General features: G+C 72.5%; 53 protein-coding genes, 1 pseudogene and 1 riboswitch (2 of these 55 running past the window's edge). Of the genes and pseudogenes, 31 read left to right on the top strand and 23 right to left on the bottom strand.

What is annotated here, in order from left to right:
* On the top strand, nt 1-339 hold the 3' portion of the coding sequence (locus ACFY3C_RS15985) for a CopD family protein (RefSeq protein ID WP_390771125.1). It extends 672 nt beyond the left edge of the window; only the last 339 of its 1,011 coding nucleotides appear in the window; the start codon falls outside the window, past its left edge; the stop codon is at nt 337-339.
* 19 nt (nt 340-358) lie between these two features.
* On the opposite strand, the gene ACFY3C_RS15980 is transcribed toward ACFY3C_RS15985, so the two are convergent.
* The 6 genes from ACFY3C_RS15980 to ACFY3C_RS15955 all read right to left on the bottom strand — a co-directional run bounded on the left by ACFY3C_RS15980 (nt 359) and on the right by ACFY3C_RS15955 (nt 6,460).
* Nucleotides 359-1,408 (bottom strand): zinc-dependent alcohol dehydrogenase family protein, encoded by a 1,050-nt coding sequence (locus ACFY3C_RS15980; RefSeq protein WP_386573917.1) that lies wholly within the window; start codon nt 1,406-1,408, stop codon nt 359-361.
* 114 nt (nt 1,409-1,522) lie between these two features.
* On the bottom strand, nt 1,523-2,233 hold the full coding sequence (locus ACFY3C_RS15975) for a VIT family protein (RefSeq protein ID WP_386573918.1): 711 nt from the start codon (nt 2,231-2,233) through the stop codon (nt 1,523-1,525).
* Nucleotides 2,234-2,258: 25 nt separating this feature from the next.
* The gene (locus ACFY3C_RS15970) at nt 2,259-3,485 is read right to left on the bottom strand and encodes an amidohydrolase family protein (RefSeq protein WP_390771124.1); all 1,227 of its coding nucleotides are present in this window, start codon (nt 3,483-3,485) and stop codon (nt 2,259-2,261) included.
* Entirely contained in the window at nt 3,482-4,765 is a 1,284-nt protein-coding gene (locus ACFY3C_RS15965) for an amidohydrolase family protein (RefSeq protein ID WP_390771123.1), read from the bottom strand. Before ACFY3C_RS15965 ends, ACFY3C_RS15970 begins: the two co-directional genes overlap by 4 nt.
* Nucleotides 4,766-4,778: 13 nt before the next feature.
* Entirely contained in the window at nt 4,779-5,663 is an 885-nt protein-coding gene (locus tag ACFY3C_RS15960) for an SDR family NAD(P)-dependent oxidoreductase (protein WP_390771122.1), read from the bottom strand.
* Nucleotides 5,663-6,460, bottom strand: a complete 798-nt coding sequence (locus ACFY3C_RS15955) for an acetoacetate decarboxylase family protein (RefSeq protein ID WP_390771121.1) — start codon at nt 6,458-6,460, stop codon at nt 5,663-5,665. Before ACFY3C_RS15955 ends, ACFY3C_RS15960 begins: the two co-directional genes overlap by 1 nt.
* Nucleotides 6,461-6,562: 102 nt before the next feature.
* Here ACFY3C_RS15955 and ACFY3C_RS15950 point away from each other — a divergent pair, with 102 nt between their 5' ends.
* From ACFY3C_RS15950 to ACFY3C_RS15920, 7 genes are all read left to right on the top strand, one after another.
* Nucleotides 6,563-7,189: a TetR/AcrR family transcriptional regulator gene (locus tag ACFY3C_RS15950; RefSeq protein ID WP_390771120.1), complete on the top strand. Its 627-nt coding sequence runs from the start codon at nt 6,563-6,565 to the stop codon at nt 7,187-7,189.
* A 169-nt stretch (nt 7,190-7,358) separates the two neighbouring features.
* A complete protein-coding gene (locus tag ACFY3C_RS15945; RefSeq protein ID WP_390771119.1) occupies nt 7,359-9,962 on the top strand; it encodes an MXAN_6230/SCO0854 family RING domain-containing protein in 2,604 nt (867 codons plus the stop codon).
* 151 nt (nt 9,963-10,113) lie between these two features.
* A complete protein-coding gene (locus tag ACFY3C_RS15940; RefSeq protein WP_390771118.1) occupies nt 10,114-11,100 on the top strand; it encodes a DEDDh family exonuclease in 987 nt (328 codons plus the stop codon).
* Between the two features lie 91 nt (nt 11,101-11,191).
* Nucleotides 11,192-11,425 carry a hypothetical protein gene (locus ACFY3C_RS15935; RefSeq protein ID WP_066991839.1) on the top strand — a complete coding sequence of 78 codons (234 nt, stop codon included), beginning with the start codon at nt 11,192-11,194 and terminating at the stop codon, nt 11,423-11,425.
* Between the two features lie 49 nt (nt 11,426-11,474).
* Nucleotides 11,475-12,272 carry an SURF1 family protein gene (locus tag ACFY3C_RS15930; RefSeq protein WP_386573927.1) on the top strand — a complete coding sequence of 266 codons (798 nt, stop codon included), beginning with the start codon at nt 11,475-11,477 and terminating at the stop codon, nt 12,270-12,272.
* 79 nt (nt 12,273-12,351) lie between these two features.
* A complete protein-coding gene (locus ACFY3C_RS15925; RefSeq protein ID WP_390771117.1) occupies nt 12,352-14,157 on the top strand; it encodes a glycoside hydrolase family 15 protein in 1,806 nt (601 codons plus the stop codon).
* Between the two features lie 5 nt (nt 14,158-14,162).
* Nucleotides 14,163-14,918, top strand: coding sequence for an SDR family oxidoreductase (locus tag ACFY3C_RS15920; protein ID WP_386573929.1), 756 nt, complete (start codon nt 14,163-14,165; stop codon nt 14,916-14,918).
* Nucleotides 14,919-14,930: 12 nt separating this feature from the next.
* On the opposite strand, the gene amaP is transcribed toward ACFY3C_RS15920, so the two are convergent.
* From amaP to ACFY3C_RS15895, 5 genes are read right to left on the bottom strand one after another with little or no spacing between them, the layout of a single operon-like run.
* A complete protein-coding gene (gene amaP / locus ACFY3C_RS15915; protein WP_386573930.1) occupies nt 14,931-15,512 on the bottom strand; it encodes an alkaline shock response membrane anchor protein AmaP in 582 nt (193 codons plus the stop codon).
* Between the two features lie 5 nt (nt 15,513-15,517).
* On the bottom strand, nt 15,518-16,156 hold the full coding sequence (locus ACFY3C_RS15910; RefSeq protein ID WP_390771116.1) for a DUF6286 domain-containing protein: 639 nt from the start codon (nt 16,154-16,156) through the stop codon (nt 15,518-15,520).
* Nucleotides 16,153-16,536, bottom strand: coding sequence for a hypothetical protein (locus ACFY3C_RS15905; protein WP_386573932.1), 384 nt, complete (start codon nt 16,534-16,536; stop codon nt 16,153-16,155). Before ACFY3C_RS15905 ends, ACFY3C_RS15910 begins: the two co-directional genes overlap by 4 nt.
* The gene (locus ACFY3C_RS15900; protein WP_390771115.1) at nt 16,533-16,727 is read right to left on the bottom strand and encodes a hypothetical protein; all 195 of its coding nucleotides are present in this window, start codon (nt 16,725-16,727) and stop codon (nt 16,533-16,535) included. The genes ACFY3C_RS15905 and ACFY3C_RS15900 overlap by 4 nt, the downstream gene beginning before the upstream one ends.
* Nucleotides 16,728-16,768: 41 nt before the next feature.
* Nucleotides 16,769-17,242, bottom strand: a complete 474-nt coding sequence (locus ACFY3C_RS15895) for an Asp23/Gls24 family envelope stress response protein (RefSeq protein ID WP_390771114.1) — start codon at nt 17,240-17,242, stop codon at nt 16,769-16,771.
* An 87-nt stretch (nt 17,243-17,329) separates the two neighbouring features.
* Between ACFY3C_RS15895 and ACFY3C_RS15890 the strand changes: the two genes are divergently transcribed.
* A complete protein-coding gene (locus ACFY3C_RS15890; protein ID WP_390771113.1) occupies nt 17,330-18,055 on the top strand; it encodes a nucleopolyhedrovirus P10 family protein in 726 nt (241 codons plus the stop codon).
* Nucleotides 18,056-18,068: 13 nt separating this feature from the next.
* Here ACFY3C_RS15890 and ACFY3C_RS15885 read toward each other — a convergent pair whose 3' ends face one another.
* The 3 genes from ACFY3C_RS15885 to ACFY3C_RS15875 form a co-directional block, all read right to left on the bottom strand.
* Nucleotides 18,069-18,872, bottom strand: coding sequence for an enoyl-CoA hydratase/isomerase family protein (locus tag ACFY3C_RS15885; protein ID WP_390771112.1), 804 nt, complete (start codon nt 18,870-18,872; stop codon nt 18,069-18,071).
* Nucleotides 18,873-19,001: 129 nt separating this feature from the next.
* Complete coding sequence (locus ACFY3C_RS15880; RefSeq protein ID WP_004002281.1) at nt 19,002-19,223, bottom strand: helix-turn-helix domain-containing protein; 222 nt, start codon at nt 19,221-19,223, stop codon at nt 19,002-19,004.
* Nucleotides 19,224-19,558: 335 nt separating this feature from the next.
* Nucleotides 19,559-21,157 carry an ABC-F family ATP-binding cassette domain-containing protein gene (locus tag ACFY3C_RS15875; RefSeq protein WP_386573938.1) on the bottom strand — a complete coding sequence of 533 codons (1,599 nt, stop codon included), beginning with the start codon at nt 21,155-21,157 and terminating at the stop codon, nt 19,559-19,561.
* 293 nt (nt 21,158-21,450) lie between these two features.
* Here ACFY3C_RS15875 and ACFY3C_RS15870 point away from each other — a divergent pair, with 293 nt between their 5' ends.
* Nucleotides 21,451-21,861 (top strand): VOC family protein, encoded by a 411-nt coding sequence (locus ACFY3C_RS15870; RefSeq protein WP_386573939.1) that lies wholly within the window; start codon nt 21,451-21,453, stop codon nt 21,859-21,861.
* Nucleotides 21,862-21,891: 30 nt separating this feature from the next.
* On the opposite strand, the gene ACFY3C_RS15865 is transcribed toward ACFY3C_RS15870, so the two are convergent.
* The 3 genes from ACFY3C_RS15865 to ACFY3C_RS15855 all read right to left on the bottom strand — a co-directional run bounded on the left by ACFY3C_RS15865 (nt 21,892) and on the right by ACFY3C_RS15855 (nt 26,220).
* Entirely contained in the window at nt 21,892-23,175 is a 1,284-nt protein-coding gene (locus ACFY3C_RS15865; protein WP_386573941.1) for a hypothetical protein, read from the bottom strand.
* Between the two features lie 329 nt (nt 23,176-23,504).
* The gene (locus ACFY3C_RS15860; RefSeq protein WP_390771111.1) at nt 23,505-24,632 is read right to left on the bottom strand and encodes an alpha/beta hydrolase; all 1,128 of its coding nucleotides are present in this window, start codon (nt 24,630-24,632) and stop codon (nt 23,505-23,507) included.
* Nucleotides 24,633-25,545: 913 nt separating this feature from the next.
* Nucleotides 25,546-26,220 carry a class II aldolase/adducin family protein gene (locus ACFY3C_RS15855; RefSeq protein WP_390771110.1) on the bottom strand — a complete coding sequence of 225 codons (675 nt, stop codon included), beginning with the start codon at nt 26,218-26,220 and terminating at the stop codon, nt 25,546-25,548.
* A gap of 233 nt (nt 26,221-26,453) precedes the next feature.
* Here ACFY3C_RS15855 and ACFY3C_RS15850 point away from each other — a divergent pair, with 233 nt between their 5' ends.
* The 10 genes from ACFY3C_RS15850 (at nt 26,454) to cobI (ending at nt 40,229) form a co-directional block, all read left to right on the top strand.
* Nucleotides 26,454-27,215 carry a lysozyme gene (locus ACFY3C_RS15850; protein WP_390771109.1) on the top strand — a complete coding sequence of 254 codons (762 nt, stop codon included), beginning with the start codon at nt 26,454-26,456 and terminating at the stop codon, nt 27,213-27,215.
* 143 nt (nt 27,216-27,358) lie between these two features.
* Nucleotides 27,359-28,606, top strand: a complete 1,248-nt coding sequence (locus ACFY3C_RS15845; RefSeq protein WP_390771108.1) for an anion permease — start codon at nt 27,359-27,361, stop codon at nt 28,604-28,606.
* 28 nt (nt 28,607-28,634) lie between these two features.
* Nucleotides 28,635-28,862, top strand: coding sequence for a hypothetical protein (locus tag ACFY3C_RS15840; protein WP_386573948.1), 228 nt, complete (start codon nt 28,635-28,637; stop codon nt 28,860-28,862).
* Nucleotides 28,863-29,103: 241 nt separating this feature from the next.
* Nucleotides 29,104-29,246, top strand: a riboswitch (cobalamin riboswitch).
* A 99-nt stretch (nt 29,247-29,345) separates the two neighbouring features.
* Nucleotides 29,346-30,290 (top strand): cobalamin biosynthesis protein, encoded by a 945-nt coding sequence (locus ACFY3C_RS15835; protein WP_390771107.1) that lies wholly within the window; start codon nt 29,346-29,348, stop codon nt 30,288-30,290.
* The gene (locus ACFY3C_RS15830; RefSeq protein ID WP_390771106.1) at nt 30,287-31,870 is read left to right on the top strand and encodes a cobyric acid synthase; all 1,584 of its coding nucleotides are present in this window, start codon (nt 30,287-30,289) and stop codon (nt 31,868-31,870) included. The genes ACFY3C_RS15835 and ACFY3C_RS15830 overlap by 4 nt, the downstream gene beginning before the upstream one ends.
* Nucleotides 31,867-35,520, top strand: a complete 3,654-nt coding sequence (cobN, locus tag ACFY3C_RS15825; protein ID WP_390771105.1) for a cobaltochelatase subunit CobN — start codon at nt 31,867-31,869, stop codon at nt 35,518-35,520. Before ACFY3C_RS15830 ends, cobN begins: the two co-directional genes overlap by 4 nt.
* Nucleotides 35,517-37,529 carry a putative cobaltochelatase gene (locus tag ACFY3C_RS15820; protein ID WP_390771104.1) on the top strand — a complete coding sequence of 671 codons (2,013 nt, stop codon included), beginning with the start codon at nt 35,517-35,519 and terminating at the stop codon, nt 37,527-37,529. The genes cobN and ACFY3C_RS15820 overlap by 4 nt, the downstream gene beginning before the upstream one ends.
* Nucleotides 37,529-38,128: a cob(I)yrinic acid a,c-diamide adenosyltransferase gene (cobO, locus tag ACFY3C_RS15815; RefSeq protein WP_097255411.1), complete on the top strand. Its 600-nt coding sequence runs from the start codon at nt 37,529-37,531 to the stop codon at nt 38,126-38,128. Before ACFY3C_RS15820 ends, cobO begins: the two co-directional genes overlap by 1 nt.
* Nucleotides 38,122-39,501 (top strand): cobyrinate a,c-diamide synthase, encoded by a 1,380-nt coding sequence (locus ACFY3C_RS15810; RefSeq protein ID WP_386573954.1) that lies wholly within the window; start codon nt 38,122-38,124, stop codon nt 39,499-39,501. The genes cobO and ACFY3C_RS15810 overlap by 7 nt, the downstream gene beginning before the upstream one ends.
* Entirely contained in the window at nt 39,498-40,229 is a 732-nt protein-coding gene (gene cobI / locus ACFY3C_RS15805) for a precorrin-2 C(20)-methyltransferase (RefSeq protein WP_390771103.1), read from the top strand. The genes ACFY3C_RS15810 and cobI overlap by 4 nt, the downstream gene beginning before the upstream one ends.
* A gap of 11 nt (nt 40,230-40,240) precedes the next feature.
* On the opposite strand, the gene ACFY3C_RS15800 is transcribed toward cobI, so the two are convergent.
* Nucleotides 40,241-40,972: a ZIP family metal transporter gene (locus ACFY3C_RS15800; protein WP_386573956.1), complete on the bottom strand. Its 732-nt coding sequence runs from the start codon at nt 40,970-40,972 to the stop codon at nt 40,241-40,243.
* A gap of 118 nt (nt 40,973-41,090) precedes the next feature.
* Here ACFY3C_RS15800 and cobM point away from each other — a divergent pair, with 118 nt between their 5' ends.
* From cobM to cobC, 6 genes are all read left to right on the top strand, one after another.
* Complete coding sequence (cobM, locus tag ACFY3C_RS15795; RefSeq protein WP_389185235.1) at nt 41,091-41,909, top strand: precorrin-4 C(11)-methyltransferase; 819 nt, start codon at nt 41,091-41,093, stop codon at nt 41,907-41,909.
* On the top strand, nt 41,906-43,138 hold the full coding sequence (gene cbiE, locus ACFY3C_RS15790) for a precorrin-6y C5,15-methyltransferase (decarboxylating) subunit CbiE (protein ID WP_390771102.1): 1,233 nt from the start codon (nt 41,906-41,908) through the stop codon (nt 43,136-43,138). Before cobM ends, cbiE begins: the two co-directional genes overlap by 4 nt.
* Before the next feature lie 196 nt (nt 43,139-43,334).
* On the top strand, nt 43,335-45,062 hold the full coding sequence (gene cobJ / locus ACFY3C_RS15785; protein WP_390771101.1) for a precorrin-3B C(17)-methyltransferase: 1,728 nt from the start codon (nt 43,335-43,337) through the stop codon (nt 45,060-45,062).
* 5 nt (nt 45,063-45,067) lie between these two features.
* Nucleotides 45,068-45,655 carry a precorrin-8X methylmutase gene (locus ACFY3C_RS15780; protein ID WP_386574468.1) on the top strand — a complete coding sequence of 196 codons (588 nt, stop codon included), beginning with the start codon at nt 45,068-45,070 and terminating at the stop codon, nt 45,653-45,655.
* On the top strand, nt 45,652-46,587 hold the full coding sequence (locus ACFY3C_RS15775; RefSeq protein ID WP_390771100.1) for a sirohydrochlorin chelatase: 936 nt from the start codon (nt 45,652-45,654) through the stop codon (nt 46,585-46,587). Before ACFY3C_RS15780 ends, ACFY3C_RS15775 begins: the two co-directional genes overlap by 4 nt.
* On the top strand, nt 46,577-47,632 hold the full coding sequence (gene cobC / locus ACFY3C_RS15770; RefSeq protein ID WP_386573963.1) for an Rv2231c family pyridoxal phosphate-dependent protein CobC: 1,056 nt from the start codon (nt 46,577-46,579) through the stop codon (nt 47,630-47,632). The genes ACFY3C_RS15775 and cobC overlap by 11 nt, the downstream gene beginning before the upstream one ends.
* Before the next feature lie 16 nt (nt 47,633-47,648).
* On the opposite strand, the gene ACFY3C_RS15765 is transcribed toward cobC, so the two are convergent.
* The 5 genes from ACFY3C_RS15765 to ACFY3C_RS15745 all read right to left on the bottom strand — a co-directional run bounded on the left by ACFY3C_RS15765 (nt 47,649) and on the right by ACFY3C_RS15745 (nt 52,300).
* Complete coding sequence (locus ACFY3C_RS15765) at nt 47,649-48,551, bottom strand: SCO1860 family LAETG-anchored protein (protein WP_390771099.1); 903 nt, start codon at nt 48,549-48,551, stop codon at nt 47,649-47,651.
* A gap of 143 nt (nt 48,552-48,694) precedes the next feature.
* Nucleotides 48,695-49,786 carry an amidohydrolase family protein gene (locus ACFY3C_RS15760; protein WP_390771098.1) on the bottom strand — a complete coding sequence of 364 codons (1,092 nt, stop codon included), beginning with the start codon at nt 49,784-49,786 and terminating at the stop codon, nt 48,695-48,697.
* 42 nt (nt 49,787-49,828) lie between these two features.
* Nucleotides 49,829-50,623, bottom strand: coding sequence for an amino acid ABC transporter ATP-binding protein (locus ACFY3C_RS15755; protein WP_386573966.1), 795 nt, complete (start codon nt 50,621-50,623; stop codon nt 49,829-49,831).
* On the bottom strand, nt 50,620-51,453 hold the full coding sequence (locus tag ACFY3C_RS15750; protein ID WP_390771097.1) for an amino acid ABC transporter permease: 834 nt from the start codon (nt 51,451-51,453) through the stop codon (nt 50,620-50,622). The genes ACFY3C_RS15755 and ACFY3C_RS15750 overlap by 4 nt, the downstream gene beginning before the upstream one ends.
* A gap of 4 nt (nt 51,454-51,457) precedes the next feature.
* Nucleotides 51,458-52,300 (bottom strand): transporter substrate-binding domain-containing protein, encoded by an 843-nt coding sequence (locus ACFY3C_RS15745; RefSeq protein WP_390771096.1) that lies wholly within the window; start codon nt 52,298-52,300, stop codon nt 51,458-51,460.
* 128 nt (nt 52,301-52,428) lie between these two features.
* Here ACFY3C_RS15745 and ACFY3C_RS15740 point away from each other — a divergent pair.
* The 5 genes and pseudogenes from ACFY3C_RS15740 to thpD form a co-directional block, all read left to right on the top strand.
* Nucleotides 52,429-53,553: pseudogene (locus tag ACFY3C_RS15740) on the top strand (pyridoxal-phosphate-dependent aminotransferase family protein).
* 257 nt (nt 53,554-53,810) lie between these two features.
* On the top strand, nt 53,811-54,326 hold the full coding sequence (gene ectA, locus ACFY3C_RS15735; RefSeq protein ID WP_390771095.1) for a diaminobutyrate acetyltransferase: 516 nt from the start codon (nt 53,811-53,813) through the stop codon (nt 54,324-54,326).
* 13 nt (nt 54,327-54,339) lie between these two features.
* Complete coding sequence (gene ectB / locus ACFY3C_RS15730) at nt 54,340-55,611, top strand: diaminobutyrate--2-oxoglutarate transaminase (protein WP_386573972.1); 1,272 nt, start codon at nt 54,340-54,342, stop codon at nt 55,609-55,611.
* 20 nt (nt 55,612-55,631) lie between these two features.
* Nucleotides 55,632-56,036 carry an ectoine synthase gene (locus ACFY3C_RS15725; RefSeq protein WP_145874792.1) on the top strand — a complete coding sequence of 135 codons (405 nt, stop codon included), beginning with the start codon at nt 55,632-55,634 and terminating at the stop codon, nt 56,034-56,036.
* A 5-nt stretch (nt 56,037-56,041) separates the two neighbouring features.
* Nucleotides 56,042-56,387, top strand: partial view of an ectoine hydroxylase gene (gene thpD / locus ACFY3C_RS15720; protein WP_390771094.1) — the beginning only. Its footprint extends 542 nt past the window's final position; the window shows 346 of its 888 coding nt (coding positions 1-346); it begins with the start codon at nt 56,042-56,044; its stop codon lies off the right edge, out of view.

Here is a 56,387-nt window from a genome sequence, read left to right as displayed (position 1 = left end):
GCGGCCGGGGCCGCGCTGCTGGGGCGCTACGCGCGCGTGGCCGCCGCTTTGCTGGCGGCCCTCACGGCGACGGGCGTGTGCAGTTCGCTGCGGCGCATGCCGGCGGCCACGATCCTGGACCAGCTGACGACGACGGCGTACGGACGCACCCTGCTGGCCAAGGTGATCCTGGTCGCCGTCGTCGCCGTGCTCGCCCTGTGGGCGCGGATCCGGCTGAGCCGGGCGGCCGACCCGCTGACCGCCCAGGTGCCCGCGCGGGCCGAGGTGGTCGCCCTGGGCGCGGTGGTCGTGGTCTCGGGCCTGCTCACGGCGCTGCCGCTACCGATCCGCTGGTCCTAGGGCGACAGGCCCTGGCGGGTCACAGGTCGTTGGTGACGAGCACCTTGAGGGCGGTGCGCTCGTCCATCGCCTTGTAGCCGTCCGGCACGCCCTCGATGCCGACGGTCATGTCGAAGACCGGCGAGGGGTCGATCGTGCCGTCGAGGACGTCGGGCAGCAGGTCGGGGATGTAGGCGCGGACCGGCGCGACACCGCCGCGCAGGGCGATGTTCCGGTCGAACATGACGCCGAGGTCCAGGCCGGTGCCGCTGCCGTGCGGGACACCCACGAAGCCGATCGCGCCGCCGTCGCGGGTGATGTTCACGGCCGTCCGCATGGACTGCTCGGTGCCGACGGCCTCGACGACGGCATGCGCGCCCTGGCCACGGGTGAGGGCGCGGACGGCCTCGACGGCCTCGTCGCCACGCTCGGCGACGACGTCGGTGGCGCCGAAGCGGCGCGCGATGTCGGTGCGGACCTCGTGCCGGCCCAGCGCGATGATCCGCTCGGCGCCCAGCCGCTTGGCGGCCAGCACCGCGCACAGGCCCACCGCGCCGTCGCCGACCACGGCGACCGTGGCGCCCGGGCGGGCGCCCGCGCCGAGGGCGGAGTGGTGACCGGTGCCGAGGACGTCGGAGAGGGTCAGCAGGGCGGACAGCAGGTGGTCGTCGGAGGCCGCCTCCTTGGGCAGCTGGACGAGGGTGCCGTCGGCGAACGGCACGCGCACCGCCTCGCCCTGGCCGCCGTCGTAGCCGACGGAGCCCCAGAATCCGCCGTGCTCGCAGGAGGTCGTCAGGCCCTCGCGGCAGTAGTCGCAGACGCCGTCGGACCACATGAAGGGCGCGACCACCAGGTCACCGCGCCGGACGGTGCTCACCTCGGAGCCGGTCTCCTCGACGACGCCGAGGAACTCGTGCCCGATGCGCTGTCCCGGCTGCCGGGCCGCCTCGCCCCGGTACGCCCACAGGTCGCTGCCGCAGATGCACGCGCGCAGCACCCGCACCACGGCGTCGGTGGGCAGCTGCACCACGGGCTCGGGGACGTTCTCCACGCGCATGTCGTACGGGGCGTGGATGGTGGTGGCGCGCATGGCGAGGGTCCTTCTCGTGCGGGTTTCGTGCAGGGCGCTCAGGGGGTGGTCGAGCGCACTTCACGGTACGCCGTGGCCGCGGGGGGCCGGGTGACCAGGGTGCGGGCGGGTCCGCTACACGCCCGCCGCGCCCAGCAGTGTCCCCGCCCCGTACGTCACCGCCATGGCGAGCGCCCCGCCCGCCACGTTCCGCAGCACCGCGCGCCTCGGGTCGGCCGCCCCCAGCCGGGCGCTGCTCCACCCGGTGAGGACGAGCGCGGCCAGCACGCAGACCACGGTGACCGGGAGCCGCCAGGCGGCGGGCGGCAGGACGATCGCGAGGAGCGGCAGCAGAGCGCCCACGGTGAAGGCCAGGAAGCTCGCCCAGGCCGCGTGCCAGGGGTTGGTCAGCTGGTCCGGGTCGATGCCCAGTTCCACGCGCGCGTGTGCCCTCAGCGCGTCCCGTGCGGTGAGCTGCTCGGCGGCTTCGCGGGCCACCTCCTGGGACAGCCCGCGCTCCTGGAGGAGCCCGGTCAGCTCCTCCAGCTCCAGCTCGGGCTGTTCGCTCAGCTCCCGCCGCTCCAGGGCCAGCGCGGCCTTCTCCGAGTCGCGCTGCGTCGACACCGACACGTACTCGCCCGCCGCCATCGACATGGACCCGGCGAGCAGGCCGGCCAGGCCTGCGGTGAGCAGGGCGGCGCGGGAGTCCGTGGCACCGGCCACGCCGACGACGAGTCCGGCGGTGGACACGATGCCGTCGTTCGCGCCGAGGACGGCCGCCCGCAGCCAGTTCAGGCGGGTGCCGAGCGCACCGTCGTGCGCCTCGTCATGGGTTGGTTCCGTCACAGCAGGGAGGATCGCACCCCGGCCGTCACCAGACCCGTACCGACGCTCCTGTCGCGAACACCGGGCTCGTCGCGTCCGCCGGCGGCTCCCGCAGCGGCTCGGCCAGCTCGGCCACCGTCGGGCCGACCTTCGCCGCTATGGGGTCCAGGAGGTCCAGGTCGAAGCCGTAGACGCGGGCCGCGTTGCCGCCGAGCATGGCCGCCAGCTCCGCGCGCGGGACGCCCGGGTAGGCGAACCGCAGGCCCTCGCGGGTGTACGGGTGGGTGCCCTCGTCGTGCGGGTAGTCGCTGCCCCACATGATCTTGTCGATGCCGATGCGGTCGCGCAGCTGCACCTCGTGCGGGCGCATGAAACTGGCGCCGACGAAGCAGTGCTCGTGCCAGACCCGGGACGGCGCCTCGCCCATGCTCGCGGCGAGACCGGCGCCGAACTTGGCCTCGGCGGTGTCGGCCTTCGAGGCGGCCGCGACCAGGCGGCCGTGGTAGTAGTCCAGCATGTCGAGGACTCCGGGGATCCAGCCGGAGCCCTGCTCGGTCAGCACCAGCCGCAGCCCGGGGTGGCGGCGGAAGGCCCCGCCGAAGACCAGGTGCCACAGCGCGCGGTGGGAGAACCAGGTCGTCTCGACCATGAAGACCGCGCGGGCGGCCGGTTCGTCGCCGAGGGGCGGGGAGGCGGAGCCCGCATGGTGGTTGACGGGGACGCCGAGTTCCGAGCAGACGGCCCAGATCGGGTCGTACGTGCGCGAGTACAGCTCGGGCAGGCCGGAGCCCGGCGGGGTGCCGGGCAGCATCAGGCCGCCCTTGAGGCCCGCCGAGGCGGCCCACCTGATCTCCTTGACGGCCTCCTCGACGTCGCCCAGGAGGATCTGGAAGACACCGGCGCGGCGGCCGGGCGCGGCCGCGCAGAAGTCCGCGAGCCAGCGGTTGTGGGCGCGCAGACCGGCCCAGCGCCGCTCGAAGTCCTCGGCGCTCGGGGGCGGGGCCATCAGGGAGCCGGACGGGAAGAACGGCGGGATGGTGTTCGGGAAGATCACCTCCGCGACGATCCCGTCCGCCTCCAGCTCCGCGAGGCGCCGCTCGGAGTTCCAGTTCCGGTCGGCCGAGTCGGCCAGCAGGTCCTCGTACGGGTTGACGTAGGTGGCCGCCCAGACGTCGAAGTCGTCGTGGTGGCGCTTGTCCAGGTACGGCTTGTAGTCCAGGAGATCGGCTCCCGCATGGCAGTCGGCGGAGATCACCGTGTACCGGTCGCTCACTGTGTCACTCCCAGCGTCGGGAAGTCGTGGTCGGTCAGCCAGTGCCGGCCCACCTCGCGCGAGCGCGCCCAGGACGCCTCCACGGCCGCCTGGTCGGCCGGCTGGCCGAGGTCCGCGGGGGTGGGGCCGATGCGCTCGGCGAGCGGTGTCAGCCTGTGCACGTCGAAGCCGAAGACCTCCGCCGCCGCGAGGCCCAGCATCCGGCGTGTCTCGCTCACCGGGATGTCGTGGAAGGTGCGCCGCAGCCACGCGCGCGTGTCGGGCCAGGTGCCCTCGGGATGCGGGAAGTCGCTGCCCCAGAGGATGTTGTCGACGCCGATCTCGTAGCGCTGGGCCAGTTCGCGGCGCTTGGTGTTGGTGGCGCAGACGAAGATCTGCCGGTCGAGGTACTCGTGCGGCGGGCGTTTCAGCTCCTGGAACGGGGAGAGCTTCTTGCCGCCGTGGGCGCCGAGGTAGAGGCGGTCCATGAACCACAGCAGGTTCGGCAGCCACCAGCAGCCCGACTCCGCGACCCCGAACCGCAGTCCGGGGTGGCGTTCGAAGACACCGGACCAGAGCAGGAACCACAGCGGCCGGGCCGGCCACCAGGTCACCTCGCTGACGAAGATCCCCAGATGGTCGCCGTACTCGTGGCGCGGCGCCGATCCGGAGTGCGTCAGCACGGGCATCCCGCACTCGGCGGCCGCCGCCCAGACGGGGTCGTACCGGCGGTCGTGGTACGGCTCCTTGTCGCCCCACAGGGCGGGGATCATCAGAGCGCCGAGTCCGGACTCCCTGGCACGGTCGATCTCGGCGACCACCTTCGCCACCTCGGCCGTGACCGGCAGCAGGGCCACGCCGCAGTGCCGTTCGGGGTTCTCGGACACGAAGTCCGCGAGCCAGCGGTTGTGTGCCCGGGCGCCCGCCATGCCCAGCTCCGGGTCGTGGTCCCCGGAGAGGCCGAGGCCCACGCCGAAGGGCGCGGCGGTCTGGCTGTCCACGGCGTCGGCGTCCGGGAAGACCACCTCCGCGGCCACCCCGTCCCCGTCGAGTTCCTTCAGCCGCTGTGCGGCGTCCCAGCCCCCGCGCAGGCCCTCCTCGTTGTCCTGGAACCACTTGGCCGCGAACGCCTCGTTGCGGATGCCGAGCCGGGTCATCTCCTCGCGGCGCCGTTCGCGGCCCGCGAGGAACTCGTCGAAGTCCCGGTGGAATCGGGACTCCAGGTAGGGCCGGTACTGCTCGGTGGGCAGCCCGGCGTGGCAGTCGGAGGAGATGATCAGGTACGGGTCCTGGCCGGCCACAACAGCCTCCCGGTCAATCGAGTATGAAGCTTTCGAGATACGACGGGTTCGCGCGGTCCAGCATCGAGTGCGCCCGCGCGCGGATCTGGGCGTCGCTGTGCTCGCTCGCCGGCAGCAGCCAGAAGCGGTCGGCGCGGATGCCGTCCAGGACCAGCTCGGCGACCTCCTCGACGGGCGTGAAGCGGACCTCCCGGCCGGCCGCGCGCATCGCCGACTCCCACTGGTCGAGGCTGCGGTACGGGGTCTTCCTGGGGCGCTGTTTGGCGTAGCGGGCGGGCCGGTTGCGGTGCGACTCCCACAGGCCGGTGCGCAGCATGTGCGGCCCGGGGAAGAGCACGGAGGCGCCCACGCGCGCGTGCTCGGCCTTGAGGTGGGCGTACAGGGACTCGGCCATGGTGACGACAGCCGCCTTGGTGACCGCGTACACGGAGGCGGTCGGCAGGGGCGCGATGCCGCCGTCGCCGGAGGACGTGTTGACGACATGACCATGTTGACCGGACTTGATCATCCGTGGCACGAACGCCTGGATGCCGTGGAAGACCCCCCACACATTGACGGCGAAGGCCCACTGCCAGTCGTTCGGCTCGTGCTCCCACATGCGCCCCTCGGCGCCCGAGCCGACCCCCGCGTTGTTGCACAGGACGTGTACGGCCCCGTAGGTCTCGTACGCCGACTCGGCCAGCTCCAGGACCTGTTCGCGCACGCCGACGTCGACCACGCGCGCGTGCACGTCGGCGCCCTCCGCGCGCAGGTCGGCGGCGGCCTTGTCCAGCGCCGTCTCCTCGACGTCGGCGAGGACGACCTTCAGGCCCTCGGCCGCGAACCGCCGCGCCATCGCCAGCCCGATCCCGCTCGCCGCCCCGGTGACGACGGCGACCTGTCCCGCTCGCAGGTCCATCACCGACTCCCTTCCGGCGGCCCGTCATGGACCTGGAGCGGGTCGTCGTAGCGCTGGTGGACGTACGGCAACAGGGCCTGCGCGTCGACCCGTTCGGCCACCCGGCCGCTCTGGTCGCCGGTCTTCTCGCCGACGGTGATCTCCCGCAGGCGCAGCACCGGGAGGTCGGCGACGGGGTCGTACCCGGACTCGCGCAGCACGACGTCCCCGGTGACGCGTTCCAGCCGGCGCACCTTCTCGTGCCGTACGCAGTGCACCAGCACGGGGTCCCCGTCGAAGCCCGAACCGTCCACGGCAGGAAGGAACTTGAAGTAGAAGTCGGTCTTGCGCGAGGGCTCCGGGAGGGGCAGCTCACCGCTCACCGCACCGCGCACCTCCACGAAGGCGATGCCGTGCCGGGCCAGTGCCGCCCGTACGACGAGGCCGTCGCGCTCGACGGTCACCTCGCCGAGCTTCTTGGGCTCCCCGAAGACCTCACGGCCGCCGGTGAGGGCGCGTTCATGGGTCATCGGCATCACCAGCGGGTACCAGCCCTCGACCTCGCCGTGCGCGGCCGCGACCGCGAAGGAGCCCGCGCCGAGCGGGTATCCGGGCAGGTCGACCTTGCTGATGTTCACCCGGACGAGCGGGCTGCCGGTGGGTTTCAGGGGTGGTGGCAGCACAGCCGCGACCGAGTCCGGGTCGGTCTCCCAGACGGCCACCACTCCGGTGGACCAGATGTCGGGGAGCCGCGCGCTCGCGGTGCGCGTGGCGGCGATCTCTGCCTCGGTCCGTGCTCCGTACCGTACGCGTGCCATACGCCGTGCCGCCCTTCTTCTGACGGTCCGTCATCTGTAACACAGTTACAGCAGTCGGGACGCGGGGTAAATACGCGTGCACGGACCGGAGTTGGAGGGATCATGGCGAGAGGGACGCTCAGCCGGGAGGAGGTCCTTCAGGCCGCCGCCGGGCTGGTGCGGCAGCACGGCCCGGACGCGCTCACGATGCGCAAGCTGGCAGCCGAGCTGGGCACCGCCGTCACCTCGATCTACTGGCACGTCGGGGGCCGCGAGGCCCTGCTGGAGGCGCTGGTGGAGCGGACCGTGGCCGGTCTCGGTGAGATCCGGCCCGTCGGGCGTACGCCCGAGCAGCGGGTCGTCTCCGTGGCGCGCGCCCTGCGCCGGCAGCTGCGCGACCATCCGCATCTGGTGGCCCTGGTGCACGAGCGCGGGCTGACCGAGCGGATGTTCCTGCCCGCCCAGCAGGCCCTGGTCCGCGAGGCGCACGCGGCGGGGCTGCGCGGCGCCCGGGCCGCCGGGTTCGTGCGGGCGGTGCAGTTCCAGGTCGTCGGTCATGTGCTGGTCGAGCGCAACCGTGAGCGTGCCCCGGTGCAGCGGCCCGGCGAGCAGGAGCTGTGGAGCGCCGAGGCCTCCGGTGACGACCCCGCCCTGGCCCGTGCGCTGGCCCGTCCCGTGGACACGGAGCGGCTGTTCGTCACCGCCGTACGGGCGCTGGTGGGGGCGCTGCTCGCACCGCGCGGAAAATAACTGGCGCCCGAACTCCCGCTCCCCCTACTGTTCCTGATCGCGGAGGCGGCTCCGCAAGCGTGCTTCCTTCTCTCCCTTTCCTGGAATCTGCAGCGCGCTCACTCTCCGCCTCCGCCTCGACCACTTTCTTTCGGCCTTCTGCCGCCTTCCTTCCGTCGGGGGAATCCGCTTGTCCGAACTGTCGTCCGTGCTGCTCCGCCGCCTCCGTACCGTCTACGTCGACCAGGCCGGACCACGCCCGGGCGATCCGTCGACGGCCGAAGGACTCGTCGCCCTGGAGGGCGAACTGCTCGACCGGGGATTCGCACCGACGGCGCAGCTGCGCGCGGCCCTGGCCTGGCTGGGACCCGCAGGGCTCGGGAACGCGGGCCGGCAGCTGATCGGGCACGTCGACGCCGAACTGGGCGCCGACCGCACCCACATGCCGCTGTTCCGCAGCTTCCCGGTCTCCGTCCCCGACGACACGTTCCAGCTGTACGTCGACCGGGTCTTCACGCTGCTGCTGCAGTGGCCCGCGCAGCCCTGCGTGCTGTGCGGCACGGTGGGCAGCGTGCACCCGGTGGCGCCGTGCGCGCACCTCGTGTGCCGCGCCTGCTGGGACGGCGCGGACTACACGGGCTGCCCGCTGTGCCGCCGCCGGATCGACCCCGCCGATCCCTTCCTGGTGCCGGTCGAGCCGCGCCGCCCGCGCGATGTGTCGGCCGGTCCGCTGAAGCTGCTCGCGCTCGGCACGGACCGCGCGGCGGACACGGTGCACGCCCTGCGGACGCTGCTGGCCCGCCGCACTCCCCTGCCGCCGCAGGACCGCGCCGACCTGAGGGTGCTGCTGCGGCACGCCCCTGCGGACCTCGGCTGGCTGTCCGAGGAGATCCCGGTCCGCGAGACCAAGGCGTTCGTCCTGGGCACGCTGCTGACCGACCGGCACACGCGCGTGGCCGTCACCGAGCTGCTCGCCGCGTATCTGACCACCGCGACCGACGTCCTGCGCCTGCTGTGCGTGTGGTCGGGCGGCGAGGGGGATCTGCTGGAGCCGCCGCGGCTGCGCTCGCTGCCCCGCGCGCTGCGCGGCCGGCTGCTCGCCGTGCTCGACGCTCTGGCGGTGCCGTCGCTCGTGGAGGACGTGCTGCGGCACCCGGGCCCGTGGAAGCGGGCCGCCGAGATCCTGCACCCCTTCGAGCGGCACACCCGCCACCCGCGGGCCGCCCTCGCCTTCGCCGTGCTGCGCGGTACCGACACCGCCGGCACCGCCCTGGGCGCGGCCCTGCTGCGTACGGCCGCCGAGCATCCGGGGGCCGTACGGGTCGCGGGCGACCGCATCCGGGCGGCCACCTGGGGCGCGCGGGTGGAGCAGGCGCTGCACGAGCGGGACGCACAGGCCGCCCTGGCCCTCCTCGCGCAGCGACCCGGCGAGCTGCTGCGCCGTCTCGACCACCTGCTGCGGCTGCGCGAACTCGACACGCTGCCCGAGGAGTTCGCCGAGGTACTGCGCCGCGTCCTGCCCAAGGCGGGCCCCGGGCCGCTGCTCGCCGCGCTGGGCCGGATGCGGATCCGTCATCTGCCCGGCGAGCGGCGGGTGTTCTTCCCGCGCGGGCAGGTGACGCACGCGTTCACGGTCGACGACACCCGGGCGCCGCTCGCCGAGGCGGTCACCACGCGCGCGTGCGCGCTGCTGGAGGCCGAGGCGCTGCGCCGCCTGGCCGAACGGCCCCGGTTCGACCTGGCGGTGCTCGACTCGGCACTCGCCGGGCTCGCGGTGCCCGCCGCCGAGCGGACCGCCGCCAAGGCGCTGGTGTCGGTGCCGCGCGGCAGCACCCAGCCGCTGCCCGAGGGCGCGGTGCTGCGGCTCTTCCTGCACTGGATGCAGCCCGTGAAGACACGCGTGGACCTGGACCTGTCGGTGGCCCTGTACGACGAGGACTGGGCGTTCGCGGGCCTGTGCGACTACACGAACCTGGTGTACGGCGAGCGGTGGGCCGTCCACTCCGGTGACCTGACGTCGGCACCCGCACCGGACGGCGCGACCGAGTACGTCGACCTGGACCTCGCGGCACTCGGCGAGCTGGGGGTGCGGTACGCGGTGCCGGTCGTCTTCAGCTTCAACAACATCCCGTTCGAGGAGCTGCTCGACGCGTTCGCGGGCTTCATGGCGCTGCCGTCGGCGGCCGAGGAGGCGCGCGGCGCCGGGTACCACCCGCGCACGGTGCGCCAGCGCTACGACCTGGTCGGCGACTCGCGCATCCATGTGCCGATGCTGGTCGACCTGCGCCACCGCACGTTCCTGTGGACGGACCTGCATCTGCCGTCGGACGACGGCTTCCACGACGTGTACCGGCACGGCGAGGACCTGGGCCGCGTCGGCCGGGACCTGTTCCAGTACTTCGCGTCCGGCCGTACGACGCTGTGGGACCTCGCGGTGTGGCACGCGGCGGCGCGCGGTGACGAGGTGCTGGTCGTCCGGCGCGCACCCGACCGGCTCGCCGTCGACGAGCTGTGGCACTACCGGCGCCACGCAGGGGAACCGGACACCGCCTTCGCCGCCCGGGTGCGCGCCCTGGAGCCGCCGGAGCGGCGGGAGCCCGCGACGGACGCGGCGGACGCCGACACGCGTGCGGGTGAAGCGGCCGCGAAGAAGCACGTGTTGCTCGCGCTGGTGCACGGCGGGGTGGCGCCGGAGGGCGCGACCGGCGCGGTGTACCGGCTGCTGCCCGGCCCGGCCGACGGCTGCGGTCTGGAGCCGCTGGCGGCCGGGGATCTGGTGGCCGCGCTGGGCTGACGCCGGCCGGCCGCCCCGAACTGTCCCGCGGGTCCCCCGCCTTGCGGGCACGCACGCGCGTGCGGCGGCCGAGCGGGAGGGCGAGCGCGAGGGGGCGGGTTCGGCCCCTGCGGGACAGCGCTGTCAGTCGTGGCCCGTATCCTCAATGACCATGCTCGAAGACCGTGCGACCGCAGTGTCCTCCCCCACCCAGTGGCCGGCCGCGTATCCGAAGGGATACGCGGTCGTTGACGTGGAGACCACCGGCCTGGCCCGGGACGACCGGATCATCTCCGCCGCCGTCTACCGGCTGGACGAGCGCGGCGAGGTCGAGGACCACTGGTACACCCTGGTCAACCCGGAGCGCGATCCGGGCCCCGTGTGGATACACGGCCTGACGAGCGAGGTGCTCGAAGGGGCGCCGCTGTTCGCGGACGTCGCCGAGGAGTTCGCCGCCCGGCTGGACGGCCGGGTGCTGGTCGCGCACAACGCGGTCTTCGACTGGCAGATGATCGCGCGCGAGTACGCGCGCGCGGAGCGCGAGGCTCCGGTGCGGCAGCGGCTGTGCACCATCGCGCTGTCCAAGGAGCTGGGGCTGCCGCTGCCCAACTTCAAGCTGGAGTCGCTGGCGGCGCACTTCGGTGTCGTACAGCAGCGGGCGCACCACGCGCTGGACGACGCGCGCGTGCTCGCCGAGGCGTTCCGGCCCAGTCTGCGGGCCGCGGCAACGGGCGGCGTACGGCTGCCGCTGCTGGAGTGCCGGCCGCTGACGGAGTGGTCGGACACGCCCCGGATCGGCCGGCAGGCGAGCGGGGGCTACGGCGGCTACCGGCCGTCCAGCTGGCGCCCGTCCCGGAAGCGGCCCGCCTGCCCCTACCCCAACCCGGGCCGGTACGAAGACGGCAAACGCCTCAAACAGGGCATGCGGGTGGCGTTCTCCGGGGACACCTCCACCGAGCGGGAGCTGTTGGAGGACCGGGCGACCGAGGCCGGGCTGCATGTGGCGACGAGCGTGTCCCGGCTGACCAGCCTGCTGGTCACCAACGACCCCGACTCGGGCACCTCGAAGGTGGTCAAGGCGCGGCAGTTCGGCACGCCGATCGTGGACGAGGCCGCGTTCGGGCAGCTGCTGAGGGACGTCGATCCCGCCGACGGGTGAGCGGGCGCGGGACCGTACGGATGGGTGATTCACCGCGACTCGCCCGGCGTCCGCCACCTCGCGGCGAGGGCGACGGCTCACCCTGTGGCGCATGGCGAATTGCGAAGTTTGCGGCAATGACTACGGGATGACCTTCGAGGTCCACGCACAGGGCGCTGTGCACGTGTTCGACTGCTTCTCCTGTGCGATCCACCGCATGGCCCCGGTCTGCGAGCACTGCAAGGTCTCGATCATCGGCCAGGGCGTCGAGGCGGACGGCAGCTTCTACTGCGGCGCCCACTGCGCCCGTGCCGAGGGGAAGGTGGGGATCGTCGACCGCGTGTGACCCGGCACCCGCGCGCTCGCACCCCACGACCGAGTTGTACCGTCGTGGGGTGCACCGCTACCGCTTCCTGCTGACCCGCCAGTGGGTGATCCTCACCCTCGTGGCGATCGCGCTGATCCCGACGATGATCAGGCTCGGCTTCTGGCAGCAGCACCGGTACGAGGAACGCACCGCCCGCAACGACCTGGTCTCCCAGGCGCTGCACGCCGAGCCGGTCCCCGTGGAGCGGCTCACCTCCCCCGGGCACACCGTGACCCGCGCCGAGAAGTACCGCACGGTCACCGCGACCGGCACCTTCGACCCCTCCCGCGAGGTCGTGGTCCGCCGCCGGACCAACTCCGACGACGAGGTCGGCTTCCACGTCCTGACCCCGTTCGTCCTGACGGACGGCAAGGTGCTGCTGGTCAACCGCGGCTGGATCCCCGCGAACGGCGTGCAGACCGCCTTCCCCAAGATCCCGGCGCCGCCGGCTGGCCGGACCACCATCACCGGGCGCCTCAAGGCGGACGAGACCACCGCGGCGAGCGGCATCAAGAACGTCAAGGGCCTGCCGGACCGGCAGATCATGCTGATCGACAGCGCCGAGGAGGCGCGGCGGCTCGGCGCGAAGGTGCTCGGCGGCTACGTCGAGCAGACGGCGCCCGAGCCCAAGGGCGGCTCCCCGGAGCAGATCTCCGACCCGGGCAGCGAGGACGCCCCACTGAACTACGCGTACATGATCCAGTGGTGGCTGTTCGCCGCGGGTGTCCCGGTGGGCTGGTGGTTCCTGGTCCGGCGCGAGATCCGCGACCGCGAGGAGGCCGCGGCCCAGGAGACGCCCGAGGAGACGGAACCGGCCGCCGTGTGATCCCCGGCGCCCCGGGGAGACGTCACTCCCCCGGCGCACCTCCGGATTGGCCCTGGGGACCTTCGGGAACCCGCATCCCGTGAACGCGCGCATCGAGGACTACGCCCTCATCGGCGACGAGCAGGCCGCGGCGCTGGTCGGCAGGGACGGTTCGATCGACTGGCTGTGCCTGCCCCGCTTCGACTCCGGCGCCTGTTTCGCCCGGCTGCTGGGCGACGAGGACAACGGCCACTGGCGGATCGCACCGAAGGACGCGGGCACCTGCACCCGCCGCGCCTACCGGCCCGACACCCTCGTCCTCGACACCGAGTGGGACACCCCCGAGGGCACGGTGCGCGTCACCGACCTGATGCCGCAGCGCGACCGCGCCCCCGACGTCGTACGCATCGTGGAGGGCGTCAGCGGGCGCGTCACCGTGCGCAGCACGATCCGCCTGCGCTTCGACTACGGCTCGATCGTGCCGTGGGTGCGCCGCGTGGACGGCCATCGGGTGGCCGTCGCCGGCCCGGACTCTGTGTGGCTGCGCGCCGAACCGCACGTGCACACCTGGGGCGAGCAGATGGCGACGCACTCGGAGTTCACCGTCACCGAGGGCGAGCGGGTCGCCTTCGTGCTGACCTGGCACCCCTCGCACGAGCCGCGCCCGGCGCTCGTCGATCCGTACGAAGCGCTGAGCATCAGCGTGCGGGACTGGCGGCGCTGGACGGCCCGCTGCCGCTACGACGGGCCGCACCGGGACGCCGTCGTACGGTCCCTGATCACGCTCAAGGCCCTGACCTACGCCCCGACGGGCGGGATCGTCGCCGCGGCCACCACCTCGCTGCCCGAGGAGCTGGGCGGTGTGCGCAACTGGGACTACCGCTACTGCTGGCTGCGCGACTCCACCCTCACCCTCGGCGCCCTGCTCTCCGCGGGCTATCACCGGGAGGCCGAGGCCTGGCGCGACTGGCTGCTGCGCGCGGTCGCGGGCGACCCGGCGGACCTGCAGATCATGTACGGCCTGGCGGGCGAGCGACGGCTGACGGAGTGGGAGGCGCACTGGCTGTCCGGGTTCGCCGAGTCCGCACCCGTACGCATCGGCAACGAAGCCGTCGAGCAGCTCCAGCTGGACGTGTACGGCGAGGTCATGGACTCGCTGTACCTGGCCCGCGAGACGGGCCTGAGCACCGTGCCGCACATGTGGTCGCTGCAGTGCGCACTGATGACGTTCCTGGAGTCGGCATGGCGGCAGCCCGACGAGGGCCTGTGGGAGGTGCGCGGCGGCCGACGGCAGTTCGTGCACTCGAAGGTGATGGTGTGGGTGGCCGCCGACCGCGCCGTACGGACGCTGGAGAAGTATCCGCACCTGAGCGGCGATCCGGACGGCTGGCGGGCGATGCGCGACGCGGTGCACCGGGAGGTGTGCGAGCAGGGCTTCGACCGCCGGCGGGGCACCTTCACCCAGTACTACGGCTCGCGCGAGCTGGACGCTGCGCTGCTGCTGATCCCGCGGGTCGGTTTCCTGCCCCCCGACGACCCACGTGTGATCGGCACGGTCGACGCGATCCGCGAGGACCTGGGCCACGGCGGCTTCGTGCGCCGTTACGACACGGACGCCGTCGGCGTCGACGGGATGCCGGGCGGCGAGGGCGCCTTCCTCGCCTGCTCGTTCTGGCTCGCCGACGCCCTGCACATGACGGGCCGCACGGACGAGGCCCGGGAGCTGTTCGAGCAGCTGGTCGGCCTCGCCAACGACGTGGGGCTGCTGGCGGAGGAGTACGACCCGGAGCTGGGCTGCCAGGTGGGCAACTACCCGCAGGCGTTCAGCCACATCGCGCTGGTGAACACCGCCCTCACGCTGTTCGGGGACGGAGGGGACCGCAGCACCGGGCACGGGGCAGGATAGGGGCCATGGATCTTGGACTGAAGGACCGGGTGTACATCGTCACCGGCGCCACGCGTGGGCTGGGCAACGCCGCCGCGCGGGAGCTGGTCGCCGACGGGGCGAAGGTGGTCATCACCGGCCGTGACGAGAAGCGGGTGGCCGATGCGGCCGCCGAGCTGGGCGAGAACGCGGTCGGCGTGGCCGTCGACAACTCCGACGCGGGGGCGCCCGAGCGGCTGATCGCGGCCGCCCGGGAGCACTTCGGCGGCTTCCACGGCGTCCTGGTGAGCGTCGGCGGGCCGCCGCCCGGGTTCGTCGCGGACAACACGGACGAGCAGTGGCGGAACGCGTTCGAGTCGGTGTTCCTCGGCGCGGTCCGGTTCGCCCGCGCGGCGGCGGCCGAGCTGGAGCCGGGCGGGGTCATCGGGTTCGTGCTGTCCGGGTCGGTGCACGAGCCGATTCCCGCGCTGACGATCTCCAACGGGCTGCGGCCCGGCCTCGCCGGGTTCGCCAAGTCCATCGCGGACGAGTTGGGGCCGCGGGGCATCCGGGTCGTGGGGTTGCTGCCGGCGCGCATCGACACGGATCGCGTGCGCGAACTGGACGGGCTGTCCGCCGATCCTGAGGCCACCCGGGCGGCGAACGAGGCCCGGATTCCGTTGCGGCGGTACGGGGCGCCTGAGGAGTTCGGGCGGGTGTCAGCGTTCCTGCTGTCTCCGGCGGCTTCCTATCTGACGGGGATCATGGTGCCGGTGGACGGGGGCATGAGGCACGGGTTCTGAGGGTTCGCGGTATCAAGTCACCCTCTCTGCACGGTGCTTCACCGCCCTCAGTTGTACCTCCGCCGGAAGTGACGCCAGCCCCGCCGACTCGCGTGCGTGCGTCAGCGCCTGGGCCGTGAAGTCGATCAGTGCTGTTCCAGGGTCGACGTCCGGTTCCAATTGGAGCCACACGCGCACCGCGGGCGTCGTACGGCGGCCCGTCAGCAGGGTTTCGGTGTGGGTCACGCCCTGTTGGTGGGCCGCGTCCGCGGCCAGGGCCGACTCCATGGCCCTGCCGCGGAGCAGGGCGCCCTCGCCGTCGCCGGTGTCGACCAGGACCTCGGTCAGACGGCGTCGGCGCAGGATCGCGGTGAGCCACCACAGGGCGAGCAGCACGAGGACGGCCAGGGCGGCGATGACCGTCGGCCACCACCAGCCGGCCTGCCGCCAGCGGGTGCGCTCGGCGTTGCTGAGCAGGACGTCGTGCGGGCCGGTGTGCAGCCACCAGTGCGGTGGCGGCGCGCCCAGGCCCACGGCCAGCACCGCGCCGCCCAGGACGAGCAGCAGCAGGCCCACGAGTCCGAGCAGGACGCGGTTGACGGTGCCCCTGCGCATCCGCCTCACCCCTTCGGTCCGGGACGTCGGACGTGCACCGACAGCGCGGGCGGGCGGGACAGACCGAGTCCCCGGACCGCTTCGGTGAGTACGGCGTCCAGGTCGGCCTGTACCTCGTCCAGACCGCGGAAGTGCGAGACCACGCGGACATCGGCCCGCTTCCGCCGCATCCGCACCCGTACCGCTCGGACGCCCGAGACCTCCATGGCCCGGTCGCGCAGCACCTGGGCGGCCGCCTCGCGCCTCAGTCCGGCGCGGACGTCGGAGTGCGGGCGCCGCATGGGCAGCAGGTCCCGCAGGCCGGGCGTGAGGGCGAGCACGATCAGCCAGAGGCCGAGGGCGGCGGTGACCCCCGCTCCGGCCAGCACCCAGGCGTTGTCCAGGGGCCGCTCGGCGAGTTGCCGGGCCAGGGCCCCGCGCCAGTGCATCGCCGGACGGTGGGCGCGGACCGCGGCGATGTCGTACAGGAAGACGGCCGCGCCGGCCAGGAGGCACAGGGCGACGATGCCCGCCGGGACGCGGCGGGCCGACCAGAAGCGGCCGCTGCCTTCGGGGAGCAGGGCCGGTGGGGCGTCGGGGGTCTTGTCGATGTCGAGGACGGGCAGTCGATGGGTGGGACTCTCGGGTGGCCGGGGCTCGCTCATGGCGTCCTCCCGTGGGGTGCGCCGGGTGCCGGTGTCCGGTGCAGCCGCTCGACCTGGACGGCGACCTCCGGCACCTCCATGCTCACCAACGCGCCTACCCGCTCCACGACTTGGCGACGCACGGCGGCACAGCGGGCGCCGATGTCGCAGGGGTAGCCGAGTTCGAGGACGACACGGACGCGGGCCGTGTCGTGGTGGACGACGACGGTGGCGTGCGGGGGTGCGACGCCCTCGGGCAGCGGGGCGAGCGCCTCGCGTGCGGCCTGGGCGGCGATCTTCGCGACGACCCGGTCGGCGATCCGGGTGGCACCCCGCTCGCCGGGCGGCGCGAGGTCCAGGGGCCCGCGCACCGTGCCCGTCTCCGCGCTCACGGCGGTCACCGCCCGCGGTCGCGCCGGTGGCCGCGGGTGCGGAAGAAGTCACCGGGCTCCAGGTCACCCTCCAGGAACCGGCCGGCGATGAACCCGACGGCGCCCAGCGCCGCCACCAGCAGGAAGGCCCCGAACCCGCCGAAGTACCCGGCGAACCCCAGCGCCATTCCGGCGATCATGCCGACCACGGCCATGCTCATGCAGCACTCCTCAGCTCGTCAGGTGTGCGGGGCCCGGTGCCTCACTGGATCCGGGGCGGCGCGGGCTCCTCTTCCTCTTCCTCGGGGAGCTTGACGTCGCTCACCGCGATGTTGACCTCGACGACCTCGAGTCCGGTCATCCGTTCCACGGAGGCGATCACGTTCTCCCGTACCGCGCGGGAGACATCGATGATGGACACGCCGTAGTCCACGACGATCTCCAGGTCGAGCGCCGTCTGCACCTCGCCGACCTCGGCCTTCACCCCCCGGGTCACCGACTTCGTACCGCCCGGCACCCGGTCGCGCACGGCGCCGAAGGTGCGGGCCAGGCCGCTGCCCATGGCATGGACGCCGAGCACCTCCCGGGCGGCCAGTCCGGCGATCTTCTCCACGACACCGTCGGCGATGGTGGTGCGTCCCCGGGTCGCCGGGTCCCCACCGCCGCGCCTGGTGGCCTTACGGGTCGACACCTGCGGCTCGCTGTCACCTTCTGGGGTCGTCGTCATCTCGGTCATCGCCGTACGTCCCTTTCGGTCGTCGTCCTGTGACCACCGTAAGCAAGGATGCTCGGTTGTGCGCCGGGAATGCGGCAGGCTGGAGGAATGACGGCGGACCGGTGGGCGCAGGAAGTGAGGCATCAGCTGGGGCTTGGCCGGCTGCTGCCGCTCGGCGGCCCGCGCGACGGGGCGTGGATCGCCGAGGGGGCGGCCGCGGCGGTGCTGGCGCGCGCGGCGGCGACGGAGGTACCGGACGTGCGCCTCGGCACGCTGCGGATCACGCTCGCCGATCCGGAGGACGTCCACGAACCCGTCGTACCGGCTCCGCCGAGCGCCCTCTTCCCGGGTGCGCTCCGGGTGACGGCGGACTTCGCGGCCACCGCCGCCGAGCCCCTGCCGACGACGGCGTCCCGCCTGCGGCTGACGCTGGCGACAGCCGCGACGGACCGTCTGGGCCTCACGGTCACGGAGGTCGACCTGCGGGTGACGGACCTGCTCGAAGCAGCGGACGGGCAGGGGGACGCGGTAGCCGCACCGCAGCCGCCACCTGCCCGCGAGACCACGAACCCCGACGAGTCCCTCGCGACGGCAGCCGCGCTGTCCGTCCCCGGGGTGACCCGTCTGACGGGCTCACTCGCGGGCTTGGGCCGGGCGGTGCACGTCGAACAGCGCACCGACGGAACCACCCTGCCCCACCGGCACGTACGCGTGGAACTGGCGACCGGCACGGACCACCGGGCCGTGGACGTGGCCCGGCAGGTACGTATGGCGGTACGGGACGCGCTGGACGATCACCCGACCGTGGCGGTGCTGGTCACGGCAGTCGGCTGACCGCCGCCCCGGCTCATTCGCCGACGCCGGCCAGGTCCCGCAGCCGCCGCCCCTGGGCAGCCCGCTCAGCCGCACGCTGCTCGTCGTACGTACGACCGGCAGCACCGCGCAGCAACGCCTTGGTCTCCACCACGGCATCCCGCGGCGCAGCCATCATCGCCGCGGCCAAGTCCCCCACCGCACCGTCCAGTTCGACGGCGGGCACGGCAAGGTTGGCCAGCCCCGACGCCACCGCTTCCTGCGCCCCGACGAACCGCCCGGTCACGCAGATCTCCAGCGCACGGGCGTACCCGACCAGGCCGACCAGCGGATGCGTGCCGGTCAGGTCGGGAACGATGCCGAGGGCGGTCTCGCGCATGGCGAACTGCACGTCGTCCGCGACGACCCGCAGGTCGCAGGCGAGCGCGAGCTGGAACCCGGCACCGATGGCATGCCCCTGGACAGCGGCGATGGACACGATGTCGTTCCGCCGCCACCAGGTGAACGCCTCCTGGAATTCGGCGATGGACGCGTCGAGCCCGGCGTCGTCACGGCGCGCGAGATCGGTGAAGGTCGGCTCGCCCGGGATCCCCTCCGGAGTGAACATCTGACGGTCCAGTCCGGCGGAGAAGGACTTGCCCTCGCCGCGCAGCACCACGACACGGACGGAGCCCGGCAGCAGCCGACCGGCCTCGGTGAGCGCCCGCCACAGGGCGGGGCTCTGCGCGTTGCGCTTGGCCGGATTGGTCAGCGTCACCGTGGCGAGCGCGTCGTCGACGGTGAGCCGTACGCCGTCCTTGTCGAGTACAGGAGCGAGGTCCTGGTCGGGCGAAGCCATGGGGCGCCTCCGATGGGTGCGGTCATCACGCATTGCCGTACTGGCATGCTAAGTGACTGCACAGTAACCACCCGGCCGATCAGGCAACCGACCGGGTGGCCACCGTCGAAGGCGATGGGCCGCCCGGAGTCAGGACGATGCGGCCTTCTTGCCCCGGGTCGCTCCGCCACGCCCACGGAGCGTGACGCCCGACTCGCTGAGCATCCGGTGTACGAAGCCATACGAGCGGCCGGTCTCCTCGGCCAGCGCCCGGATGCTCGCACCGGAGTCGTACTTCTTCTTCAGGTCTGCCGCGAGCTTGTCGCGCGCGGCGCCGGTCACCCGGCTGCCCTTCTTCAGAGTCTCGGCCACCCGTGCCTCCTCATGGGAAGTGCGCTCTGGTCTCCTCATGATCACCCCTCCACGGCGTGATGGCCACCCATTCGGCAAGGTCCGTGAGACATCGTTGTGACGACAGGAGCACATCCCCACATGCGGAATCCACGATTCCACAGTGGAGCGCCCATGAGGCCGAACGGGTGGATTCGCGAAGTGCCAGGTCAGGGACGCGAAGCGGCCGATCCCTTGGTGGCAAGGGGATCGGCCGCGAAATCGATGTACGACACACCTCGATACGAGGAGATCTCACACAGATGATGGATCACGGCTCGGCCGAATGATCCATACGCAGTGGATCAGTCTTTCGATCAAGCCAGGGCGACGAGATCGGCGTAGTCGGCGCCCCACAGGTCCTCGACGCCGTCGGGCAGCAGGATGATCCGCTCGGGCTGGAGCGCCTCGACGGCGCCCTCGTCGTGGGTGACGAGGACGACCGCGCCCTTGTACGTGCGCAGGGCGCCGAGGATCTCCTCGCGGCTCGCGGGGTCGAGGTTGTTGGTCGGCTCGTCCAGGAGCAGGACGTTCGCGGAGGACACGACCAGGGTGGCGAGGGCGAGACGGGTCTTCTCACCGCCGGAGAGAACACCGGCGGGCTTGTCGACGTCGTCGCCGGAGAACAGGAACGAGCCCAGCACCTTGCGGACCTCCACGAGGTCCATGTCGGGGGCGGCCGAGCGCATGTTCTCCAGGACCGTGCGGTCGGCGTCCAGGGTCTCGTGCTCCTGGGCGTAGTAGCCGAGCTTGAGGCCGTGGCCGGGGCGGACCTCGCCGGTGTCGGGCTGCTCCACCCCGCCGAGCAGACGCAGCAGGGTGGTCTTGCCGGCGCCGTTGAGGCCGAGGATCACGACGCGCGAGCCCTTGTCGATGGCCAGGTCGACGTCGGTGAAGATCTCCAGGGAGCCGTACGACTTCGACAGCCCCTCGGCCATCAGCGGGGTCTTGCCGCAGGGCGCGGGCTCGGGGAAGCGGAGCTTGGCGACCTTGTCGGACTGGCGGACCGCCTCCAGGCCGGACAGCAACTTGTCCGCGCGGCGGGCCATGTTCTGCGCGGCGACCGTCTTGGTGGCCTTGGCGCGCATCTTGTCGGCCTGCGCGTTGAGGGCGGCGGCCTTCTTCTCGGCGTTGGCGCGCTCGCGCTTGCGGCGCTTCTCGTCGGCCTCGCGCTGCTGCTGGTAGAGCTTCCAGCCCATGTTGTAGACGTCGATCTGGGAGCGGTTGGCGTCCAGGTAGAACACCTTGTTGACGACCGTCTCGACCAGGTCGACGTCGTGCGAGATGACGATGAAGCCGCCGCGGTAGGTCTTCAGGTAGTCGCGCAGCCAGATGATCGAGTCGGCGTCGAGGTGGTTGGTGGGCTCGTCGAGCAGCAGCGTGTCGGCGTCGGAGAAGAGGATCCGGGCCAGCTCGACACGGCGGCGCTGACCGCCGGAGAGCGTGTGCAGGGGCTGGCCGAGCACACGGTCGGGCAGGTTGAGCGCGGCGGCGATGGTGGCGGCCTCGGCCTCGGCGGCGTACCCGCCCTTGGTGAGGAACTCGGTCTCCTGGCGCTCGTACTGCTTGAGGGCCTTCTCGCGGGTCGCACCCTGGCCGCCCGCGATCCGCTGCTCGTTCTCACGCATCTTGCGGATCAGTACGTCGAGGCCGCGCGCGGAGAGGATGCGGTCACTGGCGAGGACGTCGAGGTCGCCGGTGCGGGGGTCCTGCGGGAGATAGCCGACCTCGCCGGAGCGGGCGACGTTGCCGGCGGCCGGGATGCCTTCGCCAGCGAGGACCTTGGTGAGGGTGGTCTTGCCTGCGCCATTGCGGCCGACGAGGCCGATGCGGTCGCCCTTGGCGACACGGAAGGTGGCGTTCTCGATGAGGACGCGCGCACCGGCGCGCAGCTCGATACCGGAGGCGGAGATCACGGACAGACTCCTGGGCGTACGGGATTGGGCGGTGGGCGGCTGAGGACGTTCCCGCCGTCTAATGCGCGAGGAGAATGGCCATGGGCCAAGTCTAACGGGGCCGTGCAAGCGGTTTTTCTACGTCCGTGTGTTCGGGCCGCTGTCCAGGGGCTGTTGCCCGAGGGGCGATGCCGTGACATGCACCACACGGACCCGTCCCGGTGCGACACCTTCCGCTGAGGCGTTGTCAGTGGCGACTGCAAGACTCGATGTGAGGACCGGACACCCGACCGACGCACGAAGGAGTGATCGGCATGGCAGGCACAGGCGGACGGCCGAGCATCTGTCCGACGCTGTTGTACGCGGACGCGAAGGCGGCGATCAGGCAGCTCACGGAGGCCTTCGGCTTCACCGAGCTGTCGGTGTACGAGACGGAGGACGGCTCGGTGATGCACGCCGAGCTGGTCCAGGGCAACGGCGCGGTGATGGTCGGCTCCAAGGGCCGCGGCGGCCTCTTCGACACGGCGATGAAGGACGCCGGGCCCGCGGGGGTGTACGTGGTCGTGGACGACGTCGACGCCCACCACCAGCAGGCCGTGGAGCACGGCGTGGAGATCCTGATGCCCCCGACGGACCAGGACTACGGCTCGCGGGACTACATGGCCCGGGACGCCGAGGGCAACATCTGGAGCTTCGGGACGTACGCCCCCGAGATCGGCGGCTGAGCGGACCGGTCCCGCAGCCCGCCGAAAGGCCTATCCGCCGGTGTGCACCTGGAACGCGGCCCGGCGCACGGCCTTGGCCAGGGCGGGGTCGGGGTGGGCGGCGGCGAGCGCGACCAGGACCTGCACGGTGCGCGGGTGACCGACGGCGCGGACCTCGTCCAGCAGCGTGGGGACGGTGGGCTGCACGGCGGCCTCCAGATGCCGTACCAGCATCTCCGTCTCGCCGTGGTCGGCGACGGCGGCGGCGGTGTCGACCCACAGCCAGGTGGCCTCCTCACGGGTGAGGACCTCGTGGGCGTCCTCCGGGTCGACGCCGTCGTGCTCGGCGAGCCACAGCAGGGCGTACGGCCGCAGGGCCGGGTCGTCCAGCACCGCGCGTACGTCGGGCTCGGCGGGGGCGCCTACGACGCGCAGCGCCTCGAAGGCGAGGCCGCGCAGCAGGGCGTCCTCGCCACGGGCGGCGCCCAGCAGCTCGGTGACGGCGCTGCCGACGGGGCGGGCGGCGAGCCAGGCGCGGTACTCGGCGCGGGCCGCGTTGGGGCGGAGCTGGGCGCAGCCGCGGAGCATGTCCTCGGCCGCCTGCTCGATGTTGCCGGCGGGGCTCTGCGCGGCCACGCAGATCTGCTCCAGCTTGACCCAGACCGCCCAGCTGCCCAGCGGGGTGAGCGTGGCCTGGCCGCCGCCGTAGGTCAGGGCGCCGACGGCGGCGAGGGCCTGGAGGGCCCAGTCGAGGAGGGGGGCGAGCGGGGTGTCCCCGACCGGTCCGGGTTCGGCCGGTGCGGGTTCGGCCGGGCTCAGGGGCCCTTCGGGCTCTGCGGAGCCGGGCTCGTAGGGAATCTCGCAGCGCTCGGTGCGCAGTTCGGTGACCCGCTGCTGGAGCAGGTCGAGGAGCTGCTCGACCGGGACGGGACCGGCGGACAGCTGGAGGAAGGAGAGCACCTGGGGCATGGCCGAGACGACCTCGGCGACGGCGGCCGGTTCGTGGTCCGCGGGTTCCGGGCTGGCCAGCGACCAGGCGTCGAAGAGGGCGACCCAGCCGCGCAGCACGGCACTGTCGTCGCGGTCCCAGGCGCGCAGACGCCAGCCGGGGCGCGCGCTGTCCCCGTGCACCTCGACGAGTCCGGCGAGGCGGGCGGTGTCCCAGTCGGCGCGGATCTGAGTGGCGCTCAGGGCGAGGTCGGCGGCAGCGCGTTCGGCGCTGATGTCGGAGAGGGTGGCCTTGCCGTCGGCGGTGGCGGCGTCGCGGCCGGGGCCGAGAGCGGAGTCGGCCCAGCGGGCGACGCGGACCGCACCGCCCAGTCCGGTGCGCGCCATTCTGGCCAGTTCAGCGGGGGCCGGGGTGCCCTCCGGCGGCCGGGGTGCGGGGCGGCGTGGGCGCCGCTGGTTCACAGCTCTGGGGGCGGCGGCCAGGGGTCGCGGTCGGACAAGTCGAAGCCTGGAGTCGCGCGGGATACGGGACGTCACGGGTGCAGTCTTCCGGTTGACGGTCCGAAAACCCAAACGGAATGTCACGGGGGGCGACGGGGCTGGCCAACGCACCGGGGGTGCTGGCGGGCGAGGAGACATGATCAGGCCAGTCGTTCGACCTTAAACGGAACGCCTGGAACCGGGGCTTCCGACTTGCTCCGGCGGAGCCGGGGGCCTCACATCAGCGGGGTCAGGAACCGGCGCAGACGCTCCTCGTACTCCTTCGGGTCCGCGTTCCACATCGCACCGTGCGGAGCCTGCGGCACGGTGTGCAGGGCGACGCGGTCGGGGCGGCGGGCGGCCAGGCGCCGGGAGTACTCCCACGGGGCGACCGTGTCGTCCGGGCCGTGGACGATCAGGGTCGGCACGTCGAGCAGCGCGGGATCGGCGGTCTCCCCCGCCCCGTCGGCGTTGAGACCGGCCCGGCCCTGCGCGGCCCACACGGCGAGCGGCAGCAGGGGTTCGGGGGTGTGGCGGGCCTGGGCGAGGGCGCGCAGGGTGGCCGGCCAGCTGAGCACCGGCGAGTCGAGGACCAGACCGGCGACGCGCTCGCGCACGACGGAGTGCTCGGCGGCGCGCAGGGCCATGGTGGCGCCGGTGGACCAGCCGAGGAGGATGACCCGGCGGGCGCCGTAGCGGACGGCGTAGCGGATCGCGGCGTCCACATCGCGCCACTCGGTCTCGCCGAGGTGGCCCAGGCCGTCCGGCGGGCGTGGGGCGCCGAGGTCGCCGCGGTAGGCGAGCGCGAGGATCGGCAGCCGGCGGCTGTGCAGGAACTCCATGACATTCATGGCGTGCTCGCGGGTGGTGCCCAGGCCGTGCACGGCGATCACCCAGGTGTCCCGGTAGCCGGGCACGAACCAGGCGGGCAGGGCCCCGAGTTCGCCGGGCACGTCGATGTCGGCATGGTCGAGCCCGAGGGCCGTGTCCGGGTTGCCGACGTGCACGTTCGGGGTGAGCCACACGGCGTCGCCGGCGGCGAGGGTGCCGTGCGTGACGCGCACGAGGCGGCGTACGACGGTGTCGGCTGTGTGCGCGGCCGTCGCCAGGACGGGACCGACGACCGCGTGCGACCCGTCGCCGGCCAGGCCGTAGGTGCCGGGGCGCAGTGAGGCCAGGTCGCGGGTGAGGGTGATCTGTCCCGCGGCCGTGCCGTGCACGGTGAGCCGGGGTTCGGTGGGCAGCGGGCGGCCGGGCGGCGCCTTCAGCGCGGCGTCACTGGCAAGCCGCCCGGCGGCCACGGAGGCCGCGCCGGCGGCCAGGACCGCGGTGAGTGCGGCGGCGGTCGCTCTGACGGTGCCCACGGCTTCCAGTGTCGTGCGGGTTCCCGATACGGGCCAGCGGAACGGTGAGGGGGCCAGGATCCGGCGGGGTGAGGGAGCCAGGATCCGGCGGGGTGAGGCGGGCCGGGATGCGGGGGGTGAGGCGGGCCGGGATGCGGGAGAGCCGAGATCCGGCGGGGTGCGGGAGGGCGCGGCACAGCCAGAGGCGTGCGCTGGGGCTAGCGCCGTTGCGGAAGAGCGCGCCGTGCCCGAGCGTCGCTGTGGCGGAGAAAACCAATGGGCCGGGCAGGTGCGGGCCAAGCCGAGCCGAGCCGAGCCGGGCCGGGCCGGGCCAGGCCGGTGCGGGCCGGGCCGGGCGGGTGCGCCGTTGCGGAAGAGCGCGCCGTGCCCGAGCGTCGCTGCGGCGGAGAGAACCGATGCGCCGGGCCGGTGCGGGCCGAGCCGAGCCGAGGCCGAGCCGAGCCGGGCCGGTGCAGGCAGGGCAGGTGCGGGCCGGGCCAAGCCGGGCCGGTGCGGGCCAAGCCGGGCCGGGCAGGTGCGCCGTTGCGGAAGAGCGCACCGTGGCCGAGCGTCGCTGCGGCGGAGAGAACCGATGATCCGAGCCGGGCCGATGCGGGCCGGGCCAAGCCGGGCCGGTGCGGGCAGGTGCGGGCCAAGCCGAGCCGGTGCAGGCCAAGCAGGTGCGAGCCGAGCCTGGCCAAGCCGGTGCAGGCTGAGCCCGGCCAAGCCGAGCCGGTGCAGGCCGAGCCCGGCCGCTGCGGCTGGCGGTCAGAAGGCCAGACGACCAGACGACCAGACGACCAGACGACCAGACGACCAGACGACCAGACGACCAGACGACCAGACGACCAGACGACCAAGCGGCCAAGCGCCCAGGCGCCCAGGCGCCCAGGCGCCCAGGCGCCCAGGCGCCCAGGCGCCCAGGCGCCCAAGGTCAGCTGCGTTGGCCGTAGCCCTTCAAACGTGTGCCGGCCTCCTCCATCTGTATGTCCGTCAGCAGGGAGGGCGTCAGGCCCGGCACCGACGATGCCGTCAGCCACAGGCGGCACATCCACTCCAGCTGGGCGGTGCGGTCGTAGGCCTGGTCGAGGGTGGTGCCGTAGGTGATCGTGCCGTGGTTCTGCAGCAGGCAGCCGGAGCGGTCGGCGAGGGCGTCGAGCATGTTCGCGGCCAGCTCGTCGGTGCCGTAGGTCGCGTAGCGGGCGACACGCACGCGGCCGCCGAGGGCGCCGGCCATGTAGTGGATCGGCGGCAGCTCGGTCACGAGGGTGGAGACGGCCGTGGCGTGCACGGCGTGGGTGTGGACGACGGCCCGGGCGTCGGTGGTGCGGTAGACGGCGAGGTGCATGGGCAGTTCGCTGGTCGGCACGAGCGTGCCGAGCACCTGGCGCCCGTCGAGATCGACGCCGGTGATGTCGTCCGGGGTCAGCCGGTCGTAGGGCACGCCCGAAGGGGTGACCAGCACGACGCCCCCGACGCGTGCCGAGACGTTTCCCGAGGTGCCGACGACCAGTCCGTCGGCCACCGTCCGGCGGGCCGTGGCGACCAGCGCCTCCCAGACGTGCGCCGCTTCCGCTTCCCGCTCCGCTTCCCGCCGCTGTTCAGCCATGCCGCGATCCTGCCAGCCGGCCCGGCTCGGAGCGGCCCGTCGGCGTGCTTCGGGCCGGAACCCGTACCGCCGAACGAGTGAAGGCCGCCGCGAAACACCCGAAATCATCATGTTTTAAGTGATCATCAGGCATTCAATGATCTTTCATACCCGGATCTTTCTTACTGGGATCTTTCTTGCTCGGATCTTTCCTGCTCGCTGGACGACGTTCCACCGCCACTCCAGGGGGACACATGCCTCGTGCTCGCACCGCCTCCCGCTCCCGCCGCCGCGCGGGCGTTCTCGCGGCCGCCACCGCGGCGCTCGCCCTCACGGGCACCCAGGCCGCGGCCGCCGGGTCACCGGCGTCCGCCGTGGGCCCGCTCAGAGGCCACGACGTGTCGTCCCACCAGCAGCACGTCGACTTCCCCGCCGCCCGGTCGGACGGCGCACGGTTCACCTACATCAAGGCGACCGAGTCCACGACCTACCAGAACCCCTACTTCGACCGGCAGTACGAGGGCGCGCGCCAGGCGGGCCTGATCCGGGGCGCGTACCACTTCGCGCGGCCGGACCGCTCCTCGGGCGCCGAGCAGGCCGCGTACTTCGTGCAGCACGGCGGGGACTGGCGGGCGGACGGCTGGACGCTGCCGCCCGCGCTCGACATCGAGTACAACCCGTACGACGACAAGCACGAGTGCTACGGGCTGGACCGGACGCGGATGGTCGACTGGATCCGCTCCTTCAGCGACGAGGTCGAGCGGGAGACCGGCCGGCGTCCGGTCATCTACACCACCGCCCACTGGTGGCAGGCCTGCACCGGCGACAGCCGCGCCTTCGCCGGGGACCACCCCCTGTGGATCGCCCGGCACGGCACGTCGGACCCGGGAGAACTGCCGGGCGGCTGGACACACTGGACCTTCTGGCAGTTCGGCACCGAGGGCGGTCTGCCGGGTGACCAGAATCTCTTCAACGGGCCGCCGAGCCTGCTGCAGGCCTTCGCGCGGGGTTGGTAGCCAAGGGGCGCCTGGGGTGTCGGACTCGAACGACATCCCAGCCATCCTTTGACGACACCCTGACGCCTGCCTCAGTTCACCTTCCGTTCACCCAGGTTGCCTACGGTCCAACAGCCAATGACCTCGAACGATTGCCTGGGTAAATGGAAAACTTCTCGCTGATCCTCGCGATTGTGGTGGTAACCGCACTCGCGTTCGATTTCACGAACGGTTTCCACGACACCGCCAACGCGATGGCCACGACCATCTCGACCGGTGCGCTCAAGCCCAAGGTGGCGGTGGCCATGTCCGCCGCCCTCAACCTTGTAGGCGCTTTCCTCTCCGTGGAGGTCGCCAACACGATCTCCAAGGGCCTTGTCGATGAGAACGGCATCCGTCCCGAGGTCATATTCGCCGCCCTGGTCGGCGCGATCCTCTGGAACCTGATGACCTGGCTGGTGGGACTGCCGTCCAGCTCCTCGCACGCCCTGATGGGCGGCCTGATCGGCGCCACCGTCGCCTCCGCGGGCTTCGGTGCCGTCCACAGTGACGTGCTCGTCACCAAGGTGCTGCTCCCGGCGGTCGCCGCGCCGATCGTCGCGGGTCTCGCCGCGATGCTGGCCACCCGCTTCTCCTACGGCATCGGCAAGAACGCCGACGGCGAGGCCACCCGCAAGGGCTACCGCGCCGGTCAGATCGCCTCCGCCGGTCTGGTCTCCCTCGCCCACGGCACCAACGACGCGCAGAAGACGATGGGCATCATCACCCTCGCGCTGATCGCGGGCGGCGCCATCGCCCCCGGCTCCAACCCTCCCATCTGGGTCATCCTCTCCGCGGGTCTGGCGATCGCGCTCGGCACCTACATCGGCGGCTGGCGGATCATCCGCACCATGGGCAAGGGCCTGACCGACCTCGAGCCGCAACAGGGCTTCGCCGCCCAGACCAGCGCGGCCACGGCCATCCTGGCCTCCTCGCACCTCGGCTTCTCCCTCTCCACCACCCACGTCGTCTCCGGCTCGGTGATGGGTGCGGGTCTGGGCCGCAAGGGCGGTGTGGTCCGCTGGTCCACCGCGACCCGCATGTTCATCGCCTGGGCGCTGACCCTGCCGGCCGCCGCGCTGGTCGGCGCGGGCGCCGAGTCCGTCATGGACCTGGGTGACTGGGGCACCGCGGCCGTCGCCGTCTTCCTGGTCGGCGCCAGCGCCGCGATCTGGAAGATCTCCCGCCGCGAGGTCGTCGACCACACCAACGTCGTCGACGACACGGAGGAGCCGGCCGGCGTGGTGACCACCGCCATCGCCGCGGTGACCCCGCCGCCCGCGGGCATCGTCGCCGAGGACCTGTCGGTCACGATCCCGGCCCAGGCCACCACCGAACCGGCTCCGGCGACTCCGCCGGCCGCCGCAGTCTGACCGCCCGGAAACTGAAGGAAGCATCCCCATGAAGATCGACTGGGCGGCTCTCGGCTCCGTCTTCGGCGTCAGCCTCGCGTTCACGGTGGGCCTGGTGGCCCTGTTCACCCTCGGCGTCAACGGCCTGTCGCGCCGCGAGAAGGCCACGGCGCAGGGTGGGTCCGCGGCGCTGGCCGTGACCGGTGCGTACGTGTGCTTCGCGGCTTGTGCGGCCGCGGTGGCGTACGGGATCTATCTGATCGTGGCGAAGCCCTGACGCGTAAATCCTCATCGTCCGCCCTGTCGGCACCGATTCAGTCGGAGCGACAGGGCGGACGTGTGTCCGCCGCGGCCTGGACGCTCTTGCAGGCGATCACGGTCCGTGAGCGCGAGCGGGATCCCCGCATGCCGTCCGAGGGAGCGGAATTCACCGCAACCCGGTCGCTCGGCGCCGCCCGGCGGGCCGGCGATGTGGGCCTCAGCACAGTCCGGCTTCCCAGGTCAAAGGCAAGTTGACGGCCCTTCCGGGCGCGTGGTGGACTGCCCGGGCCATGTACGGCGGCAGGAGAGGAAGCCGGTGCGAATCCGGCGCGGTCCCGCCACTGTCACCGGGGAAGAAATCCCCGGGAGCCAGGAACTCTCACCGCCGGTCTCGTCGAACCAGGGCGTGGACACCCTGAGTGAGGACATATCGCCATGCGCGGCTGCCGATTGAGGTTCAGTAACCAGGCCCTGCCTGCCCCGACGGCCGGCTGAGCCGATGGGTGCCGATCGCTTCTACGCGTACGGCGCCGCCGCCGGCCTCGTCGGCGACCTGGTCCTCGGCGATCCGCGCCGCGGGCATCCGGTCGCCGCGTTCGGGCGGGCTGCCGCCGCCGTGGAACGCGCGCTGTGGCACGACCACCGCGGCTGGGGTGCGCTGCACACCGCCGTGTGCGCCGGAGGCGCCGTCGCGCTGGGGGCCGTGGCCGAGCGGGCAGTGCGCCGCTCCCCCGTCGCTTCCGTCGCGCTGACCGCCGCCGCCACCTGGGCCGTGGTCGGGGGTACTTCGCTCGCCCGGGAGGCGCGGACCGTCGGGCGCGCGCTGGAGGCCGGGGACGTCGAGGCGGCCCGGGCGCGCCTGCCGCATCTGTGCGGGCGGGATCCGCAGGCCCTCGACGCCGACGGGATCGCCCGAGCGGTCGTGGAGTCCGTCGCCGAGAACACCTCCGACGCCGTGGTGGGTGCGCTGGTGTGGGGTGCGGTGGGCGGGGTGCCGGGGCTGCTGGGGTTCCGGGCCGTCAACACCCTGGACGCGATGGTGGGGCACAAGTCGGCCCGCTTCCGGCGCTACGGCTGGGCTTCCGCCCGGCTCGACGACGTCGTCGGGTGGCCGGGGGCGCGGCTGACCGCCGTACTCGCCGCCGCGGCCGGACCGGACCCCCGCGGCGCGGTGCGTGCCTGGCGGGCGGACGCCCGCAAGCACCCGAGTCCCAACGCCGGGCCCGTCGAGGCCTCGTTCGCGGGTGCCCTCGGTGTCCGGCTGGGCGGGACGCTCTCCTACGGCGGACGCGTCGAACACCGGCCCGTACTGGGCGGGGACACCGGCCGGGCGGTCCGGGTCACCGACATCGACCGGGCCGTACGGCTCTCCCGCCGGGTCGGCCTGCTCGCGCTCGGCGTCACGGTCGCCGCGCGCCGACTCGTGAAGGGACGTGGCAAGTGAACGGTGGTCTGCTCGTCGCCGGCACCACCTCCGACGCCGGCAAGAGCGTCGTGACGGCCGGGATCTGCCGGTGGCTGGTGCGCCAGGGCGTCAAGGTCGCGCCCTTCAAGGCGCAGAACATGTCCCTCAACTCGTTCGTGACCCGGGAGGGTGCCGAGATCGGGCGGGCCCAGGCCATGCAGGCCCAGGCCTGCCGTGTCGAGCCGACCGCGCTGATGAACCCCGTGCTGCTCAAGCCCGGTGGCGAGCAGAGCAGTCAGGTGGTGCTGCTCGGCAAGCCGGTGGGCGAGCTGAGCGCGCGCGGCTTCTTCGGGGGGTCTGGGGGGGCGTCCCCCGGGAAAAGGCTGCACGGGGGGCGCCAACAGCAGCTGCTCGGCACGGTGCTGGACTGTCTGGCCGAGTTGCGGGGCACGTATGACGCGGTGATCTGTGAGGGGGCCGGTTCGCCCGCGGAGATCAATCTGCGGCGCACCGACATCGTGAACATGGGGATCGCGCGGAACGCGCGGCTGCCCGTGCTGGTGGTGGGCGACATCGACCGCGGAGGCGTGTTCGCCTCCTTCTTCGGGACCGTCGCGCTGCTGTCCCAGGAGGACCAGGAGCTGGTCGCCGGGTTCCTGGTGAACAAGTTCCGCGGGGATGTCAGCCTGCTGGAGCCGGGGTTGGACATGCTGCACGGGCTCACCGGGCGGCACACCTACGGCGTGCTGCCGTTCCGGCACGGGCTCGGCATCGACGAGGAGGACGGGATGGGGGTCCCCCCGCGCGAGCGAAGCCGAGCGTGGGGGAGGGTCTCCCTGCGCGGGACCGTGCGGGAGTCGAACACCGCCCCGCCCGTCGGCGAGGACGTGCTGCGGGTCGCCGTCTGCGCGGTCCCGCTCATGTCCAACTTCACGGACGTGGACGCGCTGGCCGCCGAACCGGGCGTCGTGGTGCGGTTCGTGGACCGGCCGGAGGAGCTGGCGGACGCGGACCTGGTCGTGGTCCCGGGCACGCGCGGGACCGTACGGGCGCTGGAGTGGCTGCGGGAGCGGGGCCTCGCGGACGCACTGGTGCGCAGGGCCGCCGAGCAGCGCCCGATTCTCGGTATCTGCGGCGGCTTCCAGGTGCTCGGCGAGCACATCGAGGACGAGGTCGAGTCGCGCGCCGGCGCCGTTCCCGGACTCGGCCTGCTGCCCGTGCGGGTGCGGTTCGCCCGCGAGAAGACCCTCACCCGGCCGGTCGGGAAAGCCCTCGGCGAGCGGGTCGAGGGGTACGAGATCCATCACGGGGTCGCCTCCATAGAGGGCGGGGAAGCCTTCTTGGACGGCTGCCGGGTCGGTCAGACCTGGGGCACGCACTGGCACGGCTCGCTGGAGTCGGACGGTTTCCGGCGGGCCTTCCTGCGCGAGGTGGCGGCCGCCGCGGGGCGCCGCTTCGTACCGGCCCCCGACACCTCGTTCGCCGCGCTGCGCGAGGAGCAGCTCGACCGGCTCGGCGACCTGATCGAACAGCACGCGGACACGGACGCGCTCTGGCGGCTCATCGAGTCGGGCGCGCCGCAAGGACTGCCTTTCATTCCACCGGGAGCGCCCGCATGAGCACAGTGTTGTTGTTGTCCACCGCCGACACCGATCTGCTGGCGGCCCGGGCCTCCGGCGCCGGCTACCGGATCGGGAACCCGACCCGGGTGGACGTCGCCGAGGAGCTGCCGGGCCTCGTCGAGGGCGCGGACATCGCCGTCGTACGGCTGCTGGGCGGCAAGCGTGCCTGGGAGGACGGGCTGGCCGCGCTGCGGGCGTCCGGCGTGCCGACCGTGCTGCTGGGCGGCGAGGCCGTGCCGGACGCCGAGCTGATGGCCGAGTCGTCCGTACCGGCGGGCGTGGTGGCGGAGGCCCTGAAGTACCTGGTCGAGGGCGGGCCCGCGAACCTGACCGAGCTGGCCCGGTTCCTGTCCGACACCGTGCTGCTGACCGGCGAGGGCTTCGAAGAGCCGCGGAAGATGCCCGAGTACGGCGTGCACGGCTCGTACGAGATCCGGGACGGCCGGCCCACCGTGGGCGTCCTCTTCTACCGGGCGCACGAACTGAGCGGCAACACCGCCTTCGTGGACACGCTGTGCGAGGCGATCGAGGCGCGGGGCGCCAACGCCCTGCCCGTGTACTGCGGTTCGCTGCGCGGCGCGGACGCCGGGCTGTACGAGCTGCTGGGGCAGGCCGACGCCCTGGTCGCCACCGTCCTGGCGGCCGGCGGTACGCATGCCTCGCAGGCCTCGGCGGGCGGCGACGAGGAGTCCTGGGACATCGGGGCGCTCGCCGACCTGAACGTCCCGGTGCTCCAGGGCCTGTGCCTCACCTCCTCGCGGGCCGCCTGGGACGAGTCGGACGCCGCGCTCTCCCCCATGGACGCGGCGATGCAGGTCGCGATCCCGGAATTCGACGGCCGCCTCGTCACGGTGCCGTTCTCCTTCAAGGAACAGGGACCGGACGAGGTCCCGGTGTACGTGGCCGACCCCGAGCGGGCGTCGCGGGTGGCCGGGATCGCCGTACGGCACGCGCAGTTGAAGCACAAGCCGAACGCGGACAAGAAGATCGCGCTGGTCTTCACCGCCTACCCGACCAAGCACTCCCGGGTCGGCAACGCGGTGGGCCTGGACACGCCCGCGTCGGCGGTACGCGTCCTGGACGCCCTGAAGGAGGCCGGGTACGGGCTCACCGCGTACCCGGACAACGGCGACGAGTTGATCCACCGGCTGATCGAGGCCGGCGGGCACGACGTCGAGTGGCTCACCGAGGAGCAGCTGGCCGCCGCGCCCGCACGGGTGCCGCTCGCCGACTACCGGGCGTGGTTCGACCAGCTCGACCCGGAGCTGCGGGACGCGATGCTGGAGGCGTGGGGCGAGCCGCCGGGCAGCCTGTACGTCGACGGGGACGAGATCGTGCTCGCGTCCCTGCAGTTCGGGAACGTCGTCGTGATGATCCAGCCGCCGCGCGGCTTCGGCGAGAACCCGATCGCGATCTACCACGACCCCGACATGCCGCCGTCGCACCACTACATGGCGGCCTACCGCTGGCTCGACAACAGCTTCGGCGCCGACGCGATCGTGCACATGGGCAAGCACGGCACGATGGAGTGGCTGCCGGGCAAGGGCCTGGGGCTGAGCGCCGGTTGCGCCCCGGACGCCGTCCTCGGCGAGCTGCCCCTCATCTATCCGTTCATCGTCAACGACCCCGGCGAGGGCACGCAGGCCAAGCGGCGCGGGCACGCCACGGTGGTCGACCACCTGGTGCCGCCGATGGCGCGTGCCGACACCTACGGCGACCTGGCCAAGCTGGAGCAGCTGCTCGACGAGTACGCGCTCGTCTCCGACCTGGACCCGGCGAAGGCACCTGCCGTCCGCGCCCAGATCTGGACGCTGGTCAAGGCGGCCGAGCTGCACCACGACCTGCATGTGGACGAGCAGCCGGAGGGCGACGACTTCGACCAGTTCGTCATGCACATCGACGGCTATCTGTGCGAGATCAAGGACGTGCAGATCCGGGACGGGCTGCACATCCTGGGCGGCGGGCCGGTCGGCGAGCCGCGCGTGAACCTGGTCCTCGCCGTGCTGCGCGCCTCGCAGGTGTGGGGCGGCCAGGCGAACGCGCTGCCGGGGCTGCGGGCCTCGCTGGCCGAGTACTTCGGGCTGGTCGAGAAGGAGTTGCTGGCCGAGCCGGGCGCGCCGGTGAAGGTGCCGGTGGAGCTGACGGATCTGGTGGAGGGGCCCTCCCGTACGGCCGCCGACGCGATCGACCTGCTGGAGCAGCTGTGCCGGCGGATCGCGGAGGGCATGGAGGCCCGTGACTGGGCGGTCGCCGAGAGCGTGCCGCTGGTCCGTGAGGTCCTGGGCACCGAACTCCCGGACGCGGTCGCGGTGCTGGAGTTCGCGTGCACCGAGGTGGTACCCCGGCTCGCCCGCACGACCGACGAGATCGGCCACATCCTCCGGGCGCTGGACGGCGGTTACGTGCCGGCGGGTCCCTCCGGCTCCCCCACCCGCGGTCTGGTCAACGTGCTGCCGACCGGCCGGAACTTCTACTCGGTCGACCCCAAGGCCATTCCCTCCCGGCTGAGCTGGGAGGTCGGCCAGTCGCTCGCCGACTCGCTGGTGCAGCGGTATCTGCAGGACACGGGTGAGTACCCGAAGTCCGTCGGCCTCACGGTCTGGGGCACGTCGGCGATGCGCACCCAGGGTGACGACATCGCCGAGATCCTGGCGCTGCTGGGCTGCCGCCCGGTCTGGGACGAGGCCTCGCGCCGGGTGACGGGGTTCGAGGTGATTCCCCTGGCGGAGCTGGGCCGGCCGCGCATCGACGTCACGGTCCGTATCTCCGGCTTTTTCCGGGACGCGTTCCCGCATGTGGTCGGGCTGATCGACGACGCGGTGCGGGCGGTGGCCGAGCTGGACGAGCCCGCCGGACAGAACTTCGTGAGGGCGCACGCCGACGAGGACACCGCCGAGCACGGTGACCGGCGGCGCGCGACGGCCCGTGTCTTCGGCTCCAAGCCGGGCGCGTACGGCGCCGGTCTGCTGCCGCTGATCGACGCCCGCAACTGGCGCTCCGACGCCGACCTCGCCGAGGTGTACGCGGTGTGGGGCGGGTACGCGTACGGGCGCGGGCTCGACGGGCGGGCGGCGCGCGGGGACATGGAGACCGCGTTCAAGCGGATCGCGGTCGCCGCGAAGAACGTCGACACCCGCGAGCACGACCTGGTCGACGCCGACGACTACTTCCAGTACCACGGCGGCATGGTCGCCATGGTCCGCCACCTGACCGGCGTCAACCCCGAGGCCTACGTGGGTGACAGCGCCGTACCCGACCAGGTGAAGACCCGCACGCTCGGCGAGGAGACGCACCGCGTCTTCCGCGCGCGGGTGGTCAACCCGCGCTGGATGGCGGCGATGCGCCGGCACGGCTACAAGGGCGCCTTCGAGATGGCGGCGACCGTGGACTACCTGTTCGGCTACGACGCGACGGCGGGCGTGGTCGACGACTGGATGTACGAGAAGCTCAGCGCGGAGTACGTCTTCGACCCGGAGAACCGGGACTTCATGAAGAAGTCCAACCCGTGGGCGCTGCGCGGGATCACCGAGCGGCTCCTTGAGGCGGCCGACCGCGGGCTGTGGGCGGAGCCGGACGCGGACACGCTGGAGCGGCTGCGCGCCACCTACCTGGAGCTGGAAGGCGACTTGGAGGGCGACGAGAAGTGAGTACCCCGTTTCCGTTCACGGCCGTCGTCGGCCAGGACGACCTGCGGCTCGCGCTGCTGCTGAACGCCGTGTCGCCGGCGGTCGGCGGTGTGCTGGTGCGCGGCGAGAAGGGCACCGCCAAGTCGACGGCCGTACGGGCCCTTTCGGCGCTGCTGCCTCAGGTGTCCGTGGTCCCCGGGTGCCGTTTCTCCTGTGGCCCGGCGGCGCCCGACCCGTCCTGCCCGGACGGGCCGCACGAGGCCGGGCCCGGTGCGGCGCGGCCCGCGCGGATGGTCGAGCTGCCCGTCGGCGCCTCCGAGGACCGGCTGGTGGGCGCGCTGGACATCGAGCGGGCGCTGGCGGAGGGCGTGAAGGCGTTCGAGCCGGGCCTGCTGGCCGACGCGCACCGCGGGATCCTCTACGTCGACGAGGTCAACCTGCTCCACGACCACCTGGTCGACCTGCTGCTGGACGCGGCGGCGATGGGCGCGTCCTACGTCGAGCGCGAGGGCGTCTCGGTGCGGCACGCGGCCCGGTTCCTGCTCGTCGGCACCATGAACCCGGAAGAGGGCGAGCTGCGGCCGCAGCTGCTCGACCGGTTCGGGCTGACCGTGGAGGTCGCGGCCTCGCGGGAGCCCGACCAGCGGGTGGAGGTCGTACGGCGGCGGCTCGCCTACGACGACGACCCGGCGCTCTTCGCCGCGCGATGGGCCGACGAGGAGGCCGCCGTACGGGCCCGGATCGTGGCCGCGCGCGAGCTGCTGCCGCAGGTGCGGCTGGGCGACGGGGCGCTGCGGCAGATCGCGGCGACCTGCGCGGCCTTCGAGGTGGACGGCATGCGTGCCGACATCGTGATGGCGCGTACGGCGACCGCGCTGGCCGCCTGGGCCGGGCGGACGGACGTGCTCGCCGAGGACGTGCGGCAGGCGGCGCTGCTGGCGCTGCCGCACCGGCGCCGGCGCAATCCGTTCGACGCGCCGGGTCTTGACGAGGACAAGCTGGACGAGACCCTGGAGGAGTTCGGCGGTTCGGACGACGAGGACCCCGATCCCGACCCCGATGGTCCCGGTGGGGGCGGTGGGCAGCCGCCGCAGTCCGACGGCGGTCCGCAGGGCGGCGGCGACACCGCCGCGCGGCCCGAGGCCGGGGAAACCGGGCAGCCGCAGGCCTCCGGCGCACAGGAGCAGCAGGCCGTACGGGCCGCCGAGCCGTTCCGTACGAAGGCGCTGAGCGTGCCCGGGATCGGCGAGGGTGCCGCCGGGCGGCGCTCGCGCGCGCGGACCGAGCACGGGCGGACCACCGGGGCCCGGCGGCCGCGCGGGACGCTCACCAAGCTGCACCTGGCGGCGACCGTGCTGGCCGCGGCCCCGCATCAGCGTGCGCGTGGGCGGTCCGGGCCCGGGCTGGTGCTGCGCCGGGACGATCTGCGGCAGGCGACGCGGGAGGGGCGCGAGGGGAACCTCGTGCTGTTCGTGGTCGACGCGTCCGGGTCGATGGCGGCACGGCAGCGGATGAGCGCCGTGAAGGGTGCGGTGCTGTCCCTGCTGCTGGACGCCTACCAGCGGCGGGACAAGGTGGGCCTGGTGACCTTCCGGGGCGCCGCGGCCGATGTCGCCCTGCCGCCGACCTCGTCGGTGGACGCCGCTGCGGCCCGGCTGGAGTCGCTGCCGACGGGCGGCCGTACGCCGCTGGCGGCCGGGCTGCTCAAGGCGCACGAGGTGCTGCGGGTGGAGCGGCTGCGGGATCCGGCACGGCGGGCGCTGGTCGTGGTGGTCACCGACGGGCGGGCCACCGGCGGCCCGGAGCCGGTCGCGCTGGCGGGCCGGGCGGCGCGGCTGTTCGCGGCCGAGGGTGTCGCCTCGGTGGTCGTGGACTGCGAGTCGGGGCCGGTGCGGCTCGGGCTCGCCGGGCAGCTCGCGGGTGAGCTGGGCGGTACGGCCGTCACGCTGGACGAGCTGCGGGCCGACTCGATCGCCGGTCTTGTCAGGGATGTGCAGGGGACGCACGGGACTTCGAGGAGGGCCGCGTAATGCCGCAGGGACAGCCGAGTGTGGTGCCGGACGACGGGCTGACGACTCGTCAGCGCCGCAACCGTCCGCTGGTCGTGGTCCACACGGGCATCGGCAAGGGCAAGTCGACCGCCGCCTTCGGGCTCGCGCTGCGCGCGTGGAACCAGGGGTGGCCGATCGGGGTGTTCCAGTTCGTCAAGTCGGCGAAGTGGAAGGTCGGCGAGGAGAACGCGCTGCGCGTGCTCGGTGCCTCCGGCGAGGGCGGCACCGTCGACTGGCACAAGATGGGCGAGGGCTGGTCCTGGGTCCAGCGGGACGCCCAGATGGACAACGAGGAGAAGGCCCGGGAGGGCTGGGAGCAGGTCAAGCGGGACCTGGCGGCCGAGACGTACCGGCTGTACGTGCTGGACGAGTTCGCCTATCCGATGCACTGGGGGTGGGTGGACACGGACGAGGTCGTGGACGTCCTGCGGAACCGGCCGGGTACCCAGCATGTCGTGATCACCGGTCGTAACGCGCCCGAGAAGCTGGTGGACTTCGCCGACCTCGTCACCGACATGTCCAAGGTCAAGCACCCCATGGACGCGGGGCAGAAGGGCCAGAAGGGCATCGAGTGGTGAGTTCCGTTCCCCGGCTGGTCATTGCCGCGCCGTCGTCCGGCAGCGGCAAGACCACCGTCGCCACGGGGCTGATGGCCGCGTTCGCCGCGCGGGGGCTCGCCGTGTCCGGGCACAAGGTCGGGCCCGACTACATCGACCCCGGGTATCACGCGCTCGCGACCGGGCGTGTGGGGCGCAACCTCGATGCCTACCTGTGCGGCCCTGAGCTGGTCGCTCCGCTGTTCCTGCACGGGGCGTCCGGCTGTGACCTCGCGGTCGTCGAGGGTGTGATGGGGCTGTACGACGGGGCCGCGGGCGAGGGGGAACTCGCGTCCACGGCTCATGTCGCCAAGTTGCTGCGGGCGCCGGTGGTGCTGGTCGTGGACGCGTCGTCGCAGTCGCGGTCGGTGGCGGCGCTGGTGCACGGGTTCGCTTCCTGGGATCCGGAGGTGCGGGTCGGGGGCGTGATCCTGAACAAGGTGGGCTCCGACCGGCATGAGGAGCTGCTGCGGGACGCGCTGGATTCGGCCGGGGTGCCGGTGCTGGGTGTGCTGCGGCGGGCTGCTCAGGTGGATACGCCTTCTCGGCATCTGGGGTTGGTGCCGGTTGCCGAGCGGCACTTGGCTGCGGTCGACTCCGTCGGGGCTATGGCGGCGCAAGTGGCTCGAGGTTGCGACTTGGTCGCGCTGGAGGCGTTGGCACGTTCCGCCGGTCCATTGCCAGGGGGCTCCGCCCCCTGGACCCCCGAACCTGTGCCCACCCCCCACCCGACTCGGTCGGCTGAGAAGCGAGCGCCCATCGTCGCGGTTGCCGGTGGTGAGGCGTTCACCTTCTCCTACGCAGAGCACACCGAGCTGCTCACCGCAGCCGGAGCCGAAGTCGTCACCTTCGATCCGCTTCGGGACGAGCAACTGCCCGAGGGCACTGCCGGCTTGGTGATCGGCGGTGGCTTCCCCGAGGTGTACGCCGCCGAGTTGTCCGCCAACGAGCCGCTGCGCAAGGCCGTCGCCGAGCTGGCTCTCAGCGGTGGTCCTGTCGCCGCCGAATGTGCCGGGCTGCTGTATCTGTGCCGGGAGTTGGACGGGAAACCCATGTGCGGGGTGCTTGACGCCACCGCGCAGATGAGTGAACGGCTCACTCTGGGGTACCGGGACGCGGTGGCCGTCGGGGACAGTGTGCTGGCCGTCGCGGGGACGCGGATGCGGGGGCACGAGTTCCACCGCACGGTCGTCGAGCCCGGGGCGGGGCCCGCTCCCGCCTGGGGTGTGCGCACCCCGGTACGGCGGGTCGAAGGTTTCGTACAGCAGGGCGTGCACGCGAGTTATCTGCACACGCACTGGGCGTCCGAGCCCGGTGTGGCCCGTAGGTTCGTGGAGAGGTGCCGGACGTCATGAGCAGCAGGCTGGTCGGTGTCGGGGTCGGTCCCGGTGACCCGGAGCTGGTGACCGTCAAGGGAGTCAACGCGCTGCGCGCGGCGGACGTCGTCGTCGTACCGGTCATGGACACCGGGGAACGGGGTCGGGCCGAGGCGACCGTGTTGCACTACGTGCCCGCGGAGAAGGTCGTCCGGGTGGTGTTCGCGCTCAACGAGCGGACCGACCGGGCGCGGCGGGAGGCCGCCTGGGACGCGGCGGGCGAGAAGGTCGCCGAGCTGCTGCGGCGGCGCGGGTCCGTCGCCTTCGCCACCATCGGGGATCCGAACGTGTACTCGACGTTCACGTATCTCGCGCAGACGATCACGGAACTGGTGCCGGGTGTCGTGGTGGAGACCGTGCCCGGGATCACCGCCATGCAGGATCTGGCGGCCAGGTCCGGGGCCGTGCTGACCGAGGGCACCGAGCCGCTGACGCTGGTGCCGGTGACGGCGGGCTCGGCGGTGCTCAAGGAGGCGCTGGCCGGGCCGGGGACCGTCGTGGCGTACAAGTTCGGGCGGCAGGCCGCCGAGGTCGCCGAGGTGCTGCGGGAGACCGGGCGGATCGGGGACGCCGTGTGGGGCTCGGCGCTCGGGCTGCCTCAGGAGTCGGTGCGGTCGGCCGCGGAGCTGGACGGGGAGCCGCTGCCGTACCTGTCGACGCTGATCGCTCCACCGCGGCGGGACGGCGGGCGGGGCGGGAAGCTGTGAGGCCGCTGCGGTCAGCCGCCGGAGATGCCGACCACCAGCCAGATGAAGGCCGCGCCGGCCACCGTGCACAGCAGGGTGGAGCGGGCGGGGTGCTCATGGTGGGCCTCGGGGAGGATCTCGGCTGCGGCGAGATAGAGCAGCACGCCGCCGAAGAGGCCGAGATAGCCGCCGAGCAGCGGTTCGGGGATGTGGAAGAACGCGGTCGACAGCGCGCCCACCACGGGTGCGAACGCGTCGGCGACGAGCATGCCTATCGCCCGGCGCCGCGCGTTGCCGTACAGGCTCGTGATCGTGAAGGTGTTGAAGCCGTCGGCGAAGTCGTGCGCGATCACGGCGAGCGCGACGGAGGCACCCATGCCGCCGCCCACCTGGAAGGCCGCGCCGATCGCCACACCGTCCATCGCGCTGTGGCCGACCATCGCGGCGGCCGCCGTCAGGCCCACCTCGGGGGCGCGGTGGTTGTGCTCGTCGCCCCCGTGTGCCGCCTGGCGCGCGGCCAGCGTGCGCTCCACCAGGTGGGCCAGCAGGAAGCCGGCCACGAACAGCAGCAGGGCCGCGGGTACGCCGAAGATCTCGCGGTCGGCGGCGTGCAGCGCCTCCGGCAGCAGGTCCAGGCCGACCACGCCCAGCATCAGACCGCCGGCCAGACCCAGGACCAGGTGGCGACGGTCGGTCACGCGCTGTGCCGTCCAGCCGCCGGCCAGCGTCATCAGGAACGCGCCGAGCGCGACAAAGACCGCCATAGGCCCTTGCTATCCGATGGAGGAGCCTTCGCGCACATCCGGCGCCTTCCACATGCTCCCAGACTCTGACATATCCCCCGATTTCGACTCGCACTTCCGCACGAGAGGACCCCTTCCCATGGCCGATGCCCCCACCGGCAAGGTGACGTTCGTCGGTGCCGGCCCCGGCGCCGCCGACCTGCTGACGTTCCGCGCCGCACGCGCGATCGCCGAGGCCGACGTGGTGATCTGGGCGGCGAGCCTGGTCCAGGCGGAGGTGCTGGAGCACGCGCGCGCGGACGCGGAGATCCTGGACTCGGCGACCATGTCCCTGGAGGACGTCGTGGCCGTCTACCGGCGGGCCCTGGCCGAGGGCCTGAAGGTCGCGCGGATCCACTCCGGCGACCCGGCGCTGTGGGGCGGCACGCAGGAGCAGCTGGACCGGTGCGCAGAGATCGGGATCGAGACCGAGATCGTGCCGGGCGTCTCGTCCTTCTCCGCCGTCGCCGCCCTCGCGCAGCGCGAGCTGACCATCCCGGAGGTCGCCCAGTCCGTGGTGCTGACCCGGCTGGGCGGCGGCAAGACGCCGATGCCGCCCGGCGAGGAGGTGCGCGAGTTCGCCCGGCACGGCACCACGATGGCGATCTTCCTGTCGGCGGCGCGCAGCGGCCAGTTGGTGCGGGAGCTGCTGGAGGGCGGCTACCCGACGGACACCCCCGTGGTCATCGCCTACCAGGCGACCTGGCCGGAGGAGCTGGTCGTGAAGTGCACGATCGGCACGCTGGAGGAGACGGTCAAGGAGCACAAGCTCTGGAAGCACACGCTCTTCCTGGTCGGCCCGGCGCTGGACGCCCACGGGACCCGTTCGCACCTGTACCACCCGGGCCACTTCCACGGGTACCGCAAGGCGGACCCCGAGGCGCGGCGGGCGCTGCGCGAGCGGGGTGCGAACAGTTGATCACGGTCGTCGGTACGGGGACGGGGGCGCCGGTTCCCGCGGACGTCCTCGCCGGTGCCGCCCTGGTCGTCGGCGGGCGGCGCCATCTGGACGCCGCACGGCTGCCCGAGGGCACGGAGCGGATCGTGCTCGGGCCGCTGGCGCCCGCCCTGGAGACGATCGCGGAGTACGTCGGCAAGGAGCTGCCGGTGGTCGTGCTGGCCTCCGGGGATCCTGGGTTCTTCGGGATCGTGCGGGCGCTGGCCGAGCGGTTCGGGGCCGGGCTGCTGGACGTGCGGCCCGGGGTGTCGTCGGTGGCGACGGCGTTCGCGCGGATCGGGCTGCCGTGGGACGACGCGGTCGTGGTGAGCGCGCACGGGCGCGACCTGCGCACGGCCGTCAACGTGTGCCGGGCGTGCCCCAAGGTGGCCGTGCTGACCGGACCGGGGGCCGGGCCCGCCGAGCTGGGCGCCGCGCTCGGCGACGGCCGGGTCCTCGTCGTGGCGAGCGCGCTCGGCGATCCGGAGCGCGAGCGGGTGGAGCGGGTGACGCCCGCCGAGGCCGCGGCACGGGACTGGGGTACGGCGGTGAGCGTGGTGCTGTGCCTGGACGAGACCCGGGCGCTGGGCGGGCTGCGCACGGTCGCCGGGGTGCCCGCGCGGCCGGACCGGTGGGCGCTGGACGAGAGCGACTTCGCGCACCGCGACTCGATGATCACCAAGTTCGAGGTGCGGGCGCTGGCGCTGGCCCGGCTCGGGCCGCGCCTGGGCGACCTGGTGTGGGACGTCGGCGCGGGTTCGGGTTCGGTGGCCGTGGAGTGCGCGCGGCTCGGTGCGGCCGTCGTGGCCGTCGAGAAGACCCCGGACGGGGTCGAGCGGATCCACGCCAACGCGCGGGCGCACGGTGTCGACGTCCGCGTGGTGCACGGCTCGGCGCCGGACGCGCTGGACGGACTCGACGATCCCGACGCGGTGTTCGTGGGCGGCGGCGGGCGCGAGCTGCCTGCCATCGTCGGCGCGTGCGCGCGGCGGGCGCGGCGCACTGTTGTTGTGGCCATGGCAGCCCTTGACCGGGTACCGGCGGCGCGCGAGGCGTTGACGAGTGCCGGGTTCGCCTGCGACGGGGTGCTGTTGCAGTCGTCGCGGCTGGCGCCGCTGCCGGGTGACGTGACCCGGCTCGCGGCGACCAATCCCGTTTTCCTGCTGTGGGGCGTCAGAGCGCCGGCAACCAGAGAAGGAGTTGCTCATTGAATCCTCGCCCCCGCGAACGGGGGCGATTCCTGGCTCACGCTGCTCGTCGACTCCATGAGCCGCCGAGTCTGACGCGATCGGCACCAGCCGGGTTGAAACCAGCCCGGTTTATGAAGTTGTTGGAGGTTACTGCTGTGCTGGCTTGGTTCTCGCTCAGCGATTCGCGACTCTACCAGTCACCATTCGGGGGCACCCGGTGATCGGACTCATTTCCACCACGGCGGCCGGAAAGGTCGCGCAGGACCGGCTGGCCGCGGCCTGGCCGGACCGTACGCGGGTGTACGACGGCCCTGTCGGGGAGGCCGTCCGGGCCGCGTTCGCGGAGTGCGAGCAGCTGGTGTGCTTCCTGGCGACGGGCGCGACGGTACGGCTGCTCGCGCCGCTGCTCGGCGACAAGGCGGCGGACCCGGGTGTGGTGTGCGTGGACGAGGGCGGCCGCTTCGCGGTGTCGCTGGTCGGCGGGCACGGCGGCGGGGCCAACGAACTCGCCCGTGAGGTGGGCGCGTTGCTGGGCGCGGAGCCGGTGGTGACGACGGCGACGGACGCCGTGGGGCTGCCGGGTCTGGACACCCTCGGGTTCCCGTTCGAGGGCTCGGTCGCCACGGTGTCCCGGGCTCTGCTGGACGGCGAACCGGTCGCCCTGGAGGCCGAGGTGCCGTGGCCGCTGCCCCCGCTGCCGACCTCGCCGCAGGGGTCGTACACCGTCCGGCTCACGGACCGCGCCGTCGAACCGGGCGAGCGGGAGGTGCTGCTGCGGCCGCCGTCCCTGGTGGTCGGGGTCGGCGCGTCCAAGGGTGCGCCGGTCGAGGAAGTGCTCGGGCTGGTCGAGGACGTGCTGCGGGAGGCGGGGCTCTCGCCGAAGTCGGTGGCCGAACTCGCCACCGTGGACGCCAAGTCCGAGGAGCCCGGCATCATCGCGGCCGCCGAGCGGCTGGGGGTGCCGCTGGTGACGTACCCGGCGGAGGAGCTGGCAGCCGTGCGGGTGCCCAACCCGTCGAACGCTCCGCTCGCGGCCGTCGGCACCCCCTCCGTCGCCGAGGCGGCGGCGCTGGTGCGCGGCGGTGAACTCCTCGTGCCCAAGCGGAAGTCCGAGCGTGCCGACGGGCAGCCGGCCATGGCGACCTGTGCCGTCGTACGACGCCCCGGGCGCGGGCGGCTCGCGGTGGTCGGGCTCGGTCCCGGCGCCCGGGACCTGCTCACCCCGCGCGCGGCGGCGGAGCTGCGGCGGGCGTCCGTGCTGGTGGGGCTCGACCAGTACGTCGACCAGATCCGTGACCTGCTGCGGCCCGGCACCCGGGTGCTGGAGTCGGGGCTCGGCGCGGAGGAGGAGCGGGCCCGCACGGCGGTCGCCGAGGCCCGCAAGGGTCATGCGGTGGCGCTGATCGGCAGCGGGGACGCGGGCGTGTACGCCATGGCCTCCCCCGCGCTCGCCGAGGCGTCCGACGACATCGACGTGGTCGGTGTGCCGGGTGTGACGGCGGCGCTGGCCGCCGGGGCGATCCTGGGCGCGCCGCTGGGCCACGACCACGTGTCGATCAGCCTGTCCGACCTGCACACGCCGTGGGAGGTCATCGAGCGGCGGGTGCGGGCGGCGGCCGAGGCGGACATCGTGGTCACCTTCTACAACCCGCGCTCCCGGGGCCGCGACTGGCAGCTGCCCAAGGCGCTCGCGATCCTCGCCGGGCACCGGGAGCCGACGACGCCCGTCGGTGTCGTACGCAATGCCTCGCGGCCGGACGAGTCGAGCCGGCTGACGACGCTGGCCGCGCTCGACCCGGCGACGGTCGACATGATGACGGTCGTGACCGTGGGCAATACGGCGACCCGGGACATCGCGGGGCGCATGGTGACCCCGCGCGGCTACCGCTGGCAGGAAAGCACTCAGGTGAGCACGCAGGTGAGCACGGAGGAGGGCGCCCAGTGAACCCTGTGGCCCGTGTGGTCCATCCCATCGAGCAGGAGTCCTTCCGGCGGCTGCGTGCCCGGCTGGACACCTCGCACTTCCCGCCGCTGACCCGGGCGGTGGTGGAGCGGGTCATCCACTCCGCCGCCGACCTGGAGTACGCGAGCGACCTCGTCACGGACGAGAGCGACCTGGTGAAGGCGCATGCCGCGCTGCACGCCGGGGCGCCCGTCGTCGTGGACGTGGAGATGGTCGCGGCCGGCATCACCCGCCGGGATACCGTGTGCCGGCTGAAGGACGCCAAGGCCGGGCCGGGGCTGACCCGTTCCGCCCACGCGATCCGGCTCGCGTACGAGGAGGTCGGGCCGGGCGCCCTGTGGGTGATCGGCTGTGCGCCGACCGCCCTGGAGGAACTGCTGACCCTCGACGCCTCCCCCGCGCTCGTCATCGGCCTGCCCGTCGGCTTCGTCGGCGCGGCCGAGTCCAAGGAGGCGTTGCGGGCGAGCGGGCTGCCCGCCGTGAGCAACGTGTCCGAGAAGGGCGGCTCGGCGGTCGCCGCCGCCGCGCTCAACGCCCTGCTGTACCACCCGATTTCCACCGAGGAGAAGCCGTGACCACCCCGCCGCCCGCCCTGCTCATCGCCGGCCACGGCACCCGGGACGAGGCCGGAGCCGAGGCGTTCCGCGACTTCGTGCGGGAACTGGGCCGCCGCCACCCCGAACTGCCCGTCGCGGGCGGTTTCATCGAGCTGTCCCCGCCGCCGCTGGGCGAAGCCGTCACCGACCTGGTCGAGCGAGGCGTACGGCGGTTCGCGGCCGTGCCGCTGATGCTGGTGTCCGCCGGGCACGCCAAGGGTGACATCCCGGCCGCGCTGGCCCGCGAGAAGGAGCGGCACGCCGGGATCTCGTACACCTACGGCCGCCCGCTGGGCCCGCACCCGTCGCTGCTGAACGTGCTGGAGCGGCGCCTTGACGAGGCGCTCGGGGGCACGGCCCGTACACCCGAGGACCGGGCCGACGTGACCGTGCTGCTGGTGGGCCGGGGCTCCACCGACCCGGACGCCAACGCCGAGGTGCACAAGGCGGCCCGGCTGCTGTGGGAGGGGCGCGGGTACGCCGGTGTGGAGACGGCGTTCGTGTCGCTGGCGGCGCCGGACGTGCCGAGCGGTCTGGACCGGTGCGTGCAGCTGGGGGCGAAGCGGATCGTCGTCCTCCCCTACTTCCTGTTCACCGGCATCCTGCCGGACCGGGTGCGGCAGCAGTCCGAGGGCTGGGCGGCCGCGCACCCGGAGGTCGAGGTGCGCTCGGCGGACGTCATCGGCCCCGAGCCGGAGCTGCTGGATCTGGTGATGGAGCGGTACGAGGAGGCCGTCAAGGGCGACCTCCGGATGAACTGCGACTCCTGCGTCTACCGGATCGCGCTGCCGGGCTTCGAGGACAAGGTGGGGCTGCCGCAGCAGCCGCACTTCCACCCGGACGACGACGGCCACCACCACGGGCACGGGCACCACCATCACGGGGGGCACACGCACAGCCATGCACACTGACGACACCGGGCACGATCTGCGGCATCACGGGGACGCCGAGGTCCGTGACGACGGAGCCGCGCTGGTCGACCTCGCGGTCAACGTCCGCGCGGACACGCCTCCGACGTGGCTGCGGGAGCGGATCGCCGGCTCGCTGTCGTCGCTCGCGGCCTACCCGGACGGGCGGGCCGCGCGGTCGGCGGTGGCGGCGCGACACCGGCTGCCGGTGGAGCGGGTGCTGCTGACGGCTGGGGCGGCGGAGGCGTTCGTGCTGCTGGCGCGGGCGTTGAAGGTGCGCCGGCCGGTCGTCGTGCACCCGCAGTTCACGGAGCCGGAGGCGGCGCTGCGGGATGCGGGGCACACCGTGGACCGGGTGCTGCTGCGCGAGAGCGACGGCTTCCGGCTGGACCCGGCGGCCGTCCCCGAGGACGCGGATTTGGTGGTGATCGGGAACCCGACCAATCCGACGTCGGTCCTGCACCCGGCCGCCACGATCGCCGAACTCGCCCGCCCGGGGCGGATGTTGGTCGTCGACGAGGCGTTCATGGACGCGGTGCCGGGTGAGCGGGAGGCGTTGGCCGGGCGGACCGATGTGCCCGGTCTCGTCGTGCTGCGCAGCCTGACCAAGACATGGGGTCTGGCCGGGCTGCGCATCGGCTATGTGCTGGCCGCGCCGGAGACGATCACCGAGCTTGAGCGGGCGCAACCGCTGTGGCCGGTGTCGACGCCGGCACTGGCCGCGGCTGAGGCGTGCGTGGCGCCGCGGGCTCTGGCGGAGGCGGCACACGCGGCCCACCGGACAGCGGCGGACCGGGCCCACCTGGTGGCGGGGCTGTCCGCCTTCGCCGACCGCGGTGTGCGGGTGGCCGGGCCTGCCGAAGGACCGTTCGTGCTGGTGCGCATGCCGGACGCCGCCGCGGTACGACGGCGCCTGCGCGAGCTGGGATACGCGGTGCGGCGTGGGGACACGTTTCCCGGGCTGGACGCCGACTGGATACGCATGGCCGTTCGGGACAGGGCCACGGTGAACGGATTCCTGGCGGGGCTGGAGCGGGCACTGGGCTGACCCCGCCAGGGGGCCGTCAGCTCTTGCGGCGTCGGGCCACCGTCAGCGCTCCCCCGCCCACCAGCAGCAGCGCCAGCGCGCCGCCCGCGATGTACGGCGTCGTCGGGTTGCCGCCCGTCTCGGCCAGGTCGGCGCGGGCGCCCTGGGGCTTCACGTCGGACGCCGGGTCGTGGTCCGGGACCGGGTGTCCGGTGGGCGGGTGCATCGGGGACTCGCAGGTGGCCTTGGCCAGGGTGATCGTTCCTGCCACGTCGGCCACGTTGAGCTTCAGCGGGTTGACGGAGACCTTGAGTTCGAGGGCCGTCGCGGCCGCCGTGCGGGTCGTGGTCGCGTGCTGGGAGAGGTCGAGGCGGACCTCGCCGACACCGGGCACCTTCACCTCGGTCGGGCCGCCCGCGGTCAGCGTGACGCGCTTGCCGAGGACCGTGACGGCGCCGAGGACGTCGGCGGAGGCGACGGGCCGCTTGCCGACGGCGCAGGTCGCCTTCGCGGTGACCGTGTCGAGCTCCACGAGGGAGAGCAGGGGCAGGCCCGGGACGTGCACCTTGGCGTGGACGACGCGGACCGAGCCCTCGGCGAGCTTCTTGTCCACCGTGGCCCTGGCCGTCGCGACGTCCGCGCCGAGGACCGTGAACGGCTTGCCGCCGTTCACGCCGTCGAGCCGGGCGGAGAGCGCGGTTCTGTCGGCGCTCCGGGGCGCCTGGACCTCGTTGAGGGTGACCGCGAGCGGGATGTTCACGGTCTTGTTGAGCAGGGACACGTCGAGTCCGGTGCGGAGCACGACGGCGGAGGCGCGACCGTGGTCGGTGGTCGCGTGCGCGGCGCCCGCGCCCAGGGCCGCGGGACCTGCGGCCAGGGCGGTGACCGTCGCGACCGTGGCGAGACGGCGGGCGGGCATACGGAAGTTGTTGCTGTTCAAGGCGGTGGGACCCCCAGACGGAACTTGCTTGGGACCCGTCAACCTTGTACGCACTGTGGGTGAACGGTCAGCTATCCTGAGTTACTTCACTCAAACGTGGATATTCCGCACGCCTCTTCGAATCACCGGGCACACGCGTTCCCTTACTCGACCACGGCCCCGTTCAGCACCACCCGGCGAGGCGCCGCCAGCACCCGTACGTCCGCCCGCGGGTCGGACTCGTACACCACCAGGTCGGCCGGTGCGCCCTCCTCCAGACCGGGGCGGCCCAGCCAGGCCCGGGCACCCCAGCTGGTGGCCGACAGCGCCTCGACCGGCGGGATGCCCGCGGTGACGAGTTCGGCGACCTCGCCCGCCACCAGGCCGTGGGCCAGTGAGCCGCCCGCGTCCGTGCCGACGTACACCGGGATGCCGGCGTCGTAGGCGCCGCGCACGGTGTCGTAGCGACGCTCGTGCAGCCGGCGCATATGAGCCGACCAGCGCGGGTACCTGGTCTCGCCGCCCGCCGCGAGCTGCGGGAAGGTGGCGATGTTGACGAGGGTCGGGACGATCGCCACGCCGCGCTCGGCGAAGAGCGGGATCAGGTCCTCGGTGAGGCCCGTGGCGTGCTCGATGCAGTCGATGCCCGCCTCGACCAGGTCGCGCAGCGAACTCTCGGCGAAACAGTGCGCGGTGACGCGGGCGCCGAGCCGGTGGGCCTCGGCGATGGCCGCCTCCACCGCCTCGCGCGGCCAGCAGGCGGACAGGTCGCCGAGGTCGCGGTCGATCCAGTCGCCGACCAGCTTGACCCAGCCGTCGCCGCGCCGGGCCTCCTGCGCGACGTACGCGACGAGTTCGTCCGGCTCGATCTCGTGGGCGTAGTTCCTCATGTAGCGACGGGTGCGGGCGATGTGCCGGCCGGCCCGGATGATCTTCGGGAGGTCGTCGCGGTCGTCGACCCAGCGGGTGTCGGAGGGCGAGCCCGCGTCGCGGATCAGCAGGGTGCCGGTCTCCCGGTCGGTCAGCGCCTGCTTCTCGGCGGTGTCCGCGTCCACCGGGCCGTCCGCGCCGAGTCCGACGTGGCAGTGCGCGTCGACCAGGCCGGGCAGCGCCCAACCCTCGACGGTCCGGACGTCCCGGGCCCCGGCGGGGCGGTCGTAGCAGACGCGCCCGCCGACCACCCACAGCTCGTCGCGGACGTCCTCGGGGCCCACCAGGACCCGGCCCTTCACGTGCAGCACCGCGTGATCGCTCATGTACGGCACCTTAATGAGCCGAGCCCCGGTCGTGTCAGTGACCTACGACTCGGTCTTGCCCACCTGGTCCGAGGCCCCCTCCTCCACCTCGGCCATCGCCGGGTCGAGCAGACGCGAGAGGAAGTGGCGGGTGCGCTCGTGGCGGGGGCTGCCGATGACCTGGTCGGGGCTGCCGTCCTCGACGATCACGCCGCCGTCCATGAAGACGACGCGGTCGGCGACCTCGCGGGCGAAGGTCATCTCGTGGGTGACGACCATCATGGTCATGCCCTCGGTGGCGAGCATGCGCATGACGGCGAGGACGTCGCCGACCAGCTCCGGGTCGAGCGCCGAGGTCGGCTCGTCGAAGAGCATCACCTCGGGGCCCATGGCCAGCGCGCGGGCGATGGCCACGCGCTGCTGCTGGCCGCCGGAGAGGGAGGACGGGTAGGCGTCCGCCTTCTCGGACAGGCCGACCCGGGCGAGGTTCTCGGCGGCGGTCTTCGCGGCCGTGGCCTTGTCCCGCTTGAGGACCCGGCGCTGCGGGAGCGTGAGGTTCTCGGTGACGGTCAGGTGCGGGAAGAGGTTGAACTGCTGGAAGACCATGCCGATGCGGCGGCGGGCGGCGTCGATGTCGACGTCCGGGTCGGTGATCTCGGTGCCGCCGACGAAGACCTGGCCCTGGCTGGGCTCCTCCAGGAGGTTCACGCACCGCAGCAGGGTCGACTTGCCGGAGCCGGAGGGGCCGATGACGCAGACGACCTCGCCCTGGCCGATCTCCAGGTCGATGCCGCGCAGGACGTGGTTGTCGCCGAAGGACTTGTGCAGGTCCTGGACGCGGATCTCCGGGCGGCTCATCGGATCGCCTCCTTGGAATCGGACTCCATGCGGCGGACGACGAAGCCGAGCGGGATGGTGATGAGCAGGTAGCACAGGCCCGCGACCAGGATCGGGGTGGAGTTGGCGGTCGTGCTGGCCAGGTCGTTGCCGAACTTGGACAGCTCGCGCTCCTCCAGGGTGACGCCGAGGAACAGCACCAGCGAGGAGTCCTTGAAGAGCAGGACCAGCTCGTTGGTCAGCGGCGGCAGGATGATCCTGAAGGCCTGCGGGATGATGATGGAGATCATGGCCCGGGTGGGCGAGAAGCCCAGGGAACGGGCCGCCTCCATCTGCCCCTTGGGCACCGCCTGGATACCGGCGCGGATGGTCTCCGCCATGTACGCGGCGGAGACCAGGCCGAGGGCGACCGCGACCTTGCCGTAGGTGCCGCCGGGGTACTGGATGTCGGGGAAGGCCAGCGGCACGCCGACGCCGACGAAGATGAAGATCAGCAGGGCGGGCAGGCCGCGGAAGATCTCGATGTAGATGCCGGCGACCCAGCGGTACGGCCCCACGGAGGACAGCCGCATCAGGGCTATGACCATGCCGAGGGCGAGGCCCACGACGAAGCCGGACAGGGTGTACAGCACGGTGTTCTTGAGCGCCACCGTGATGACGTCCGGGAACATCTGCTCGGCGATGTGGGCCTGCGCGAACTGGTTCTTCAGCCGTCCCCAGTCCGCCGCGGCCGCGAACGCGGCCACGGCGGCGACGAAGACCGCGTACTGCGCCGCGCGCGACAGCCTGCGCTTCTGGCGGCGCGTCAGGCCTGTCTTCCTCGGCTGGGTCTGCGTGTCCGTCTCGGTCATGGGGTCAGGAGGCGGACGGCGAGGCGGCGGAGGACTCGTACGGGCCGATCCACTGCTCGTAGATCTTCTTGTAGGTGCCGTCGGCCTTGGCGTCCTTGAGGGCCTTGTTGACGGCGGCGAGCAGCGCGGTGTTGCCCTTCTTCACCGTGAAGCCGTACTGCTCACCGGTGTTGAGGTTGTCGACGACCTTGAAGGCGTCGGCGTTGGCCTTGTCCTTCAGCCAGCCCTGGACGACCGGGTAGTCGATGATGACGGCCTGGACCTGGCCGGTGCGCAGACCGTTGAGGACCGCGTCGGAGGAGTGGAAGGAGACCGGGTCGAAGCCCTTGCTCTTGGCGTAGTCCTCGCCGGTGGTCTGCGCCTGGGCGCCGAGCTTCTTGCCCTTGGCCTTGACGTCGGCGAGCGAGTTCACGCCGGCCTTCTTGTCGACGAGGACGGCCTGGGTGGCCTCGAAGTACGGGTCGGAGAAGTCGACGTTCTTCTTGCGCTCGGCGGTGATGGTCATGCCGGCGGCGGCGAGGTCGCACTGCCCGGAGTTGAGGAAGGCGCCGGTCTTGAAGTTCTCGAACGGCGTGTCCAGGATCTGCTGCTTGACGCCCAGGTCCTTGGCGACGAGGTCGATCAGGGAGACGTCGAAGCCCTGCACCTTGCCGTTGATCTCCGACTGGAACGGCGGGTACGGCAGGTGGGTGCAGGTGGTCAGCTGACCGGCCTTGACGAGGTGGACGCCCTTGACGGTGGTCTTGCCGCCCGAGTCGCCGGAGGAGCAGCCGGCCACGAGCACGAGTCCGGCCGTCGCGGTGGTGGCGGCCAGGATGCGGGCCCGGCGCCCGAGGAGCGTTGTCATGGGTGGATCTCCCTATGGGGGAACTGTGGGTTCCGATTATAAGGAAGAGTTTGAGTCCCTCAAACCAAACCGATGGTTACAGAGCCCTTCGACTTAAGATCGGTGGAGTCGCACCCTTTGCGCACCCCCTGAACGAAGAGAGCAGCGCTGCGAGCCACCCCTTCCTCGATCTGCCCCCGCTGAGCGCCGAGCGGTTCGCCTCCATCGAGGACCGGGTCGCCCGGCTGCTGGACACCCGGCAGGACGTCGTGATCACCCAGGGCGAGGCGCTGCTGCCACTGGAGGGCGCGATCCGCGCGACCGCCGGTCCCGGCACGACGGCGCTGAACGTGATCACGGGCCCGTACGGCCAGACGTTCGGCGACTGGCTCCGGGACGCCGGCGCCACGGTGTACGACCTCGCGGTGCCCTTCCACACCGCGGTGACGGCGGAGCTGGTCCGGGAGGCCTTCGTCGCCCACCCGGAGATCGACTTCGTGTCCCTCGTCCACGCGGAGGCGGCGACCGGCAACACCAATCCGGTCGCGGAGATCGGCGAGGTGGTACGGGAGCACGGCGCGCTGTTCTACCTGGACGCGGTCGCCTCCGTCGGGGCGGAGCCGGTGCTGCCGGACGCATGGGGCGTCGACCTGTGCGTGATCGGCGCACAGAAGGCGATGGGTGGCCCGGCGGGCGTGTCGGCGATCTCGGTGAGCGAGCGGGCGTGAGCCCGCATGGCGGCCAACCCGAACGCGCCGCGCCGCTCCTACCTCTCCCTCCTCGACTGGAAGGAGCGGTGGATCGACGGCGACCGCAAGGCGCTGCTGCACGCGCCCGCCCAGCTGGAGATGCTGGCGCTGGAGGCGTGCCTGGAGCGGATCGAGTCGGCGGGCCTTGGGACGGTGATGGCCCGGCACCGCGACGCCGCGCTGTCCGTGCGCGCCGGCGTGGCGGCCCTCGGCGGAGGCCTGGAGCCGTACGGGTACGAGGTGAAGGACGCGGCGCCGGTGGCGACGACGCTGCGCACGCCGGCGGGCGTGGTGGCGTCGGAGCTGGTGGCACGGGTGCTGGCGGCCGACCCCGCACTGCCGCTGGCCGCGGGTGGCGGGGCTCTGGCCAAGCAGATGATCCGGGTCAACCACTACGGCGCGGACGCCACGCCGGACGCGGTGCGCAGCTGCCTGACGGCGCTGGGCGGCGCGCTGGCCGAGCGGGGGCTGGACGTGGACGTGCCGGGCGCCCTGCGGGCGGCCGCAGCACAGTCCGGCGCCTGAAATTCACACGACCCACATTAATTCCGGCTCCTATTTCCAGAATTCCATCGAGAACAGCTTCCCGTCTTCTTCTGCCCGCTTTTTTCGAGGCTAAACAACAAGATTTCGTAGGGATTTCTGGGCTGTGACACACTCCACATCAGGGGTGTTTTGTCATGATTTGATGTGGGGCAAATCAGGCGTTTCGCCAACCCTGACCTTCGTCTCGGGCAACCCTCCCGTGCATTTCTGAATTTACCTCGCTAAATTCCTGCCGCATGACTGCCCGACCAGCAGACCTGCTCATCGACCGACCTGCCGTGTCCGACGGAGCCGCGCTCTGGCGTCTCGCCAAGGACTCGAAAACCCTCGACCTGAACTCCTCGTACAGCTATCTGCTGTGGTGCCGGGACTTCGCCTGCACCTCGGCGGTGGCGCGCGGCGCGGACGGCGAGCCCGTCGGTTTCGTCACCGGGTACGTGCGGCCCGACCGCCCCGGCACCCTGCTCGTCTGGCAGGTCGCCGTCGACTCCGCCCACCGGGGTCTGGGCATCGCCGCCGCCCTGCTGGACGGGCTGACCGCCCGGCTCACCGCCGAGCGCGGCATCACCGCCGTCGAGACCACCATCACCCCCGGGAACACCGCCTCCGAGCGGCTGTTCACCTCGTTCGCCGCCCGCCACGGCGCGGACCTGGCCCGCGAGGTGCTGTTCCCCGCCGACCTGTTCCCGGACGGCCCGCACGACCCCGAAGTGCTGTACCGCATCGGCCCGTTGACCCCCACCGCGCACTGAGGAGCGATTCACCGTGACCATCACCCAGCCCGACCTCAGCGTCTTCGAGACACTCGAGTCCGAGGTGCGCAGCTACTGCCGCGGCTGGCCCACCGTGTTCGACCGTGCGCAGGGCAGCCGGATGTACGACGAGGACGGCCACGCGTACCTCGACTTCTTCGCCGGGGCCGGCTCACTCAACTACGGCCACAACAACCCGGTCCTGAAACGGGCGTTGATCGACTATCTGTCCCGGGACGGCGTCACCCACGGCCTGGACATGTCGACCACCGCCAAGCGGACCTTCCTGCAGACCTTCCAGGACCTGGTGCTGCGCCCGCGCGACCTGCCGTACAAGGTCATGTTCCCGGGCCCGACCGGCACCAACGCCGTGGAGTCCGCGCTGAAGCTCGCCCGGAAGGTGAAGGGGCGGGAGGCGATCGTGTCGTTCACGAACGCCTTCCACGGCATGTCGCTGGGCTCCCTCGCCGTCACCGGCAACGCCTTCAAGCGGGCCGGCGCCGGCATCCCGCTGGTGCACGGCACGCCGATGCCGTTCGACAACTACTTCGACGGCACGGTCCCGGACTTCCTGTGGTTCGAGCGGCTCCTTGAGGACCAGGGGTCCGGGCTCAACAAGCCCGCAGCCGTGATCGTGGAGACCGTGCAGGGCGAGGGCGGCATCAACGTCGCCCGCCCGGAGTGGCTGCGGGCGCTCGCCGAGCTGTGCGAGCGGCAGGACATGCTGCTCATCGTCGACGACATCCAGATGGGCTGCGGCCGTACCGGCGCGTTCTTCTCCTTCGAGGAGGCGGGCATCACGCCCGACATCGTCACGGTCTCCAAGTCGATCAGCGGGTACGGCCTGCCGATGTCGCTGTGCCTGTTCAAGCCCGAACTCGACGTCTGGGAGCCGGGCGAGCACAACGGCACCTTCCGCGGCAACAACCCCGCGTTCGTCACCGCCACCGCGGCCCTGGAGACGTACTGGACCGACGGCTCCGCCATGGAGAAGCAGACCCGCGCCCGCGGCGAGCAGATCGAGCAGGCGCTGATCTCCATCACCGAGGAGAACCTCGCCGACGTGAAGGAGTACCGCGGGCGCGGTCTCGTCTGGGGTCTGGAGTTCCACGACAAGGACCGGGCCGGGCGGGTCGCCCGGCGGGCCTTCGAACTCGGGCTGCTCATCGAGACGTCCGGCCCCGAGGGCGAGGTCGTCAAGCTGCTGCCCGCCCTCACCGTCACCGCCGACGAACTGGACGAGGGGCTGAGCACCCTCGCCCGTGCCGTCCGGGAAACCATCTAGCAAGGAGGCTGTGCACCACCGTGATCGTCCGATCGTTCAAGGACATCGAAGGCACCGACCGGCACGTGCGGGCGAAGTCCGGCACCTGGGAGAGCAAGCGGATCGTCCTCGCCAAGGAGCGCGTCGGCTTCTCCCTGCACGAGACCGTCCTGTACGCCGGGACCGAGACGTCGATGTGGTACGCCAACCACATCGAGGCCGTCGTCTGCGTCGAGGGCGAGGCCGAACTCACCGACCGTGAGACCGGGAAGACGTACACGATCACTCCCGGCACCATGTACCTCCTCGACGGGCACGAGCGGCACACGCTGCGCGTCAAGGAGGACTTCCGCTGCATCTGCGTGTTCAACCCGCCCGTCACCGGACGGGAGGACCACGACGAGAACGGGGTCTATCCCCTGCTCACCGAGCCCGAGGAGGTGTGACACCCATGACCACCGTCACCGACCTGTATCCCAGCCGGCGCCCCGCCGAGGTGACCGTCCCCCGCCAGGACCCGGTCGTCTGGGGCTCCCCGGCGACGCCCGGCCCGATCGCGACCGACGGCCTCCAGTCGTACGAGCGTGACGGGTTCCTCGCCATCGACCAGCTGATCACACCCGACGAGGTCGAGGTCTACAAGGCCGAGCTGGACCGGCTGATCGCGGACCCGGCGATCCGGGCCGACGAGCGCTCGATCGTCGAACCGAAGTCACAGGAGATCCGCTCCGTCTTCGAGGTGCACCGGATCAGCCAGGTGTTCGCGAACCTGGTGCGGGACGAGCGGGTGGTCGGCC

The organism is Streptomyces sp. NPDC001410 (assembly GCF_042895235.1).
GTDB lineage: Bacteria > Actinomycetota > Actinomycetes > Streptomycetales > Streptomycetaceae > Streptomyces.
The sequence above is the reverse complement of the archived record's forward strand: the minus strand, read 5'-3'. Positions and strand labels throughout refer to the sequence as shown.

Bases quoted from the DNA above. Each gene is read 5' to 3' on its own strand.
- ACFY3C_RS15855 (WP_390771110.1), bottom strand. From the start codon at position 26,220: ATGGCTGAACAGCGGCGGGAAGCGGAGCGGGAAGCGGAAGCGGCGCAC.
- ACFY3C_RS15950 (WP_390771120.1), top strand. From the start codon at position 6,563: ATGGCGAGAGGGACGCTCAGCCGGGAGGAGGTCCTTCAGGCCGCCGCC.
- ACFY3C_RS15865 (WP_386573941.1), bottom strand. From the start codon at position 23,175: ATGGCGCGCACCGGACTGGGCGGTGCGGTCCGCGTCGCCCGCTGGGCC.
- ACFY3C_RS15940 (WP_390771118.1), top strand. From the start codon at position 10,114: ATGCTCGAAGACCGTGCGACCGCAGTGTCCTCCCCCACCCAGTGGCCG.
- ACFY3C_RS15895 (WP_390771114.1), bottom strand. From the start codon at position 17,242: ATGACCGAGATGACGACGACCCCAGAAGGTGACAGCGAGCCGCAGGTG.
- cobN (WP_390771105.1), top strand. From the start codon at position 31,867: ATGAGCACAGTGTTGTTGTTGTCCACCGCCGACACCGATCTGCTGGCG.
- ACFY3C_RS15955 (WP_390771121.1), bottom strand. From the start codon at position 6,460: ATGGCACGCGTACGGTACGGAGCACGGACCGAGGCAGAGATCGCCGCC.
- ACFY3C_RS15885 (WP_390771112.1), bottom strand. From the start codon at position 18,872: ATGGCTTCGCCCGACCAGGACCTCGCTCCTGTACTCGACAAGGACGGC.
- ACFY3C_RS15960 (WP_390771122.1), bottom strand. From the start codon at position 5,663: ATGGACCTGCGAGCGGGACAGGTCGCCGTCGTCACCGGGGCGGCGAGC.
- cobM (WP_389185235.1), top strand. From the start codon at position 41,091: ATGGCCGATGCCCCCACCGGCAAGGTGACGTTCGTCGGTGCCGGCCCC.
- cobI (WP_390771103.1), top strand. From the start codon at position 39,498: ATGAGCAGCAGGCTGGTCGGTGTCGGGGTCGGTCCCGGTGACCCGGAG.
- ACFY3C_RS15910 (WP_390771116.1), bottom strand. From the start codon at position 16,156: ATGAGCGAGCCCCGGCCACCCGAGAGTCCCACCCATCGACTGCCCGTC.
- ACFY3C_RS15745 (WP_390771096.1), bottom strand. From the start codon at position 52,300: ATGACAACGCTCCTCGGGCGCCGGGCCCGCATCCTGGCCGCCACCACC.
- cobC (WP_386573963.1), top strand. From the start codon at position 46,577: ATGCACACTGACGACACCGGGCACGATCTGCGGCATCACGGGGACGCC.
- ACFY3C_RS15760 (WP_390771098.1), bottom strand. From the start codon at position 49,786: ATGAGCGATCACGCGGTGCTGCACGTGAAGGGCCGGGTCCTGGTGGGC.
- amaP (WP_386573930.1), bottom strand. From the start codon at position 15,512: ATGCGCAGGGGCACCGTCAACCGCGTCCTGCTCGGACTCGTGGGCCTG.
- ACFY3C_RS15850 (WP_390771109.1), top strand. From the start codon at position 26,454: ATGCCTCGTGCTCGCACCGCCTCCCGCTCCCGCCGCCGCGCGGGCGTT.
- ACFY3C_RS15755 (WP_386573966.1), bottom strand. From the start codon at position 50,623: ATGAGCCGCCCGGAGATCCGCGTCCAGGACCTGCACAAGTCCTTCGGC.
- ACFY3C_RS15980 (WP_386573917.1), bottom strand. From the start codon at position 1,408: ATGCGCGCCACCACCATCCACGCCCCGTACGACATGCGCGTGGAGAAC.
- ACFY3C_RS15935 (WP_066991839.1), top strand. From the start codon at position 11,192: ATGGCGAATTGCGAAGTTTGCGGCAATGACTACGGGATGACCTTCGAG.
- ACFY3C_RS15845 (WP_390771108.1), top strand. From the start codon at position 27,359: ATGGAAAACTTCTCGCTGATCCTCGCGATTGTGGTGGTAACCGCACTC.
- ACFY3C_RS15840 (WP_386573948.1), top strand. From the start codon at position 28,635: ATGAAGATCGACTGGGCGGCTCTCGGCTCCGTCTTCGGCGTCAGCCTC.
- ACFY3C_RS15900 (WP_390771115.1), bottom strand. From the start codon at position 16,727: ATGAGCATGGCCGTGGTCGGCATGATCGCCGGAATGGCGCTGGGGTTC.
- ACFY3C_RS15800 (WP_386573956.1), bottom strand. From the start codon at position 40,972: ATGGCGGTCTTTGTCGCGCTCGGCGCGTTCCTGATGACGCTGGCCGGC.
- ACFY3C_RS15870 (WP_386573939.1), top strand. From the start codon at position 21,451: ATGGCAGGCACAGGCGGACGGCCGAGCATCTGTCCGACGCTGTTGTAC.
- ectA (WP_390771095.1), top strand. From the start codon at position 53,811: ATGACTGCCCGACCAGCAGACCTGCTCATCGACCGACCTGCCGTGTCC.
- ACFY3C_RS15890 (WP_390771113.1), top strand. From the start codon at position 17,330: ATGACGGCGGACCGGTGGGCGCAGGAAGTGAGGCATCAGCTGGGGCTT.
- cobO (WP_097255411.1), top strand. From the start codon at position 37,529: ATGCCGCAGGGACAGCCGAGTGTGGTGCCGGACGACGGGCTGACGACT.
- ACFY3C_RS15750 (WP_390771097.1), bottom strand. From the start codon at position 51,453: ATGACCGAGACGGACACGCAGACCCAGCCGAGGAAGACAGGCCTGACG.
- ACFY3C_RS15835 (WP_390771107.1), top strand. From the start codon at position 29,346: ATGGGTGCCGATCGCTTCTACGCGTACGGCGCCGCCGCCGGCCTCGTC.
- ACFY3C_RS15920 (WP_386573929.1), top strand. From the start codon at position 14,163: ATGGATCTTGGACTGAAGGACCGGGTGTACATCGTCACCGGCGCCACG.